General features: G+C 67.3%; 44 protein-coding genes and 3 pseudogenes (1 of these 47 running past the window's edge). 33 read left to right on the top strand and 14 right to left on the bottom strand.

The window, feature by feature from the left end:
- The 10 genes from KHZ24_05015 to KHZ24_04970 all read left to right on the top strand — a co-directional run.
- A protein-coding gene (locus tag KHZ24_05015; GenBank protein ID MBS5450556.1) for a DnaJ domain-containing protein crosses the window boundary here: on the top strand, nucleotides 1-522 show its 3' portion. 432 nt of this gene lie to the left of the window's left edge; the window shows 522 of its 954 coding nt (coding positions 433-954); the start codon falls outside the window, past its left edge; the stop codon is at nucleotides 520-522.
- Nucleotides 523-525: 3 nt separating this feature from the next.
- Nucleotides 526-984: a helix-turn-helix transcriptional regulator gene (locus tag KHZ24_05010; GenBank protein MBS5450555.1), complete on the top strand. Its 459-nt coding sequence runs from the start codon at nucleotides 526-528 to the stop codon at nucleotides 982-984.
- Complete coding sequence (clpB, locus tag KHZ24_05005; protein MBS5450554.1) at nucleotides 981-3653, top strand: ATP-dependent chaperone ClpB; 2673 nt, start codon at nucleotides 981-983, stop codon at nucleotides 3651-3653. The genes KHZ24_05010 and clpB overlap by 4 nt, the downstream gene beginning before the upstream one ends.
- 180 nt (nucleotides 3654-3833) lie before the next feature.
- Nucleotides 3834-4877 (top strand): HEAT repeat domain-containing protein, encoded by a 1044-nt coding sequence (locus KHZ24_05000; GenBank protein MBS5450553.1) that lies wholly within the window; start codon nucleotides 3834-3836, stop codon nucleotides 4875-4877.
- Between the two features lie 500 nt (nucleotides 4878-5377).
- Entirely contained in the window at nucleotides 5378-7696 is a 2319-nt protein-coding gene (locus tag KHZ24_04995) for a hypothetical protein (GenBank protein MBS5450552.1), read from the top strand.
- Nucleotides 7697-7843: 147 nt separating this feature from the next.
- Nucleotides 7844-8251, top strand: coding sequence for a 50S ribosomal protein L31 (rpmE, locus tag KHZ24_04990; protein MBS5450551.1), 408 nt, complete (start codon nucleotides 7844-7846; stop codon nucleotides 8249-8251).
- A gap of 119 nt (nucleotides 8252-8370) precedes the next feature.
- Nucleotides 8371-8700, top strand: a complete 330-nt coding sequence (locus KHZ24_04985; protein ID MBS5450550.1) for a hypothetical protein — start codon at nucleotides 8371-8373, stop codon at nucleotides 8698-8700.
- Between the two features lie 105 nt (nucleotides 8701-8805).
- Nucleotides 8806-10113, top strand: a complete 1308-nt coding sequence (locus tag KHZ24_04980) for a DUF1385 domain-containing protein (GenBank protein MBS5450549.1) — start codon at nucleotides 8806-8808, stop codon at nucleotides 10111-10113.
- Nucleotides 10114-10300: 187 nt separating this feature from the next.
- A complete protein-coding gene (gene crcB, locus KHZ24_04975; GenBank protein ID MBS5450548.1) occupies nucleotides 10301-10702 on the top strand; it encodes a fluoride efflux transporter CrcB in 402 nt (133 codons plus the stop codon).
- Between the two features lie 433 nt (nucleotides 10703-11135).
- Entirely contained in the window at nucleotides 11136-13190 is a 2055-nt protein-coding gene (locus KHZ24_04970; GenBank protein ID MBS5450547.1) for a fructose-bisphosphatase class III, read from the top strand.
- Between the two features lie 45 nt (nucleotides 13191-13235).
- On the opposite strand, the gene KHZ24_04965 is transcribed toward KHZ24_04970, so the two are convergent.
- The 6 genes from KHZ24_04965 to KHZ24_04940 all read right to left on the bottom strand — a co-directional run bounded on the left by KHZ24_04965 (nucleotide 13236) and on the right by KHZ24_04940 (nucleotide 18661).
- Nucleotides 13236-13760, bottom strand: a complete 525-nt coding sequence (locus KHZ24_04965; protein MBS5450546.1) for a nitrous oxide-stimulated promoter family protein — start codon at nucleotides 13758-13760, stop codon at nucleotides 13236-13238.
- 78 nt (nucleotides 13761-13838) lie between these two features.
- Nucleotides 13839-14390, bottom strand: a complete 552-nt coding sequence (locus KHZ24_04960) for a GNAT family N-acetyltransferase (protein MBS5450545.1) — start codon at nucleotides 14388-14390, stop codon at nucleotides 13839-13841.
- A 52-nt stretch (nucleotides 14391-14442) separates the two neighbouring features.
- Complete coding sequence (locus KHZ24_04955; GenBank protein MBS5450544.1) at nucleotides 14443-15774, bottom strand: serine dehydratase subunit alpha family protein; 1332 nt, start codon at nucleotides 15772-15774, stop codon at nucleotides 14443-14445.
- A gap of 205 nt (nucleotides 15775-15979) precedes the next feature.
- Complete coding sequence (gene xth, locus KHZ24_04950; GenBank protein MBS5450543.1) at nucleotides 15980-16876, bottom strand: exodeoxyribonuclease III; 897 nt, start codon at nucleotides 16874-16876, stop codon at nucleotides 15980-15982.
- A 44-nt stretch (nucleotides 16877-16920) separates the two neighbouring features.
- The gene (locus KHZ24_04945; GenBank protein ID MBS5450542.1) at nucleotides 16921-17610 is read right to left on the bottom strand and encodes an LrgB family protein; all 690 of its coding nucleotides are present in this window, start codon (nucleotides 17608-17610) and stop codon (nucleotides 16921-16923) included.
- A 1-nt stretch (nucleotide 17611) separates the two neighbouring features.
- The gene (locus KHZ24_04940) at nucleotides 17612-18661 is read right to left on the bottom strand and encodes a CidA/LrgA family protein (GenBank protein ID MBS5450541.1); all 1050 of its coding nucleotides are present in this window, start codon (nucleotides 18659-18661) and stop codon (nucleotides 17612-17614) included.
- A gap of 413 nt (nucleotides 18662-19074) precedes the next feature.
- Between KHZ24_04940 and folE the strand changes: the two genes are divergently transcribed.
- From folE to KHZ24_04920, 4 genes are all read left to right on the top strand, one after another.
- Nucleotides 19075-19644 carry a GTP cyclohydrolase I FolE gene (folE, locus tag KHZ24_04935; protein MBS5450540.1) on the top strand — a complete coding sequence of 190 codons (570 nt, stop codon included), beginning with the start codon at nucleotides 19075-19077 and terminating at the stop codon, nucleotides 19642-19644.
- On the top strand, nucleotides 19641-21086 hold the full coding sequence (gene folP, locus KHZ24_04930) for a dihydropteroate synthase (protein ID MBS5450539.1): 1446 nt from the start codon (nucleotides 19641-19643) through the stop codon (nucleotides 21084-21086). The genes folE and folP overlap by 4 nt, the downstream gene beginning before the upstream one ends.
- 23 nt (nucleotides 21087-21109) lie before the next feature.
- On the top strand, nucleotides 21110-21913 hold the full coding sequence (locus tag KHZ24_04925) for a biotin--[acetyl-CoA-carboxylase] ligase (GenBank protein ID MBS5450538.1): 804 nt from the start codon (nucleotides 21110-21112) through the stop codon (nucleotides 21911-21913).
- 178 nt (nucleotides 21914-22091) lie between these two features.
- A complete protein-coding gene (locus KHZ24_04920) occupies nucleotides 22092-22688 on the top strand; it encodes a biotin transporter BioY (protein ID MBS5450537.1) in 597 nt (198 codons plus the stop codon).
- A gap of 962 nt (nucleotides 22689-23650) precedes the next feature.
- On the opposite strand, the gene KHZ24_04915 is transcribed toward KHZ24_04920, so the two are convergent.
- The 5 genes from KHZ24_04915 to KHZ24_04895 form a co-directional block, all read right to left on the bottom strand.
- The gene (locus KHZ24_04915) at nucleotides 23651-24196 is read right to left on the bottom strand and encodes a 2-oxoacid:acceptor oxidoreductase family protein (protein MBS5450536.1); all 546 of its coding nucleotides are present in this window, start codon (nucleotides 24194-24196) and stop codon (nucleotides 23651-23653) included.
- Between the two features lies 1 nt (nucleotide 24197).
- On the bottom strand, nucleotides 24198-25178 hold the full coding sequence (locus KHZ24_04910; protein ID MBS5450535.1) for a 2-oxoglutarate oxidoreductase: 981 nt from the start codon (nucleotides 25176-25178) through the stop codon (nucleotides 24198-24200).
- A 50-nt stretch (nucleotides 25179-25228) separates the two neighbouring features.
- Nucleotides 25229-26332: a 3-methyl-2-oxobutanoate dehydrogenase subunit VorB gene (gene vorB, locus KHZ24_04905; protein MBS5450534.1), complete on the bottom strand. Its 1104-nt coding sequence runs from the start codon at nucleotides 26330-26332 to the stop codon at nucleotides 25229-25231.
- A gap of 105 nt (nucleotides 26333-26437) precedes the next feature.
- Nucleotides 26438-26644 carry a 4Fe-4S binding protein gene (locus KHZ24_04900; GenBank protein MBS5450533.1) on the bottom strand — a complete coding sequence of 69 codons (207 nt, stop codon included), beginning with the start codon at nucleotides 26642-26644 and terminating at the stop codon, nucleotides 26438-26440.
- An 81-nt stretch (nucleotides 26645-26725) separates the two neighbouring features.
- Entirely contained in the window at nucleotides 26726-27475 is a 750-nt protein-coding gene (locus KHZ24_04895; GenBank protein MBS5450532.1) for a ParA family protein, read from the bottom strand.
- 520 nt (nucleotides 27476-27995) lie between these two features.
- Between KHZ24_04895 and KHZ24_04890 the strand changes: the two genes are divergently transcribed.
- The 5 genes from KHZ24_04890 (at nucleotide 27996) to KHZ24_04870 (ending at nucleotide 35412) form a co-directional block, all read left to right on the top strand.
- Entirely contained in the window at nucleotides 27996-28580 is a 585-nt protein-coding gene (locus KHZ24_04890; GenBank protein ID MBS5450531.1) for a cupin domain-containing protein, read from the top strand.
- A gap of 92 nt (nucleotides 28581-28672) precedes the next feature.
- Nucleotides 28673-30490 carry an AMP-binding protein gene (locus KHZ24_04885; protein MBS5450530.1) on the top strand — a complete coding sequence of 606 codons (1818 nt, stop codon included), beginning with the start codon at nucleotides 28673-28675 and terminating at the stop codon, nucleotides 30488-30490.
- An 834-nt stretch (nucleotides 30491-31324) separates the two neighbouring features.
- On the top strand, nucleotides 31325-32083 hold the full coding sequence (locus KHZ24_04880; GenBank protein MBS5450529.1) for an AMP-binding protein: 759 nt from the start codon (nucleotides 31325-31327) through the stop codon (nucleotides 32081-32083).
- A gap of 392 nt (nucleotides 32084-32475) precedes the next feature.
- Nucleotides 32476-34329 (top strand): AMP-binding protein, encoded by a 1854-nt coding sequence (locus tag KHZ24_04875; GenBank protein MBS5450528.1) that lies wholly within the window; start codon nucleotides 32476-32478, stop codon nucleotides 34327-34329.
- Between the two features lie 189 nt (nucleotides 34330-34518).
- Nucleotides 34519-35412: a hypothetical protein gene (locus KHZ24_04870; GenBank protein ID MBS5450527.1), complete on the top strand. Its 894-nt coding sequence runs from the start codon at nucleotides 34519-34521 to the stop codon at nucleotides 35410-35412.
- 710 nt (nucleotides 35413-36122) lie between these two features.
- On the opposite strand, the gene KHZ24_04865 is transcribed toward KHZ24_04870, so the two are convergent.
- Nucleotides 36123-38396 carry a DUF3800 domain-containing protein gene (locus tag KHZ24_04865; GenBank protein MBS5450526.1) on the bottom strand — a complete coding sequence of 758 codons (2274 nt, stop codon included), beginning with the start codon at nucleotides 38394-38396 and terminating at the stop codon, nucleotides 36123-36125.
- A gap of 387 nt (nucleotides 38397-38783) precedes the next feature.
- Between KHZ24_04865 and KHZ24_04860 the strand changes: the two are divergent.
- Nucleotides 38784-39400 (top strand): annotated as a pseudogene (locus tag KHZ24_04860) (GNAT family N-acetyltransferase).
- Here the strand turns inward: KHZ24_04860 and KHZ24_04855 are convergent.
- A complete protein-coding gene (locus KHZ24_04855) occupies nucleotides 39397-40287 on the bottom strand; it encodes a gamma-glutamyl-gamma-aminobutyrate hydrolase family protein (GenBank protein MBS5450525.1) in 891 nt (296 codons plus the stop codon). The pseudogene KHZ24_04860 and the gene KHZ24_04855 sit on opposite strands and share 4 nt — an antisense overlap.
- 418 nt (nucleotides 40288-40705) lie before the next feature.
- Between KHZ24_04855 and KHZ24_04850 the strand changes: the two are divergent.
- The 9 genes and pseudogenes from KHZ24_04850 to hisE all read left to right on the top strand — a co-directional run bounded on the left by KHZ24_04850 (nucleotide 40706) and on the right by hisE (nucleotide 49390).
- Nucleotides 40706-42428, top strand: a pseudogene (locus tag KHZ24_04850) (ATP phosphoribosyltransferase).
- Nucleotides 42429-42434: 6 nt separating this feature from the next.
- Nucleotides 42435-43781: a histidinol dehydrogenase gene (hisD, locus tag KHZ24_04845; GenBank protein ID MBS5450524.1), complete on the top strand. Its 1347-nt coding sequence runs from the start codon at nucleotides 42435-42437 to the stop codon at nucleotides 43779-43781.
- A pseudogene (gene hisC, locus KHZ24_04840) lies at nucleotides 43781-44955 on the top strand (histidinol-phosphate transaminase). The gene hisD and the pseudogene hisC overlap by 1 nt, the downstream one beginning before the upstream one ends.
- Nucleotides 44956-44959: 4 nt before the next feature.
- Nucleotides 44960-45598, top strand: a complete 639-nt coding sequence (hisB, locus tag KHZ24_04835; GenBank protein ID MBS5450523.1) for an imidazoleglycerol-phosphate dehydratase HisB — start codon at nucleotides 44960-44962, stop codon at nucleotides 45596-45598.
- A gap of 116 nt (nucleotides 45599-45714) precedes the next feature.
- Nucleotides 45715-46476 (top strand): imidazole glycerol phosphate synthase subunit HisH, encoded by a 762-nt coding sequence (gene hisH / locus KHZ24_04830; protein MBS5450522.1) that lies wholly within the window; start codon nucleotides 45715-45717, stop codon nucleotides 46474-46476.
- A gap of 37 nt (nucleotides 46477-46513) precedes the next feature.
- Complete coding sequence (locus KHZ24_04825; GenBank protein MBS5450521.1) at nucleotides 46514-47257, top strand: 1-(5-phosphoribosyl)-5-((5-phosphoribosylamino)methylideneamino)imidazole-4-carboxamide isomerase; 744 nt, start codon at nucleotides 46514-46516, stop codon at nucleotides 47255-47257.
- 138 nt (nucleotides 47258-47395) lie between these two features.
- On the top strand, nucleotides 47396-48169 hold the full coding sequence (gene hisF / locus KHZ24_04820; GenBank protein ID MBS5450520.1) for an imidazole glycerol phosphate synthase subunit HisF: 774 nt from the start codon (nucleotides 47396-47398) through the stop codon (nucleotides 48167-48169).
- A 231-nt stretch (nucleotides 48170-48400) separates the two neighbouring features.
- Complete coding sequence (gene hisI / locus KHZ24_04815; GenBank protein ID MBS5450519.1) at nucleotides 48401-48808, top strand: phosphoribosyl-AMP cyclohydrolase; 408 nt, start codon at nucleotides 48401-48403, stop codon at nucleotides 48806-48808.
- Between the two features lie 261 nt (nucleotides 48809-49069).
- Nucleotides 49070-49390 (top strand): phosphoribosyl-ATP diphosphatase, encoded by a 321-nt coding sequence (gene hisE, locus KHZ24_04810; GenBank protein MBS5450518.1) that lies wholly within the window; start codon nucleotides 49070-49072, stop codon nucleotides 49388-49390.
- A gap of 439 nt (nucleotides 49391-49829) precedes the next feature.
- Here the strand turns inward: hisE and KHZ24_04805 are convergent, their stop codons facing one another.
- A complete protein-coding gene (locus KHZ24_04805) occupies nucleotides 49830-51050 on the bottom strand; it encodes a hypothetical protein (protein MBS5450517.1) in 1221 nt (406 codons plus the stop codon).
- A 542-nt stretch (nucleotides 51051-51592) separates the two neighbouring features.
- On the opposite strand from KHZ24_04805, the gene KHZ24_04800 reads away from it, so the two are divergent.
- The 4 genes from KHZ24_04800 to KHZ24_04785 all read left to right on the top strand — a co-directional run bounded on the left by KHZ24_04800 (nucleotide 51593) and on the right by KHZ24_04785 (nucleotide 57552).
- Entirely contained in the window at nucleotides 51593-53257 is a 1665-nt protein-coding gene (locus KHZ24_04800; protein MBS5450516.1) for an FAD-dependent oxidoreductase, read from the top strand.
- Nucleotides 53258-53568: 311 nt separating this feature from the next.
- Nucleotides 53569-56028, top strand: a complete 2460-nt coding sequence (locus tag KHZ24_04795; GenBank protein MBS5450515.1) for a 5'-nucleotidase C-terminal domain-containing protein — start codon at nucleotides 53569-53571, stop codon at nucleotides 56026-56028.
- 429 nt (nucleotides 56029-56457) lie between these two features.
- Complete coding sequence (locus tag KHZ24_04790; GenBank protein ID MBS5450514.1) at nucleotides 56458-56742, top strand: hypothetical protein; 285 nt, start codon at nucleotides 56458-56460, stop codon at nucleotides 56740-56742.
- A gap of 165 nt (nucleotides 56743-56907) precedes the next feature.
- Nucleotides 56908-57552 carry a MarR family transcriptional regulator gene (locus tag KHZ24_04785; GenBank protein ID MBS5450513.1) on the top strand — a complete coding sequence of 215 codons (645 nt, stop codon included), beginning with the start codon at nucleotides 56908-56910 and terminating at the stop codon, nucleotides 57550-57552.
- The last annotated feature ends 119 nt before the right edge of the window (nucleotides 57553-57671 follow it).

Here is a 57671-nt window from a genome sequence, read left to right as displayed (position 1 = left end):
GACGCCCTGACGGGCACCGTGCGCAAGGTCACGTATCGCGTGCCGTCGACGGGCCAGACGGAGAGCCTGTCCGTCAAGATCCCGGCTGGCGCCGTCGACGGCGGGCGTCTGCGCTACAAGGGTCGCGGCGAGTTTGGCGCCAACGGCGGCATGCGCGGCGACCTCGTCGTCACAACGCACGTTGGCTCGCACCCGTTCTACACGCGCGACGGCGCTGACGTGCGCATGACGCTGCCCGTGAGCATCTACGAGGCCGCGCTGGGCGCTGAGGTGAACGTGCCGGCACCCAACGGCGAGACGTTGCGCGTCAAGATTCCGGCCGGCACGCAGTCGGGCAAGATATTCCGCTTCAAGGGCCTGGGCGCCCCCGATGTGAAGCGTGCCGGCTCGACGGGCGCGTTCTACGTGAGTGTGCAGGTACAGGTTCCGACCGACCTGACGCCGGAAGAGCGCGACGCCCTGACGCGCCTGCGCGATCGTGACACGCGCGATCTGCGCGCAGCCATCAGAGAGGGGCGATAGGCCATGGGCGAGGAAGACGCGCGCAACCGACCGCTGTACATGATCTCCGTTGCGGCAGAGCTTACGGGTATGCACCCGCAGACGCTGCGCATCTACGAGAGCAAGGGCCTTGTGAGTCCGCAGCGCTCGTCGGGCAACACGCGCCTGTACTCGCAGGCCGACATCGAGCGGCTCGATCTCATCGGGCGGCTCACAGACGAGGGCATCAACCTGGCGGGCGTCGTGCGCATCCTGGACATGCGCACACAGATGGACGAGCGCGACGCCGAGATAGAGAAGCTCCGGGCCGAGATCAAGAGCCTGAAGGAGCAAGTGCACGAGTACCGGATGCGCGAGACCATCACGGCGCTCATGCCCTACGAGGGGTCCGATCCCAAGGCCAACCTACGGCGCCTTCTGGGAGAGCGCTCCGGCGTGCTCGCCGATGATGCCCCTCAGCACGAAGAGGAGGTTGAAGCATGAGGCTTGATAAGTTTGCTATGACATCGCAGGAGGCCTTGCAGGGGGCCATCGGCATCGCGAGCGACGCCAGCGCGTCGCAGGTCGCGCCGGTGCACCTGCTCAAGGCCCTGCTTGACTCGGGCGAGCGCAACCTGTCCGCCATCATCGAACGCGTCGGGGCCGACCCCGCGCAGCTCAAGGCACAGGCCGACGCCCTCATCAATACGCTGCCACGCGTCGACGGCGACGTGCAGGTCGGCATGTCCAACGAGCTCGTGAAGGTGCTCAACGCTGCCGAGAAGGTCGCCACGAAGATGGGCGACCAGTTCGTGACGACGGAGCACCTGCTCATCGCCCTGTCCGACGACAAGGGTTCGTGCGGCCAGATCCTGGCCAACGCCGGCATCACGCGCAAGCGCGTCGAGGAGGCCTACGATCAGCTGCGTGGCGACAGCCGGGTGACGTCGGCCGACGCCAAGCCGCAGTTCGAGGCGCTCAAGTCCTACGGGCGCAACGTGACGGATATGGCGCGCCAGGGCAAGCTCGACCCGGTCATCGGCCGCGTCGAGGAGATCCGCCGCACCGTGCAGGTGCTGAGCCGCCGCACGAAGAACAACCCCGTGCTCATCGGCGAGCCCGGCGTCGGCAAGACAGCCATCGTCGAGGGGCTGGCGCAGCGCATCGTCGCCGGCGACGTCCCCTCGACGCTCAAGGACCACGAGCTCGTCGAGCTCGACATGAGCGCGCTTGTGGCCGGTGCCAAGTACCGCGGCGAGTTCGAGGACCGTCTCAAGAGCGTACTCAAGGAGGTGCAGCAGGCTAACGGCCAGGTCATCCTGTTCATCGACGAGCTGCACACCATCGTGGGCGCCGGTGCCACCGAGGGCTCCATGGACGCGAGCAACATCCTGAAGCCGGCGTTGGCCCGCGGTGAGCTGCACGCCATCGGCGCGACGACGCTCGACGAGTACCGCAAGTACATCGAGAAGGACCAGGCACTCGCCCGCCGCTTCCAGCCCGTCATGGTCGACCAGCCTAACGTCGAGGACACGATCTCCATCCTGCGTGGCATCAAGGAGAAGTACGAGATCCACCACGGCGTACGAATCACCGACTCCGCCCTCGTGGCAGCGGCGCAGCTCTCCGACCGCTACATCACGGATCGCTTCCTGCCCGACAAGGCCATCGACCTCGTGGACGAGGCGGCGAGCCGCCTGCGCATGGAGCTCGATAGCATGCCGAGCGACATCGACGCTGTCGACCGCCAGCTCACGCAGATGCAGATCGAGGAGCAGGCGCTCATGAAGGAGGACGACGATGCCTCCAAGGAGCGTCTGGCCACGCTGCGGCAGGAGATCGCTCAGACGCAGGAGAAGCTCGACGGCATGAAGGCCGCCTGGCAGAACGAGAAGAACGTCATCGACCAGGTGCAGCAGCTCAAGAGCCAGATCGACGACGCTAAGACCGAGGAGGAGCGCGCGACGCGCGAGGGCGACCTGCGCCGCGCCTCTGAGCTGCGCTACGCGACGATCCCGGCTCTCGAGAAGCAGTACCACGACGCTGAGGAGCGTCTGCGCGCCAAGCAGGAAAGCGGTGGCATCCTGAAGGAGGAGGTCACGCCCGACGAGATTGCCGAGGTCGTGAGCCACTGGACGGGCGTGCCTGTGTCCAAGATGATGCAGGGTGACATGGACAAGCTACGCCACCTCGAGGACAACCTGCACGAGCGCGTCATTGGGCAGAACGAGGCCGTGCACGCCGTGGCCGCTGCCGTGCGTCGCAGCCGCGCGGGCCTGTCCGACCCGAACCGCCCGCTGGGCAGCTTCCTGTTCCTCGGCCCGACGGGTGTCGGCAAGACGGAGCTGGCCAAGGCTCTGGCAGAGTGCCTGTTCGACGACGAGAAGGCCATGGTCCGCATCGACATGTCCGAGTACATGGAGAAGTTCTCCGTGCAGCGGCTCATCGGTGCGCCTCCGGGATACGTGGGCTACGACGAGGGCGGTCAGCTCACCGAGGCCGTACGCCGGCACCCGTACTCCGTCATCCTGCTCGACGAGCTGGAGAAGGCGCACCCCGACGTGTTCAACGTGCTGCTCCAAGTGCTCGATGACGGACGGCTTACCGACGGCCAGGGCCGCGTCGTGAGCTTCAAGAACGCCATCGTCATCATGACGAGCAACGCGGGGTCGCAGTTCATCCTCGAAGGGGCGAAGGGCGGCGACAGGGATCAGGTGCGCGAGAACGTCGACAAGGTGTTGCACGCGACGTTCAAGCCCGAGTTCCTCAACCGTATCGACGACATCGTGATGTTCAACTCGCTGGGACTCGACGACATCGAGAAGATCGTGGACATCCAGCTTGAAGACGTTCGCGACCGCCTCGAGCGCGACCGCATCACGATGAAGGTGACGCCCGGCGCCATGGGGTCGCTGGCCCTGGGCGGCCTCGACCCGGTGTTCGGCGCTCGCCCGCTGCGTCGCCTCATCCAGGCCAAGGTTGTCGATGGGATCGCGAACCTCATCATCGACGGCGTGGTCGGCGAGGGCGACGTCGTGCTCGTGGACGCCGACGAGAACGGCGAGATCGTCGTGACGCGAGACGACGCGGCCTCCGAGGCCGCTAAGGCCGCGCGCGGCGGGGAGGGTCGCGATCGGGGAGAGATTCCCGTCGAGCCCGACTCCGTGGAGTAACCACGTCCGGCACGATGCGATCGTGCGTATGATTTGGGCCCGCACGCTTGGGTGCAAGCGTGCGGGCCCTTTTTCGTGCTTGCCTGCGGACATGTCGTCAAGCTGTCCTGTGCTAGCGGGATGGGCGGGTATCGGGTAGGATGCGGAGCCGTTGAGCGCATGGATGGGGGAGGAGCGCATATGGATCGGGACCAGGTGGCGGGCGCAGGTAGTGAAAGCGCGGCTCAGATGACGCCGGCGCAGCGGGTGGAGGCCCTGGCTGCCTTGGCGCACGAGGGCGATCCTCGCGTGCGCAAGAGCGTCGCCATCGCGCTGGGAAGCCTCGGTGTGCCGGAGGCGACGGCCGTCCTGTGCGAACTGCTCGAGGACGCCGTCGAGGGCGTGCGCGTGCTTGCCTGCCAGGCTCTGGGCCGCGTCGCCGATCCCGCGGCCGTGCCGTCGCTGCTGGGGCGCGTTCACGACGAGTCGGCCGAGGTGCGCGCTGGCGTGCTCTTTGCGCTGGCGAGCATCGCGGCACATGGCGGCATCTCTGACGAGGCCCGCGCGGCTCTGTTCACGCCGATGGTCGTCATGGCGTTCGATCCCGACGACGGCGTGCGCGCCGACGCGGCCGCTACGCTGGGGACATTGCATGACGAGCGCGCCGTTGAGCCCCTCGTTTTGCTCTCCGAGGACGCCTGCGCCCAGGTGCGCGCCAACGCCTGCGCCTCGCTCGGCCTCTCCGACGCGCCCGACGCGCTGGCCGTGCTCCTGTCGCGCGCCGAGGACGGGGCGGAGTCCCCGCTCGTGCGCGTCGCGGCGCTTGACGGGTTGGCGCGCCATGCCGAGCGCGGGGCGCTGATAGCTGACGCCCCCGAAGCGGCACGCGCCGTCGAGCTCGCGTGCGCGCTCGCGGAGGACGTCGAGGTGGCGCGGCCTGCGGCGAGCGATGACACATCGGGGCAAGACCCGACTGCGGCGGACGTGCGGGCTACGGCCGTGTGGGCGCTCGGGATGCTGCCCCTCGGGGCCCTGCGCGAGCGCACCCAGCTCGCACTGGAGGGTGCCCTCGCTGGGGGCGACTGCTGGACACAACGCTACGCCATCGAGGCGCTGGCCCGCATCGGTGACGATGCGGCGCGCGCGAGCCTGCGCGACCTTGACGGGCGCAGACAGGAGGGTACGGTCTCCTTGCCGGCTGAGGTCGCGACGACACTCGATCAGGCGCTGACGCTGCTCGGGTAGAGCATGCCGTGCGGAGACCGCCGCCCTGCCGCGGCGCTGCTCGCGCCGGTGCGAGGGGTAAGAGACTCCCGGAGTGGCAAGAATCCCCTCTAGTGTGGTGAAATAAGAACGGCCGTGACAAGAATGGCCGCGAGTGCGGTGCTCGTGGGCGGATTCCGCAGCGGGTCGTACCTCTAGGGAGCCTGCGTTCCGGAGAAAGCCCAGCTCGCTCGCATCGATGCCCCGCACGCGTCTGCCCTCAGACCTGATAGACACCGCACTAGCGCCGATTCTTGCCACGGCCGCTGCGTTTCTGCCGCACTGGCATCGATTCTTGCCAAAATGCCTCTCATTACGCTGCACTCGACTCCGTTTTTGTTGACGCGCGCCTCCTCAATGCGCCTTGGGCACACTGGAGCCGCCCCGGTCCCCGGCAGTCCCTAGACGCATTTCTCGGGCGCTTTTATGCTTTGGAGCGACAGGGCTTTCAACACGACGCGACGGGGCGGAGGGCGAGCATCGTGGGCTACGAGGCGGAATGGAAGCGGGAGATGTTCGAGTCGGGGGATCGCGTGCAGAGCGACGGGCGGAACGGCTTCTCTCGCGTGTTCCTTGCGGGCTTGGGCCTCTACCTGGCGAGCGGCTTGCTGGGAAGCCCAGCGTGGGCGGACGAGGTGTCGGCGGACCCCGCGCTGGGCACCACGACGACGGCTCCCGTTGCCGCAGCCGGCGCCCCCTCCGCCGCGCCTTCGCCCGGCCCTTTGGATGCCTCGCAGACGTCGGGCACGCCTGCCGCAGGCACGCCGGCGGCTTGCCCGTGCGGCACGGCCTGTCCTGACGCGGCTTGCGTTCAGGCGCGGGCAGCATTCGATACTGGCTACTACCCCTGGATGGCCCGGTCCCTCATGCTGGGCATCGGCGAAGCGGGCGACGGCTCGAGCTCGCCGTACCAGCTGTTCCTCGGTCTTACCCAGCCGCAGTACGAGCAGGTTGCCGAACAGATTCTCGCCAATGGCACGCTTGCGTTCTCGTCGACGTTTCTCAATAGCGTGTACAACGGTCCGTCCAATCTCACGATGCAGCATCTCTATGAGGCTGCCATCCTGGGCTGGCTCGCCTATGACGCGGGGACTGTCGATGACGCCCCCAAGGTTCCCGATGCGCTGATGGACGCCGTGGGGACTTACTGGGGCTTCACGGCTGATCTCTTTGAGGGAGATCTGGCCGAGAACGGCCCGGTGATGCAGGCCTGGGCGAAGATGACGGGCGAGCCTTCCGGCACATCGCTCGGCAAGACGGTGGGCGCCCTCAAGGGACTCAGCCAGGTATACAGCGCGGCGACCTCCTCGTACAAGCTGGCCTCGAGCGCACTCAGGACGTGGGCGAACATCAACGCGGCGTACGGCGCCGACTGGAATCGCATCGAGCTGCTCATGGCCGCGCGCGATGCCGCTTCGGACGACCCGGAGTTCGTGGCGGCGGCGACGCGCGTCATCGATGCCTACGAGGGCGCGATGCTCAATATGCCGCTCGACGCCTCGAACGGCCAGCTGGTCCTGAGCCAGGTCTCAGATACCGGGGCAAACGTGATCATGGGCTTCCTGTGGGCCGATTTGGGCGCGGATAACCCGCTGCTCGCTATCGGCATGGACACGCTGAACCTCGTGTTCTCGTCCGGAGACGTCGCCGACGCCAACATGGGGCTGGTCGGCACCTATCTGGTGGGACAGTATCTGCGCCAGGGGCTGAGCTCATCGTTTGACGCGGCCATCACTGCTGTGACTGGCGGAGATGCAAGCGGCCTGTCACAGGCTGACTCCGCTCGTTTCGTGCGTGGCTTCCAAGCCTATCTCGGCTACCAGATGTATGCGCTCGGCGAGGCGCGCACGTGGGCGCAGGACGTCTCCGCGCACTGGTGGGCAAACCAGGAAGGCGCCCAGGCCATCCTCGAGTCGTGCGACAACCAAATCGCGTCGCGCTCGTCGCTGCTGTCTATCGTGAGCACGTACAGCGACATGTTCTGGGGTCTTGAGATGCAGGCGCTGGACAGCGTGTGCGCTTGTGGGGGAGAGGCGTGCCAGATGGCGCCCGTTGGGCCCGGAGATGCCCCGACGGACGCCGCGCAGGCGGCATCGCTCTACCTGTCGAAGATCAACGAGTACGGCAACCTCTATGGGCGCGAGCTTCTGAGCTCGGAGGAGTTTGGCAATCGGTACTACGTCGGCCTGTGCGCCGCCCAGCTCGTGGACTTCGACGCAGACGGGGACAACGAGCTGCTCGTCGTCTATCGCGATCGCAACGCGCCGGTGCCCGACTGGGCCGTGGGCAACGAGATATACGGCAGCTACATCACGGAGATCTGGAGTGCCGACGGAGGCGCGCTGACGTGCCTGCTGCACACGGAGGACATCAACGGCAGCGATGGCGGCACGCAACGTCTGGGCCTGTGCCTGTTCCAGGGCAAGACGTACCTGATGACCGGGGGCGCGGACGGCTTTGAGTACCGCACGTTCTACGGGTACGGGGCCGACGGGCAGTTCGGGCCGCTGACCAGCTTCGAACTCGATGACTTTGCTGACCCAAACACTGTGACGGTCGACGGCGTGCCGATGGCGCGCGACGCGGTTGAGAACCCGCTTGTGGCGGCCTATCTCTCGCGTCCGACTCCTGACATCCAGGTGGTGTGGACGCCGCTCAACAGGGCGTTTTCCGAGAGTGACGCCTTCGTGCCCGAGGACGAGCTGAGTATCGAGGAGGTTCAGGCGCAGCTCGACGCAACGACGGCGGCGTTGACCGAGGCATCCGGTGCGCAGTGGGGCCCGGAGGGGGCCGCCCAGTAGAGCGATGCGCTCGTGGACACCTCGTGGGGCTGGGCGACAAGGCGATGCGGACAGGCGAGCGAGACTTCTCATCGTGCTATCATTCGCCTGTTTGTCCGGTCTTGGTCGGAACCAAGACAATGCCACCTCTCAGAAGGAGCATCATCCATGAAGAAGGGTATCCACCCGGAGTACGTCGAGTGCACCGTGCGCTGCACGTGCGGCAACACGTTCAAGACGCACTCCACCAAGCCTGAGATCACCGTCGAACTCTGCAACGAGTGCCACCCGTTCTACACGGGCCAGCAGAAGTTCGTTGATACGGGCGGACGTGTCCAGCGCTTCGCCGACAAGTTCGGCAGCGCTGCCCAGGCCGCTCTCAAGAAGGCCGAGGAGCAGAAGGCTGCCAAGGCCGCTGCGAAGGCCGAGGCCGAGGCTGCCGCCAAGGCCGAGCGCGAGCGCAAGGCTGCCGAGAAGGCCAAGCGTGCTGCCGAGTACGCCGCCAAGGCCGCCGCTGCCCCCGCTGAGGCTCCCGCCGAGGAGGCTCCCGCGGCTGAGGAGCAGGCTGCCGAGTAAGGCCCTGCTCGAGGCGCGACGCCTGCGTTGAGCTTGTAAGAGAGCGGCTCTCTGGGGATAATCCCGGGGAGCCGCTTTTTTGATGCCGCGGCCGAGGCAAGACGAGGAGGATGGGCGCCATGGGCGTGATGGGCAAGCTGGGCCGCATAGCGGGACACGCCGCGATGTCAGCTGCGCCGCAGATCGGGCGGAAGGTTGCCCAGGTGGCTCGGCAGGTGGGCCCAACGCCTCAGGAACTCGTCGCCGCAGGGGAGAAGGCCGTCGAGAACCTGCGAGAGCGCAATCCCGAGCTCATGGAGAAGGTCTCGTCGGCTGCGGTCAAGGTCGTGGGGAAGGCTAATGAGTATCTGCCGGGCGTCGTAGAGCGCGCGACGCGCATGGTGGACGGCGCCCACGGGACGGGCTCTGCTCCCGATGCGGGGCGGGATCGGCCGGGCAGTTCCAACTAGGCGACATGGGGCTTGCGGGTTTGTGCGGGAGCTTCGACGTGTGCCGGACGACCCCTTGGGGTACGATATCCGTCTGACACATCGAGATGAAAGGCACGTCCGTTTATGAAGACAACCACCGACCGCGAGGCCCGTGCGGCATGCGGCGCCAAGAAAATGAACCACGACCACGCTGACGAGCTGTTTCAGAGCCACATCGGCGGCGCCGCTATGCTCGAGGGCGTCATGATGCGTGGTCGTTACAGCTGGGCCGTCGCCGTGCGCGAGCCTGAGGGAGGCATTTACCTCGAGGAGCACGACGTGCCGGGCTATGGCAAGAAGCAGTCGTGGCGCCGCTGGCCGCTCGTGCGCGGATGCGTGAGCCTCGTCGAGTCGCTCGTGCTGCAGTTCAAGGCCATGGCCATCGTGGCGGATCACGCATACGACTTCTCGGAGGACGAGGACACGGATGCGTCTCAGGGCGCGCAGAAAAATCCGCAGTGCTCAAACCTCCTCTCTGACAAGGGCAACGATCCCACTGGGGGAGAGCAGCGCGGGGATGTTCCTCGGGCGCAGTTCCGCAGTGCGCAGCCGCAGGGTGCGCGGGACGAGGACTGTCTGAGCACCGAGGAACATCCCCACGATGCGACCGAGCCGGAAGAAGGCGGGATCGCGGGGTGGATGGGCGTCTCCATGCTGATCGGCGTTGTGCTGGGCGTGGCGCTATTCATCTTCGTGCCGGCGTTCGTGACGAACCTCATCGTGGGCGACTACAGCAGCCAGAACATGGTTGCCTGGAACATCGTCGACGGCATCCTACGCGCTGGCATTTTCGTGCTGTACATGTGGCTCATCAGTCTTATGCCCGATATCAAGCGCATGTTTGGCTATCACGGCGCCGAGCACAAGACGATTCACTGCCTCGAGCACGGCCTGCCGCTGACGCCGGAGAACGCGCGCCGCTTCTCGCGTCAGCACGTGCGCTGCGGCACGGCGTTCATCATCATGACGCTCATCGTGTCCATCATCGTGTTCACGGTGTTTCCGACCGACCTCATCGCCAGCGCCATGGGCTTGGGCGAGGGCATCGGGCGCTTCCTTGTTGTGCTGCTGTCGCGCATCGTGCTGATCCCGGTCGTTGCGGGGCTGTCCTATGAGATCACGGTGCGCTGGGCGGGATCGCATCCCGAGAACCCGCTGGTCAAGGTCGTGTTGGCACCGGGTATGGCTATGCAGCTCATCACGACGAACGAGCCGGACGACAGCATGCTCGAGTGCGCCATCGCCTCGATGAAGGCCGTCATCGCCCGCGAGGCTGCCGAGGAGGGTCGCGAGCTCGACGCTGACGGGCTACCGGTCGACCGTGCCGCGCTCGAGGGCTGCCCGCTCGATCCGGCTGCGGGCCACGGACGCCGTGCGGCGGCTGCGGAGTAGCGGGGAAACATACGGCGCGACAGTTCTGTGAACCGGCACGTGGTTGGCATGGGCTGGCGTGGCGGCTTTGCGGGAGCGGGCGCGTGGCCACGAAGCCCCGGATGGGTGGGTTATTCTTTGCGATTGCGCGCGGGCTGCCCAGTGCGGTGGCCCGCGCTTTTTCGTGCGAGAGGGGAGTCGATACGCGATGCTGGGCAACATCCTCGCCGTAGCCGGCGGTGGTGCGTTGGGCGCCACTCTGCGCTACCTGGGTTCGATGGGCGTCACGAATCTGTTGGGTGGCATCGCCTGGGCGGCTGCCATGCCGCTGGGCACGCTCGCCGTTAACGCGCTGGGCTGCTTCGTCATTGGCGTCCTGAGTCCGATACTCGGCGCGCTGGTGCCGACACGGCCGCAGCTCACGCTGTTCTTGGTGACGGGCATGCTCGGCGGCTTTACGACGATGAGCACGTTCAGTAACGAGACGTACACGCTGTGGCAGGGTGGGCAGCACTTGCTTGCTGCGGGCTATGCCGCGGGCACGCTGCTGGTATGCCTGGCGGCGGTGGCACTGGGCCATGCCGTGGCACAGGCGGTCCTTGCGCGGTAGCGCCGGCAAGCTAAGAAATGCCGGTTTGGCGACCTCCCCGGCCATCGCCTGATAAAAAAAGACGTTCTGGGGAGGTGCTTTCATGCAGGAGATCAGTCGAACCTGCGGAAACGCTGCCATTCCGCTGGCGGGGTGCCATCTCGGATCGGTCGACCTGGTGTTTTGCTCGCATCTCGGGATGCACCGCCTCACCTAAGCGTCGTTTTTTAGCAGGACCGTTCGTCCCTCGTCGCCAGAGCGCTCTTTTTTAGCGGGACGCCCCGAAAGAGCCCCGCCCTTCCACCTATGTTGCCTGGCATGCCCTTTCCGTGTCGCACGCGGCGCGAATTGTTACGCCCTGCGGGGCGTTTGCGCGTATGGCGCATTTTTGGCGGTGCGAAGCGCTAAGCTGATAAATACTTGGGATTTCTCCTGACGAGAAGGGACGCATGCCATGGCTTTCTATTCAAGCGAGTCTGTCGGCCAAGGCGAGCTTGCTTTGCCGAAGCCTCCCATGCACTTTGTGAGTGATATCCATGGCGAGGCGGAGGCTTTCCGCCATCTGTTGCGTTCGTGTTCCGGGGAGCTGCGCCGCGCCATCGCGCGGGCTCTTGATGAGGCGCTCGATAGCCCCGAAGTCAACCGGTTGTATACGCTGCTGTGTTACCCGCGTGGTGTCGTGGCTCGCGAACGCGAGGCAGGGCAGGTTGACCGCCGTTGGTGGCGGCACCGCGTGCGAGAGGCGTGCCGACTGATCGACGCGTTTTGCCGTGTGAACCCGGCGAGCAACTTGGTCTGTATCGAGATGAACGGGGACCTGTGGGATGATCGCGAACTGTGCTCCTGCGGCTCGGCTAAAGAGCGCTCCGAGGCCATGACCTCGGCAGAGTCACGAGGTATGCAGGTGGACGAGCTGGGTGCGCGGGCCCATCTCCACATTCTCGGCCCCTATGGTGGCTGGCGTGCCAAGAGCGAGCTCATCCTGCCGCTTGAGGACATGAGGGCGCTCGTCTTCTGGGCGACGACGCCTGCAGCTCAGCATGCGTATGGCGCGACTGTCGACGGCCTTGTGGAGCAGGGGTACGCGGAGGCGGTCCTTGCCCAGCTTGCCGCCTATGCGCGCCAGCTCGTGAGCGGGAGGCTGCACATGGTGGGCGACATCTGGGACCGCGGGGCGCGCGGCGATATTGTGCTCGATGAGCTCATGACCCAGCCCGAGGTGGACGTCCAGTGGGGCAACCACGACGTCTGCTGGATGGGCGCGGCGGCCGGCGACCCGGCGTGCATCGCGACGGTGCTGCGCAACAACCTCAAGTACGGCAACGTTGCCAAGTTTGAGGAGGGCTACGGGATCAGTCTCGACTCGCTGCGGGAGTTTGCGTCGGCAACGTATGCCGACGAGGGGCCCGATGCCAAGCTCTCCCCGGTCATGAAGGCGATCTCGGTGCTGCTGTTCAAGGCCGAGGGGCAAGCGATTCGTCGGCATCCCGAGTGGCACATGGAGGGGCGCCTCCTGCTCGACAAGATCGACCTGGCGACGGGCACGGTGCGCGTGGGCGAGGCGGAGTACCCGCTCATCACGTGCGATTTCCCGACGTTGACGGGCGTGCTGGGTGCTCCCGACGGCGATCCCTATGCGTTTACACAGGCAGAACAGACTCTGATGGACGAGCTCGTTGCATCGTTCACGGGCAGCGGGCACCTGCAGAAGCAGGTCATGTGGCTCTATCTCGAGGGCGAGGTGTACCGCGTCGCCGATCGCTACCTGCTCATCCATGGATGCGTGCCGCTGAACGGGGACGGGACGTTTGCCGAGGTTGCCTGCGATGACGGGGAGACACGCTCGGGCAAGGATCTGCTTGACTGGACAGACATGCTGTGTCGCCGCGCATGGAAGGATCGCGAGCAGCGCGATCTCGACTGGATGGGCTTCTTCTGGACGGGCTGGCAGTCAACGTTCATGGGGCGCGTCGTGAAGACGTTCGAGCGCACCTATATCGCCGACGAGTCGACGTGGAAGGAGCCGCAGGATCCCTACTACACGCTGACGAACGACGACCCCGAGCTGTGTGGGCGCATCCTGGCGGAGTTCGGGGTTGATCCGCAGGCAGGTGTCATCGTGAACGGGCACACGCCGGTCAAGCTGCCGAAGGGCCAGCTGCCGGTGCGCAGTGAGGGGCGCCGCCTCGTCATCGACGGCGGCTTCTGCAAGGCGTATCGCAAGAGCACGGGTATCGCGGGCTACACGCTCATCGACGATGCGAACGGCGCGCGCCTTGTGGCGCATGGGGACTTCCCGGGGCTCGACGCCGTGCTGAACGAGGGTGCCGACACGACGCACGAGGAGCAAGTGCTGGTCGAGCACGGGCGTCCCCAGCAGATCGGAGAGACGCCAGGAACGAAGCGACGCCTGAGTGCCTATCCGGGGTCTCGGGAAGATAACGACTGGGAGGCAAAGGGGAGAGCCCAGATTGATGCGTGGGCGCAGGACTGGGCACGGAGCCTATAAGAAGGTGCCGCCGGGTCGCAGGGAAGCGGCTCGGCGGCACTCTAGCTATTGCGAGTTCCGGCTTTCGTGCGATGTCGCCTTGCGTGCCCTGAGGGCTTTGCTGCCGCGGGCCTCCTGGCGCAGGTGGTGCAGGGCGTCGAAGAACATGCCGCGGAACATGGCGCGAGGACCGGCGTAGGCCATGACCTGGCGCTGCCAGGCCCGCTCGTCAGGCTTATAGCAGTGGATCTCGCAGAGGTGGCAGCTCGGCTTTGGATCGTTGGGACACAGCGCGCGCCGCATCTCGCCGTACTCAAGGTGGGCCGCGCAGTCCGGGCAGAGACGCGGCGGCTTATGCCCCTCGTAGATGCCCTCCTGGGTGCCGAGTCGCGAGTACGGTACGCGCAGGGCGTCGTCGTGGTGGTCGGCGCACCAGATCTGCACCATGCCGCCGAGCGTGCGGCAGTCGCGCGCGATCTCGGGGTCCTGCAGGCGCTCGCTCACCTTTGCACGGCGCTTCTCCTGCGGGGTAGGCGCGCTGGCCTGCTGCGCCTCGAACGCGGACACCGCGGCGTCTGTGGTCTCGGACATCGCATACGCTCCTATGAGTATCGGTTAGCAAACACTCATTATTGTACCAAATGGCGCAGCATGGCTCGCTTCCGGGGCTCACCGGTCCGCCGCTCGCACGCGTTGCGCGAACGCCTCGTAGGGCTGGGCGTATATCTGCGAGCCGTGGTCGGAGGCGCAGACGTGCGCGAACCCCCAGCGTCGCGAAAATCGCTCTCCCTCTGGTGTGACGTTGTCGGTCACGATGCCGTCGACGAGGCACTCGACCTCGGCATAGCGCTCCACAGCCTCGCTCAACAGCCGATGCGAGACGGTGCCGCCCCGATGGGCTCTGTCCACGACGATGCAGCTGAGGAACATGTGGAGCGGGCTATCCTGTCCCGGTTGCAAGAGGGACAGCGCCACCACATCGGCAGTCGTGAGCTCGGCGTCGTTGAACGTTCCAGCAAGCAGGCCCTCGTACACGCGGCTCGACACGGGAAACATGTTGATGAACCCCGCGATGTGCCCCACGGCATCCGCAAGGGCGATCGTCGTGTCAGGCGCGTGCAGGTACCAGGCGTAGGCCTCGGCAGCCGGCGCGATGAACTCGTCGGCATAACACGCACGCTCGAGCTGCTCCATCTCCTCGAAGTGACGCGGTGTCAGCACGTCGAGGAGATGGAGCTTGCTGTCTAGGCCCTGGGGCTGCACGCCGTCCGCCTTAGCAGCGCATCTCGTCGGGGCAGGTCTTGCCGATCATGATGTTGAGGATCTCGACGTCGGTCGAGTGCATGCCGACGCGGCCGACATAGCCCATCGACATGATCGTCGTCTCCACGTCGTCGGCAACGAGGCCGTCGCCTGCGCAGAAGTTCTCGTCGAGCATGGCCATGCGATGGCCCAGCATGGCCGCGTCCACGGAGCTTGCAATCTTGGCCGCGCAGCTTCCCTTGGCGCCGTCGCACATGATGCCGCCGACGTTGGCCAGCGTGTTCACCACGGTCGCGCCGATCTGCTCGACCGAGCCGCCCGCCAGGTACGTCACGGCGGCGCCCGAGCCTGCGGCCGCGCACACGACGCCGCAGAACGCCGAGAGGCTGCCGATGTAGTGCTTGAGGTGCATCGCCATGAGGTTGGAGATGCACAGCGCCCTCAGCAGCTGCTCGTGGGTAGCGTGAATCGTCTGAGCGTACTCGATGACCGGCAGCGACACCGTCATGCCTTGGTTGCCCGACCCCGAGTTGATGACGACGGGCAGCGAGCAGCCGCCCATGCGCGCGTCGGAGCCGGCGGCAGCGCGCGCCCGCATGCGCGTCACGACGTCGACCGGGCTCGTTGCCAGGATCGTGCGCCCGATCTCGCTGCCCCAGTGGCCGCGCAGGCCTTCGTCCGAGATCGCCGTGTTGCACTCGATCTGCCGGTTGAGAATCGCCTGCACGTCGTCGAGGTCGACCGTGCGGGCGAACTCGACGATGGAGGCGACGGACAGGCACGATGTGTCGGGTGCCTCGCAGTCTGCGGGGCCGAGGTCGGCGGGAGCGCTTGGGAACAGGGAGCGCAGCTCCTGTGAGCAGATCTCCTTGCCGTCGCGCTCGACACACGTCACGTTCGTGTGGCGGTCGACGATCGTGACGGCGGCGCTGTGGGTGGCGCCGTGCGCCGTCGTGATGATGTAGAGGTTCGGCACGTCGGCGAGCAGTTCGACGGAGCAGTAGCCCGCGGCGATGAGCTCGCGGGCACGCTCGACGTCCTCGTGCTGCACACTTTCGAGCACCTCGAGACAGGCGTCGGGGTCGCCGCCGATCAGGCCGAGTACCGAGGCGGCCTCGACGCCCTTGAGCCCCTCGGCGTTGGGCACGGCCACGCTCTTGACGTTCTTGATGATGTTGCCGCTGCACTGCACGCTGAGACGCTCGCACGGCTCGCCCAGCACGCGACCTGCCATGGCAGCGGCGTACGCCAAGGCGATGGGCTCGGTGCAGCCCAGCGCGCAGACGAGCTCCTTCTCGAGCAGGCCGACGTACGTCTGGTAGGTGGAGGCGTCGATGGACATGGCGGTGTGACTCCCTTGGTGGCGGCGGGCGGGTTGGTGGTTACGGCGTGCCTGGCGAGGTTGCTTACCAAGCACGCCGCTGCAAACCTAACCATTGTGCCACGGTGGACGTCTCGATGCGAGGGCGAGTGGCCGGTTGTCATGCGAGCGGCGTATCTAGGGCGTAGGAGGGCGATGGGCGCTTCCCGGACGCGAGACGCGCAGCCTACAGTGCAAGCTCGAGCTGCACAGGGCAATGGTCGCTGCCGTAGACGTTGCTCAGGATGGACGCATCGCGCACGCGGGGCGCCAGCGCGTCGCTCACGAGGAAGTAGTCGATGCGCCACCCCGTGTTGTTCTTGCGGGCGTTGAAGCGGTAGCTCCACCAGCTATAGGCGCCCGTGGCGTCGGGGTGCAGGTGGCGGAACGTGTCGGTGAAGCCGGCGCCGAGCAGCTCCGTGAACGTGCCGCGCTCCTCGTCGGAGAAGCCGGCGTTGCCACGGTTGGGCCCCGGGTTCTTTAGGTCGATCTCGTTGTGGGCCACGTTGTAGTCGCCGCAGGTAACGACCGGCTTGCTGGCAGCGAGCTCACGCAGGAACTCGCGGTAGGCGTGGTCCCAGGCGACGCGCGTCTCTATGCGGGCGAGACCGTCCTGGGCGTTGGGTGTGTACACGTCGACGAACCAGTAGCCGGGAAACTCGAGCGCGCAGACGCGCCCCTCGTTGGCGGCGACGGCGACGAGGTCGGCCTCCGCTGCGCTGAGTTGGTCGCGGGCGATGGGCAGCAGCGTGTCGGCGTGCAGCGTGCTCAGCGGCTCCTCGCGCGAGAACACGGCCGTCCCGGAGTAGCCCTTCTTCTCGGCGTAGCCCCACACCTGGTGGTAGCCGGCTGGCTCGAGGCCGAGCTTGGCGCGGTCGGCGTCCTGCAGCTTCGTCTCCTGCAGCGCGAACACGTCGGCGTCCAGCGCGTCAAACACCTGCGCGAACCCCTTCTTGAGCAGCGCGCGCAGCCCGTTGACGTTCCACGACACCATGCGCAGCGTGCCCGGCGTGCGCGGGGCGACGCCGCCGATGATGAGGTCGCAGGCGCCGGGGGTCTCTGTCGTCAGGGGAGCGTCAGCCATGGGAAGGCCCTTCTCGTTGGGGGAGCGGAGCTGTGTGGATCAGTCTACCCGACGATCATGTGGTACACGAGCGCGATGATCATCGTCACGAGGCCGGCAACGCCGATCGCTATGCCGCTCATGGCACCCTCGAGCTCGTCGATCTCGAGGGCCTTGACCGTGCCGACCGCGTGGCTGCACGTGCCGATGGCCACGCCGGCCGCGATGGGGCTCTTCACGTGGAAGACCTTCGTGAGCGTCGGGGCGAGGATGGACCCCATGATGCCGCTGGCGATGACGGCGGCCACGGTGATGGACGCGATGCCGCCGAGCTCGGTGCTGATGCTCATGGCGATGGGCGTCGTCACGGACTTGGCGATCGTGGACATGGCCATCGTCTCGCCCATGCCGAACAGCATGCACAGGCCGTACGACGAGAGCATCGACGTGATGGAGCCGGCAAGGCAGCCGAGCAGGATGGGTACGAAGTGACGCTTGAGCACGGTGATCTGCCGGTAGATCGAGTAGGCGAGCACGGCGGTGGCGGGCCCGAGGAAGTACGAGATGACGGAGGCGCCCTGCTGGTAGTCCTCGAGCGGGATGTGGAAGACCTGCAGCACGGCGATGATGAACGCCACGGAGACGAGCAGCGGGTTCAGCAGCGGCGAGTGCACCTTCTTGTTGAGCCACACCGCACCACTGAACGCGGCGAGCGACAGAACGATGCCGAATGCGACGTGCGCGATGTTTTCCATGTTAGGCGGTCCCTTCGGGGTGGCTGGGGTCTGTGGGCGGGTGCCTGTGCGCCGAGCTTGCCGCCCGGGCTGCGCTTGCGAGCTTCTCGATGGTTGCGTGCTCAGCCTCGCGCTCTTCGGCCTCTCGGGTGGCATCGGTGCTGGGCGGGGATGCGTGTCGGGCTGTCTTGTTGGTCCGGTGACGCCACCTCAAGTTGTGGGAGGCCTCCGCCTCGGCTGCGAGCCGCGCGGTGAGCGCGTCGATCTCGGGCACGGGGACCGGCGCACCGGCCTCTGTCCGGACGTCCGCCATCGTCTTTGCGGTGTCGGACGTCGCCTCCGCCTCTGCCTCGTAAAGGGCGGCCTCGGAGCTTTCTCCTTCGCTGCGGCGGCGGGCGTATGCCTGGATGGCGGTGGCCATCTCGACGACGTTTGCCATGGCCACGGCGCTGCCGTCCAGGCCGACCTCCTCGGCGACCTTTGCGTCATGGCGCATCATCAGGTTCATGACGGTCGACACGGTGAACGACGTCACAAAGAACACGAGCACGGTCGTGATGAGGCAGATGACGAACAGCTTGAGGATGTTGCCGGCCAGCAGGTCGAAGCTGCCCATGATTGCCACCGCAGCCGGGATGAAGAATATGGACATGTGGTCGAGCAGGAAGTCGGCGCCGTCCGAGATGTTGTCCATGCGCAACACGCCGCTGATGAGGAAGACGAGCAGCAGGATCATGGAGCAGATGTTGCTGGGCATGTCGAAGGGGAGCAGCTCGGAGACCTGCTCGCCGGCGAGGCAGATTGCCAGGATGAGGCCCAGCTCCAGCACGATGCGCACGGCCTTGTTGACCTTGCGTTTTGCCGTGCGGCGTGCGAGGTGGGCGACGACTTCGACATCGTGGGCGCTCTGGGGGACGGGGATGCCGAACAGCTCGTGGTGAGGGACCGGGTGGGCGTCTGGCGCGGGCTCCTCAGAGGGGCGCGTGGCGTCTGTGGGGGAGGCGATGGCGGCCGCGTCGGAGGGTAGCGCTTGCTGGCCTGTCTGATCGTGCCGGATGTTGGGTGCGCTCACGGGCTGGTACGCCTTCCTTTCCGGGCGCGTGGCTGGCGTCGGGCCGTTTTTGCCTGACGCCGGATGTTTGACGGTGCCGCGGCCTGCTGCTGGAGGGCGGCGCCACGGATCCGAGCGGCCCACAGGATAGGGCCCGAGGGGACGGCCTTCCGGTGCCACGCCGGCGTATTCACAGCCTTTTTGCGCGCCAGCCACAGGGCGTCCACGTTTGCGGAAGGTGGCCTTACAGCGGCGTCCCGTCCGCGTTTGGTGTGGATGGGCGCGGGGTGCCAGGGCGCTGGTGAGCTGCTGGTACAATGATGCGCCTGATTGTTGTGGCATCCGATGGCGTGGACGCGCCGCCCGGCCTTTCTGCGAGGGCGCCCTGCGACACCCGACCAGGCGGGGCGTCTGCCCCAAGAAGGAGCGACTAGGTGGATCGAGAGAAGATCGAGGCCGGTGTTCGTCTCATGCTCGAAGGCATCGGCGAGGACCCGGCGCGCGAGGGGCTGCTCGACACGCCCGCGCGCGTGGCTCGCGCCTATGGTGAGCTGTGTGCCGGCATGGATCGGGATCCGGCGCCGCTGTTCGAGGTGTCGTTCGAGGCCGAGTGCCATGACGTCGTGCTCGTGCGCGACATCCCGTTCTACTCACTGTGCGAGCACCACCTCCTGCCGTTTTTCGGCGTGGCACACGTGGCGTACCTGCCCGGCGAGTCGGGCCGCGTCTGCGGCATCTCGAAGCTCGCGCGCGCTGTCGAGCTCTACGCGCGCCGCTTGCAGCTGCAGGAGCGCCTGACGTCGCAGGTTGCCGATGCCATCGAGAAGCACCTGGCCCCGCGCGGCGTGCTCGTGTGCGTCGAGGCCGAGCACCTGTGCATGACGATGCGCGGTGTGGCCAAGCCCGGGTCGCGTACGGTGACGCTGGCGGCGCGCGGCCTGTACGAGCAGGACGCCGCAGCTCGTGCCGAGGTGCTGGCGCTCATGAGTGGAGGCGCTCGATGACGAACGGGGATTTCGGCTGTGCCCTGAACGCTGGCGGACGTTGCAAGGCCGGTTCGCCTGCGGCCGCGTGGCGGTGCGGCTCGCGTTGCATCGACCTGAGGCGCACGCGCGTCATGGGCGTCGTCAACGTGACGCCCGACTCGTTTTCCGACGGGGGCCTGCACGCCACGGCCGAGGCGGCCATCGCGTGGGGCCTGTGGCTGCTCGACGACGGTGCCGACATCCTTGACGTGGGCGGCGAGTCCACGCGGCCCGGGTTCACGCCGGTGAGCCCGGAGGAGGAGTGCCGCCGCGTGCTGCCTGTCATCGAGGCTCTTGCGGGGCGCGGGGCCGTCGTGTCCGTTGACACGCGTCATGCCGAGGTCGCTCGCGCGGCGCTGGAGGCGGGGGCGTGCATCGTCAACGACGTGTCGGGCTTTCGCGACCCCGCCATGGTGGACGTCGTTGCGGGGAGCGACTGCGGCTGCATCTGCATGCACGCCGGTGGCGAGCATCTGAGCTGGGGTGCGTCCGAGGGCGCCTCTGCAGGCGTCGACCCCTTGGGCGCGTATGTCGACGGCGTCGTGTCATACCTGCTTGACCAGGCTGCGATGCTCGAGCGGGCCGGCGTGGCGCGCGAGCGCATCTGCATCGATCCCGGCCCCGGCTTCGGCAAGACGGCTGAGCAGGACGTCGCCATTCAGCGCGCGACGGGGCGCTTCGTCGCCCTGGGCTATCCCTACCTGTGCGCTCCGTCACGCAAGCGCTTCATCGGGGCCACGAGCGGCGTCTCTGTGGCGGCCGAGCGTGACGCCGCGACGACGGGGGCCTGCCTTGCTGCCGTCTCGATGGGGGCGCGCATGCTGCGCGTTCACGATGTTGCTGACGTGAGCGAGGCGCTGCGCTGTGCCGAGGCCCTGTGGGGTGCTCCCCGGCGGACGGCCCTCGTGGCCCTGGGCGCCAACCTGGGGGATCGCCTGGATACGCTGCGCGCGGCGCTGACCGACGTCGACGCCCTGCCGCTGACGCGCGTCGAGGCCGTGAGCCACGCGTACGAGAGCGTGCCTGCCTACGTGGACGACCAGCCGGTGTTTGCGAACGCCGTCGCTCGCGTGAGCACGGAGCTGCACCCGATGGCGTTGCTCGCGGGCCTGCTGGGTATCGAGAACGCCCACGGGCGTGTGCGCGCGCTCGCAAACGGGCCGCGCAGCCTCGATCTCGACCTGCTGTGGATGGAAGGCGAGGCCCACGTGGGCGAGCGCCTGACGCTGCCGCATCCCCTTATAGGCGAGCGGGACTTCGTGCTGCGTCCACTCGATGACGTCGCGGGCTGCTGGGGCGGCGCCGAGGAGTTCTGCGCGCAGCAGGGAATCGCCTGCCTGCCGCGCGGGGAGCGCGTGGGGCTCGTGACGGACGACCTGGGGCCGTTGTGGGGGCCCGCCGAGGACGGAGGCTCTCGATGAGTTGCGGAGAAGCTCTGCCTGCCGTGAGCGTCGTCTCTTTGACGGGCTCGACGAACGATGACGTGCGCGAGCTTGCCCGGCTGGGCGCCCCCCAGGGAACGGCCGTGGCGGCGCACGCCCAGAGTGTCGGACGTGGGCGGCGCGGCCATGCGTGGGCGTCGCCGGAGGGCGGCCTGTACCTGTCGATCGTGCTGCGCCCTGGCGTGGGCCCGCAGAACTTCGTGGGACTGCCAGCCGTGTGTGCCCTCGGTGCGCTGCGCGCCGTGCGCGAGGCTACGGGCCTGGCAACGCGCGTCGGCATCAAGTGGCCCAACGACCTTGTCATCGACAACCGTAAGCTCGCTGGCCTGCTCGTCGAGGCGGGTGCGGGCGAGGGCGGGCCGTTTGCCGTACTTGGCATCGGCATCAACCTGGCGAGGCCGCGCGCGACGGGCGAGGAGGTTGTTCCCGCGCCTGCGGGGGCCGCGTCGCCGAGCCCTCTCGAGCCGGTCTACCTTGCCGACGAGCTGCCCGCTGGGGCGCTGCCGGACTTCGAGGTGCTGGCGACGCTCGTGCGCGACCGCGTCGTCGAGGCGTGCGATGCCTGGGCGTCCGAGGTGCGCGGCGGCCGCGCGAAGGCCGGCCCCCTCGCGCCCATCCTGTCGGAGTATTTCGACTGCGTGCCGATGCTGGGGCACCCAGTCGTGGCGCTTGGGCCTGAGGGCGTGGAGATCTGCCGGGGCATGTTCGTCGCCGTTGACGTCTGGGGCCGCGTGACGGTGCGGACGTCTGCCGGCCAGGAGGTCATGCTCGCCGCCGAGCAGGCGTCGCTGCGCTCGCTCGAGTAGGGCGCGCCGGGGCCTGTGCCGCGAGGCCGGGCTGTCGCCGTGGGAAAATGATGGATAGCCGGGCCTGGTTCGCGGGCCGGCATCTCAGACCGTACGCTTGCGCGGTGGGAAACCAGACTATGCAGATGGGTTTGTGCGATGGCTGCCAGCTGTTGCGCGGACGAGGGGAGCGCAGGACATGGGCGACGGGCGAGAGGTGCGGGCGACAGGTTCGGCTGCGGGTTCGGGCGTCTCGCCAGTTGCCATGGCGCAGGTGGGCGTCGTCATCGCACTTCTCGCCGTATCTGCCCAGGTGAGCGTCGCCATTGGCCCGGTTCCGTTCACGCTGCAGACGCTCGTCGTTGCCCTGGCTGCCATGGTGCTGACGCCCGGCCAGGCGGCTGCGGCGCTTGCGGGCTATGTGCTGCTCGGCGCGCTTGGCTTGCCGATTTTCTCGCTCATGCGCGGTGGCATCGCGATGATCGCCGGTCCCACGGGCGGCTTTCTGTACGGCTTCATCCTCTCGGCGTTTCTCGGCTCGCTTGCACGGCGTCTTGTGAGCGGACCCACGCGAGTGCGTGCCATCGCCGGTGACGTGGCGTGCGCCGCTGTCGTGCTCGTGGTGTGCTACGTCGTCGGCACGGTGCATCTCATGCTCGTGGGCAACATGGGCGTTGCGGCTGCGCTTGGCGTCGCGGTTGTCCCCTTCATTCTGCCTGACATTTTCAAGTGCGCCGCCGCCGGTCTTGTGGCTGCCGCGCTGCGCAAGGCCATCCCCAGCATCGCCGCGCGGTAAGGAGCTCGCGGGCTTGCGCTTCGGGCTCTGTCGCCAACTTTCTGCCGTTGCCAGCGCTGCCGGGACGTTTCCCTGCTCGCGCCCCGAGTGCCACTGCTGGCCTGCCGCCTCTGCCAGTGCCGCCGAAGCATTTTCTGGCTCGCGTTCCGGGCACTATTGCTAGGCTACCGCCTCAGCTATTGCCGCCAGTGCCGCTGGGACGTTTCCGGCTTGCGTCCCGGGTGTCATCGAGGGACTGCCGTCACAGCCATTTCTTTCGCTGTCTGCGGATCCCCACCCTGGGCGCTATTTTCGGTTGTGCGAGCTTTTGCGCGTGGGGCTTCCGAAAATGGGCACGATTTACGGCTGTGCGACATTTGCGCCGTGTTTTGGGGCTGCGTGCGAGTGGCCCATCGCAGGTGCGCGGCTCTGACCTGCGGTTTTCTCAGGAGCGTCTTTCTCGCACGGTTTGCGAGTGCGGCACAAACCTTGCAGAGCCGCAAATCGCGCCCTTTTTGAGACGCGCCTGGAACAAGACCTCGCACAACCGCAAATCGCGCCCACGGAGGGCGGGCCTGGGGAGGCCTCGCGGTGCTCCGTACGTCCGCGGGTACCTCAGCGTCTTCTCGGAGCAGAGCCTCGCACAACCGCAAATCGCGCCACGGAGGGCGGCTCCGGGAAAGCCCCGCGGTACCCCGCGCATCCTGCGGATATCCCAGCGTTGCAGGCACCCCGCGCTGCTGGCGGTCCGGGTATCCCGTCGCTCGACCTCGCGTCCTATGCACGCTGCCCCTGCAGGTACCCCCAGTGTTTACTTGCGCCCCGCGCGTCCTCCCACGGATGCCAGGCGCCTGGGTCTTCGCGCCTCTCATAACAAAAACCGCGGGCCCGCCTTCCTTCAGGGAAAGCGGGCCCGCGGGCTCGTGCGTATGTCTACCTGCGTGGTTGCTCCTGCACGTGGCGCCCCTCGTGCGCAGCGTCTCCTACGCGTCGATGCCGAGCTGCAGCGCGCGCTTGTTGGGCTCGAGCAGGTGTGCCTTACGGGGCGGGACGCACCCGGCAAGCGCCGCGTCGAGCGCCTCTCGGCTGCAGAACTTCGTCTGCTCCCACAGCTTGCCGACGAGGATGATGTTCGCGAGGCCCTTGAGCCCGCCTTCCTCGGCCATCGTCGACGCGGGGATGCCGATGACGCGCACGCCCTCGGCAAGCTCGGAGGTCTCAGGCAGCGTCGCCACGAGCGTCGTGTCGGCGAGGATGAGGCCGCCGGGCTCCACGGCGTGCATGAACTTCTCGAGCGACGGCTGGTTCATCGCGACGAGCGCGTCAGGCGCCGTCACGAGCGGCGACCCAATAGGCTCGTCGGCGATCGTGACGGAGCAGTTTGCTGTGCCGCCGCGCATCTCGGGGCCGTAGCTCGGCAGCCACGAGACCTCGCGATCCTCGATGAGCGCCGTGTTAGCGATGAGCTTGCCGGCGAAGAGCACGCCCTGCCCGCCGAAGCCGGCGAGCACGATCTTGATGGAGGCCATGCTAGTTGCTCCTCTCGGCAGGCGCCGCGTTTCCGGTCGCGGGCGCGATCTGGCGCGGCGCGCCCTCGGGCGTCATGACGACGGCCCCGGTTCCAGAAGCGCCTGCGGGGATCTCGGGCTGCGCGGCGATCGTCGCCCCGCTCGCGGCGTCGTAGGCCAGGCCTTCGGGATTGGCGATGGGACAGGCCTGAGCCCGAGCGAGCGCAGCGTCGACGATGGAGCGGAAGCCGGCGGCCTGCACGTCCTTGTACACGCCGAGCGGGTAGTAGGGCAGCATGTTCTCGCGCATCCACGCAAAGGCGTCCTGCGGCGTCATGCCCCAGTTCGTCGGGCACGTCGACACGACCTCGATGATGGAGTAGCCCACGCCGTCGATCTGGTACTGGAACGCTTTCTTGATGGCGCGCTTGGCCGCCAGGATGTTGCGCGGCGAGTCCACGGTGACGCGCTGCGCCAGCGCCACGCCGTCGAGCGTCGAGAGCAGCTCGCAGACGCGGATGGGATAGCCGGCGGTCGAGGTGTCGCGGCCGTACGGCGACGTCTGCGTCACCTGGTGCGGCAGGCTCGTCGGGGCCATCTGACCGCCGGTCATACCGTAGATGGCGTTGTTGATGAAGATGACGGTAATCTTCTCGCCGCGCGTCGCCGCGTGCACGGTCTCGGCCATGCCGATGGAGGCCAGGTCGCCGTCACCTTGGTAGGCAAAGACGACGTTTTCGGGATGGACGCGCTTGACGGCGGTCGCCACCGCAGGCGCACGACCGTGAGCGGCCTCGATCATGTCGCACGAGAAGAAGTCGTAGCTTGTGACGGCGCAGCCGACGGGGGCAACGCCGACGGTCGTTCCCGTGACGCCGAGCTCGTCGAGCACCTCGGCGACGAGACGGTTCACGATGCCGTGCGGGCAACCCGGGCAGTAGCTGTTCTGCACGGGGAGCAGCCCCTGCGGGCGGCACTGCAGCACGCGCTCGCCGTCCTGCAGGTTCACAAGGGCGGCCTGCTCGGGGGAGAGCGTCTTCTCAGCCTTCGCCATTAGCGGTCGCCTCCCTTCTCGCACGAGGCATCCGAGGCGGTCCCACAGGGTGCCCCGACTTCACGAGCGGCCTGCTCGATGTGGGCGAGCACTTCGGCCGGCGTCGGAATGATGCCACCCGTGCGCCCGAAGAAGCTCACCGGTGCCCGGCCGCTCACGGCGAGGCGCACGTCGTCGACCATCTGCCCCATGTTCATCTCGACGGACAGGAACGCCTTGGCGCCGCAGCCCAGCGCGTTCTCGATGGCGTCTACCGGGAACGGCCACAGCGTGATGGGCCGCACGAGACCGGCGCGGATGCCCTTGGCGCGGGCGCTCACGACGGCGCTGCGGGCGATGCGGGCGCTGGCGCCGAACGCCACGACGACGACGTCGGCGTCCTCGACGAGGTACGACTCGGAGCGGCGCTCGGCAGCCTTGATCTTCTCGTAGCGGGCGAAGCGTTCAACGTTTGTGCGCTCGAGCTCGTCGGGCGTGAGGTAGAGCGAGTTCACGACGTTGTGGGCGCGCTCGCCGTGCGTGCCGGTCGTGGCCCACGGCTTGGCGGGCAGCTCGTCAAGCGAGCGCTGCGGCGGCAGCACGACGGGCTCCATCATCTGGCCGAGCATGCCATCGGCCAGGATCATGACGGGCGTGCGGTACTCGTCGGCCACGTCGAACGCGTGGTAGACGAGGTCGGCCATCTCCTGCACCGTGCTCGGCGCGAAAACGGGCATGAAGAAGTCGCCGTGGCCCATGGCGCGCGTGGCCTGCCAGTAGTCGGACTGCGACGGCTGGATGCCGCCGAGGCCGGGGCCGCCGCGCTGCACGTTGATGATGACGCCCGGCAGGTTGGCTCCGGCCATGTAGCTGACGCCCTCGCCCTTGAGCGAGACGCCCGGGCTCGAGCTCGACGTCATGGCGCGCGCGCCGGCGGACGCGGCGCCGTACACCATGTTGATGGCCGAGATCTCGCTCTCAGCCTGCAGGTACGTGCCGCCGATCTTGGGCATGCGCTTACTCATGTAGGCGGCAAGCTCGGTCTGCGGCGTGATGGGGTAGCCGAAGAAGAAGCGGCAGCCGGCGCGGATGGCGCTCTCGGCGAGGACCTCGTTGCCCTTCATGAGGACTTTCTTCGGGGTCTGCTCGGGCACAGGCGAGACGCCGGTGCCAGCGGAGCACGTGTTGATCATGGGCGCGGCGCTCTGGGCGTTTGCGGAATCGGCCATCTACCTCACCACCGTAATGGCAACGTCGGGGCACACCAGGAAGCACGACGAGCAGCCCGTGCAGCGTGCGGGGTCGGTCAGCGTGGCGGGATGGTAGCCCTTGGCGGTCAAGCGGTCGGGGTCGAGCGCGACGATGTGCTGGGGACATGCGTTAACGCACAGGCCACAGCCCTTGCAGTAGTGGTCGTCTACGACGATGCGTGGCATGGAACCTCCCTCTCTCCAAAAAGGTTCGCTTTAGTCTAGTGGCGCAGGGGCGCCCTGCGTGGCGCGGGACGGAGAATCGCCCTATTCCCACGGCGGTCGGACGAATCTCTCCACAAAGATGAGCGGCTCGTGAAGAGGCTCGACGTCGGTGGCGCCGGCCGCGTAGGTGTCTGCGAGGCCGGTGGGAACGACGGTTGCGACGAGCGGCAGGCCGGCGAGGGCCGCGACGTCGCGGGCGAAGGAGCGGCCCCGCTCGACGTCAGCGACGCTCGTCTGGTCGGCGAGGTTCGAGCAGTTCACGACGCCGCAGGCTTGCAGGCGGGCGTTGCCCTCGATGGCGCGCAGCACCTCGACGGCCTCCTGCGGCGTGGCAGTGAGCGCGCGGAAGGCGTTGACGACGTAGAGGAGCCGCGCGCCGGCGGCATCGAGCGCACGGGCGTAGCGGCCCAGCGCCGTCGCGCCCAGATCGTCGCCGCCCACGTCGATGACGAGCCGCGAGGCCGCGCTGTCCCCGAGCTGCGCGCTTGCGATGGCGCCGTCAAGCTCGCCGCCCATGCTCGGCGTGTCAAGCGACGTCCGCGCGAACAGCGGCGCGACGAGCTTCACGCCCGCCGTCTCGAGAGCGTCGATGTAGTCGCTGCTGCGGAAGTACGGGTTCACGAGGTCGAGATCAGCCAGCGTGACCGGCATCCCTGCTCTGGCCTGCGCCAATGCCAGGTTGAGCGCCAGGTTTGTCTTTCCGACGCCGGCGTGACCCACGAGCACCGTGATCCCCGGGCTCGCCAACGGGCTGTCTACGAGGCTCGAGGCCGCGTCTCCGGGTTGCTCCATAGGGCCTCCTCTGCTGGTTGTTGGGCGTGCGTTTCGGACAAAGCTATCGTAACGGCTCTCCGCGCTAGGAAATTGCGGTTGGGAGACGTTTCGCGCCGACCCTTGCTAAAAAACGCCAGTTGGGTGATTGTCCTTGTTGGTGGATCCTCGCATAAGGGCGAAAAGTGACCACGTGGGGGTGCCGGACTACCCGTTTGGGCCCCTTCTTGGGCGCTCGGGGGCTGACAAGGGTCGCCAGACTGGCAATTTCTAGCAGCACCTGTCCCGAGGCGTCGCCCAACTGGCGATTCTTAGCACGCGGGGGCTCAACGCGACCTCCGCGATGGCGGCCGCCTGCAGGACGACGCCCGGCGATTCGTAGCACGCGGGGGCTCGACGCGGCCGCGGATGCACAGATTGCGCGGGGATGGTGCAGGCCCTACCGGGATGCAACGTTTGCGCTATGCTTTTCCGAATACGTCATAGGAGGGCTGCTCACGTTCGCCCGCCCCCACAGAGCCCGCAGAGAGGGAGGAACCCCATGAACCCTGACGTCAAGGAGGTCGCCGGGCGCATCCGCGCGCTGCGCGAGGATCTGGGCATCACGCAAGAGGAGATGGCTCAGGTAACCGAGCGCTCGCTTGCCGAGTACGTCGCGCAGGAGAGTGGCGAGCAGGATCCGTCGTTCTCGTTCCTCTCGAAGTGCGCCGAGCGCCTCGGCGTCGATATGGTTGAGTTGCTCACCGGCGAGAGCCCCCGTCTGGCCCGCTACGCCATCATGCGCGCAGGTGACGGCGTGACGATCCGCCGCCGCTCCACGCTCAACTACCTGCACCTCGCGCCCTACTTCAAGGATCGCCTGTGCGAGCCGCTGCTCGTGACGGCTCCCTACGACGAGGCAGCCCAGCGTCAGCCGATCCACCACTCGTTTCATGCGGGCCAGGAGCTCGACTTCATCATCAAGGGCTCGCTGCGCTTCGTCTACGAGGACCACGAGGAGGTCCTCAACGAGGGCGACTTCGTCATCCACGACTCGTCGCGCGGGCACGGCATGATCGCCACGGGCGGTCAGGACTGCACGTTCCTCGCCATCATCATCAAGGAGCCGGGCGACCAGCTTGCCTAGGCGTGGCCGGGCGCCTTCCCCAGGGCGTCCGACTGCGCCGGTAAACAACCTCCCCACGTCCCTCCCCATCGTATGAAGCGAGGCTACCTTCCATGCTGAACATCCACCAGCGATACTGCACCGAGACGTTTGACTACGAGGGCCGCGTGACGTCGTTTCGCGCCCATCGCCCCGACGACTTCAACTATGCCTACGACGTCATCGACGCCATCGGTGCCGGTGAGCCCGAGAAGCTTGCCCAGCAGTGGTGCAACCCCGAGGGCGAGGAGCACGCCATCCGCTTCTCGGAGCTGGCGAGCTGGTCGAATCGCATAGCGAACTACCTGCGCGAGCATGGCATCGGCCAGGGCGACAAGGTGCTCGTCATCCTGCGCCGCCACTACCAGTTCTGGATGAGCGCGCTGGCGCTCAACAAGCTCGGCGCCGTGCTCGTGCCCGCGACGTTCATGCTCAAGGAGCACGACGTCGAGTATCGCCTCGATGCCTGCGAGGCCAAGGCGATCATCACGACGACGGTCGGCGACATCGCCCAGATCATCGACAACGTCTTCGCTGCCGATGCCGCGCGCCCCGGCGAGCCGGGCACGCCCGAGGGCCCGCGCTTCCAGCACATCAAGCGCTTCCTCGTCAACGGCGCGCAGCCCGATCTCGACGGCGCTGGCGCGCAGGCGACGGAGCGCGACGCCGCCCAGTTCGGCCCGGCGCTCTCCGGCACGGCGGGCCTGTTCGCCGCGTGGTGCCGTCGCCCGGGCTGGCTCGACTTCAACTCCGGGGTGCGCGCGGCCTCTGCCGAGCTCGAACGCGTTGCCACGCATGCCGACGACCCGATGCTCATGTATTTCACGAGCGGCACGAGCGGCAACCCCAAGATGGCGCTGCACTCGTGCGACTACCCGCTCGGCCACATCACGACGGCCAAGTACTGGCACGGCGTCGAGGCGGATGGCGTGCACTTCACGATCGCCGACACCGGCTGGGCCAAGACGGCGTGGGGCAAGTTCTACGGCCAGTGGCTCATGGAGGGCTGCCAGCTCGTCTACGACTTCGACCGCTTCCACGCCAACGAGATCTTGTCGCTCGTGGCGCGCTACCACATCACGACGTTCTGCTGCCCGCCGACGATGTACCGCATGCTGTCGCTCGACCCCGACTTCGACTCGTACGACCTGTCGAGCGTCGACCGCTTTACGACGGCCGGCGAGGCGCTGAACCCCGACATGTTCCAGTTCTGGGTCGAGCACACCGGCAAGGCCATCTACGAGGGCTTCGGACAGACGGAGACGCCGGTCATCGTTGCGAACCTGCTGGGCTCGACGCCCAAGCCCGGCTCGATGGGCAAGCCGGTGCCGTTTGCGAACATCGAGATCCAGCGCCCGGACGGCAGCCGCTGCAACCCCGGCGAGCCCGGCGAGATCTGCATCGAGTGCAACCCGAGGCCCATGGGCATCGTGCGCGAGTACTACAAGGAACCGGCCAAGACGGAGAAGCTGTTCCGCGGCGGCTGGTTCCACACGGGCGACGTCGCCTGGGTCGACGAGGACGGCTTCTTCTTCTACGAGGGTCGCGACGACGACGTCATCAAGAGCTCGGGCTACCGCATCGGGCCGTTCGAGATCGAGAGCGTGCTGCTCGAGCACGAGGCCGTGCGCGAGTGCGCCGTTACCGGCGTGCCCGACCCGCTGCGCGGCAAGGCCGTCAAGGCGACGATCGTGCTCATGGACGGATTCGAGGGCACTGAAGAGCTGACGCGTGAGCTGCAGACGTGGGTGAAGCGCAAGACGGCGCCGTACAAGTACCCGCGCATCGTCGAGTACGTGAGCGAGCTGCCCAAGACGTTCTCGGGCAAGATCCGCCGCGTCGAGATCCGCTCGACCGATGCCGAGCGCGGCGTGGAGAACCGGGAGGCGTAAGGCCGCGCGGCGCAGTTTGGCGGCCGTGCCGTGCGGCCTGGAGCGTGCGGGCGGAAGCGCGCCGACGACTGCGTGGCTCGGGGCGTGCGGGCGAGAACTCGCAACACGGTGCAGCCCGCAGTGTGTCGGCAAGAATCGCGTTGAGTGCGGTAATTCTTGCGGTGCAGTGGCAAGAACGCGTCCTAGTGCGGCACGGCCGGCGCTGTCGTGGCAAGAACGCGCTCGAGTGTGGTGCCAATTGGGCGGGATGGGCGGGCTGTGGCAAAGGCTTCCTGGGCTTTTGCCGCAGCCCGCTTTTTGTAGCATCGCACTAGTGCGCATTCTTGCCACGACGTTCGCGCCCACGCCGCACCACGCGCGTTTTTTGCCAGATACTCGTGCGTTGCCGGTATGGCACTTGCACGGAGGGAAGCGTCGCGCTAGACTCCGCTTCAAATCGGTCGCGGCATCAGGCCGCAGGCCACGGAGCAACGAAAGGGAGGCAGCCATTATGCACGTCGACTTCTTTGGAGTGGCGAGCTGCATTAGCCTTCCGTCCGTGAACGCCTCCGACATTATCTCCAGCATCATCATTAGCTGCCCCGAGGCATAGGCACATAGGCTGCCGCCTCGGGGATATCGCGAGCCAGCGGGTTTCCCGCTGAGCGTTTCGCGCCTATAGGAAGGGTTCCGCTGGCTGCTCATATCGCAGCTACGGCGGGCCCTTCGCGCATTCCTGTCGGCCCCCATGCCCGGGTCGCGGATATGCGCATTTCCGACTACGGGCCCATGCGTGTCACAGACGCCCCATGGAGCTCGCTCGCGATTTCAAGCTGATGATGAGGAGCGTATCCCATGAATACCACTACGAACTCGAACGTCGCCGCCCAGACCGTCATGTCTCACGAGGGCGTGTGCGCTGTCGCGGCGGCGAGCAACCCGGATGAGCTGGCGCTGCTCGCACAGGCCGACCCCTCGTGCGTCGTGCTGCGCTGGCATGGTGGCCTGGGCGAGGAGCACGCCTTTGCCGCGGCCGAGCTCGAGCGCTGGTCGGACAAGGTGGTGCATCTGCTCGCTGCCCAGGGCGTTGGCACGGGCGACGCGGTCGTTCTGGCGCTTGGCAATGCCTACCAGCGCTGGTTCGCCGAGCTCGCTCTGGCAAAGCTCAGCGCGACGTCCGTGGAGCTGTCGGTCGACGTGGATGAGGCCCAGGCTGCCCGTGTGCTCGCAGCCTGTGGGGCGCGCGCCGTCGTGGCCACGAACCGCGGTACGGTGGCTGACGTGCTCGACCATGTCGTGTACCTGTGCCCGACTGTCGGGGCTCGCCTGATCGTCAACGCGGATGGGGCACCCTCCCTTTTCGCCGATCCCGCCGAGCAGGATGAGACTTGCGTTCCGCCTGCCTGGGATGCCGACGGCCTGCCCCACGGCGCCGCTCTCTCGGGTCCGTTTGGCGTGTGCGCCCTGGGCTGCGTGCGTCCCGGCTGGCTCGACTTCAACACGTACGCCCGCGTCGCTCCGGCGGCCCGCCCTGTCTCCTCGGCAGAAGCCGGCACTCCCGAGGCCGATGCCCGAACCGGCGCGACGCTTGAGGTCGCGGGCCATGCCGCGTAGCGCCGGATTGCAGCGGCGCCACTGCCGGAGTGCCCTCTCGTCCCGCGGAACCGCCGGCGGGCCTGCATCGGCAGATCGAACGGGCCCGGGCGTGCTCCCGCGTACGCAGCCGCCTGGTCCCCATGTGTCCCAGGGCGTGCGTCTGGCATCCTGGCGCGCGCCGCGGACCCTGGCGGAGATCGGCTCCTGCGCACCCCGGCGCGTGCGGCCGAGCCGCGGGCTGGTACTCGCCTGCGCCCTCGTCGCCAAATCTGCCGATGGAGTGCGCTTCGCCCGCCTGCCCCGCGTATCACCCACATGAGGCGTAGGCTGATCGAGAGACTGTTGACACGCACCGTCCTTTTGTCCGAGTCGTTTCCGCGGCGCGTCCCTACGGAGAGGATTTTCTGCCCATGCGCAACATCAACGAGCGCTTCTGCACGGAGCGCTACGACGAGAACGGTCTGCTCACCGACTTCAAGGTGAACTGCCCCGACGACTTCAACTTCGCCTACGACGTCGTCGACGACATTGCCGTCAACGACCCCGATCGCCTCGCCATGCTTTGGTGCAATCCCGAGGGCGAGGAGCACGCGTTCACGTTTGCCGACATGAAGCACTGGTCGGACAAGACGGCGAACTTCCTGCGCGCCCAGGGCATCGGCAAGGGCGACATGGTCCTCGTCATCCTGCGCCGCAACTACCAGTTCTGGTTCACGGCGCTGGCGCTGCAGAAGCTCGGCGCCGTTCTCGTGCCCGCGACGTTCATGCTGCGCGAGCAGGATCTGGCCTACCGTCTCAACGGTGCAAGCATCAAGGCCGTCATCTGCACGAACGTCGGCGACATCGCCGAGATCGTCGACCACGTCGTCTACATGTGCCCCTCGGTGCACACGCGCATCCTCGTGAACGCGGCCGGCGGCGGCACGACGCCCCGCCGCCCCGACGGCTCGTTCGAGTTCCCCGCCACGGGCCAGCCCTACGGTGCGGCGCTCTCGGGCCCCGACGGCGTGTGCGCCCTGGGCTGCGTGCGCAAAGGCTGGGTCGACTTCAACACGAACGTACGCGTGAGCTCCGCCGCATTCGAGCGCGTTCCCGGCAAGGTTACGGACCCCATGCTCATGTACTTCTCGTCGGGCACGTCGGGCGAGCCCAAGATGGTGCTGCACAACGGCTACTACGCGGCGGCTCACATCGTCACGGCGAAGCACTGGCACAACACGGTGGCCGATGGCGGCCTGCACTTCACGATCTCGGACACGGGCTGGGGCAAGGCGGTCTGGGGCAAGTTTTATGGCCAGTGGTTCATGGAGTCGGCCGTGCTCACGTACGACTTCGACCGCTTCAACGCCAAGGAGATCCTGTCGCTCATCGGGCGCTACCACGTCACGACGTTCTGCTGCCCGCCCACGATGTACCGCATCATCATGACGACGGCCAACGTCGACGAGTACGACCTGTCGAGCTTGGTGTACTGCACGACGGCCGGCGAGCCGCTCAACCCTGACCTGTTCACGTTCTGGCGTGAGCACACGGGCCTCACGATATTCGAGGGCTTCGGCCAGACGGAGACGCCGCTGACCGTAGGCAACCTGACGGGCTCGACGCCGCGCATCGGCTCGATGGGCAAGCCCGTGCCACAGTTCGACACCCACATCCTGCGCGAGGACGGCACGGAGTGCGAGCCGGGCGAGACGGGCGAGATCTGCATCAACATCGAGCACGGGGCGCCGGGCATCATGATGGAGTACTACTGCAACCCCGAGAAGACGGCCGCAGCCATGCACGACGGCTGGTACCACACCGGTGATACGGCCTGGGCCGACAAGGAAGGCTACTTCTGGTACGAGGGCCGCAACGACGACCTCATCAAGAGCTCGGGCTACCGCATCAGCCCGTTCGAGATCGAGAGTGTGCTGCTCGAGCACGGCGCCGTGAAGGAGTGCGCCGTCACGGGTGTGCCCGATCCGCTGCGCGGCCAGGCCGTCAAGGCGACCGTCGTGCTCATGGACGGCTTCGAGGGCTCCGACGAGCTCACGAAGGCGCTGCAGACGTGGGTGAAGCACAACACGGCGCCCTACAAGTTCCCGCGCATCATCGAGTACGTGAACGAGCTGCCGCGCACGATCAGTGGCAAGATCCGCCACGTCGAGATCCGCTCGACCGACGCGCAGAAGAAGGTCGAGAGCCACGAGGGGCTCGACGAGACCGACGCGCTCGTGCCCGACCACGAGGTGAACAAGCTCGAGGAGCGCGGCGAGCGGTAGGCGCGACCCGCTGGGCATGGGGTGCCTGCAAGAGATCGTGCGTCTTGGGAGGGCGTGCGGCCTCTTTGCGGGAAGGGCGTGCATGTGCCGGAGTCGTGGCGGCCCTTGTGACGTCCGGGCTGTTGCGCCGGGTCGCACGGCACGTCACAATGGCGATACTGACGGATCACGAGATTGGGGGATCTGCCGATGAGAAAGCTGTCTGCGGGACTTACGGCGCTCGCGCTGGCGGGCGCCTGTGTGATGCCGACGGGAATGGCGCTGGCGGACGAGGGCGGCAAGGGCGCATCCGATGGCCAGGGCCAGACGATCGGGCAGGCGCTTGACGAGGCGCTTGGCTCGCTTGGGGCGCTGTGGAACGACAGCGTCGAGGCGGGGCGCGATGCGGCCGAGGCTGCCCAATCCACGCTGGGGGACTACGTGAACATCGCCGTTGGCGGGCTCGCCGACGCGTGGGATGCCGTCGCTGCGAGCTGGCCCGAGGTGCGTGACGCCTTGTCCGAGGTTCCAGGCCAGGTGAGCGCTGCGTTCGAGAGCGCTATGGACGGTGTGCCCGAGCAGGTCGCCTCTTCGCTTGAGCAGGCCAAGGACGCGACGTCTGACTTCCTGAACCAGGTTGCCGTCGTGCGGGTGAGCGACCCGGCAGACGAGTCCTCGGTTGTCGAGATCTCCGACAAGAAGACCATCAGGACGACGTTCAACGGGCTCCAGTTCCTGCAGTGGCGTGCCACGTCCGATGTGCCGGAGGCGTCGGCGGCTCAGACGCGCGTGTCGTACATCCGCACGGACCCGTCGGTCGCATTCGACGTCGCTGCCCTGGATGCCGCCGTCGACGAGGTGCTTTCCGGGACGGAGGGAGGCGCCATGTCGAGTGTGCGTGACGGCACGGCGACGTCTGCCGGCGCGAAGAGCGCGGCGTCCGATTCCAAGGATGGCTCCTCGGTGCCGGACATCGAGCTGCTGGCGTTTACGACGTATCGCGACTCCGATGTCGTGACCGTCTCGTTCCTAGGGACGGAGCTCGCGGTCTCGTTCACGGTGCCTCAGGTCGACGTCGACCTGCTGAATGGGCTTGCCGGCTAACGTTGCTCGCATGTTGTGGGGCGGGGCGCTATCGCTGCGGATGCGGCGGTGGCGCCCCGCGCGTTTTTGGACGGTCCGGGGCTGCAGGACACATGCCGCGCATCGCATGCTACAAAACCGGTGTCGTGAAATCCCGTGCTACAAAATGGCGCGTTCTGCACGATACAAGCAAGACTGTGGGTTTAAGGCAGACTCATCTACCTGCGGTGATATTAGAAAAGTAATTCTTCATACTGGTGTTGACGGCCTGTTATCGTACATTTCGCAGGAAAACGTAGCAGCGAATTTCACGAGGCCGGTTTTTTGTAGCAGGCCAGGCACGTGATTCAGGATTGGCGTGCGATGTGCGCGTCGTTTTGCGGTCGCGCATTTGCGAGAGAGGGGATTGTGCGGGCGCCATGCTGCTTCGGCGCACGAACGTCGTGGAGTGCCTGCGCGCCGAAGCGCCTCTTGCACGGGGGGGCGCCGCCGCGCTCGTGCCCGCTCGGCGGCGCCCCCGTGTGGCGCGGCCATTCCGCCGACGCGATCTCGGCGGGGCCGGTGGCTGCCGCCTTTGGGGCGCCGGCCTGTTCTGCCGTGCGACGCTGGCGGCTTCTCGACGGCCCTGCTGGCCGGGGCGCCGAACCCCCGACATCGGTGACGGCGCTGTCGCCGGAGGCCTTGGGGTGCCGCGAGCCCGTGCTGGTTCGCGGCACCCTCAAGCGGGATGGCTACTCTGCCGATGCGGGCTCGGTGCCTGCCGCTTCCGACGCGTCAACTTTCTTTGCCGTGCGCCGAGAGCGCGTGCGGCGCTTCGGCTTCTCGGCGGCGTCACCGGCCGGGATGCTAGGCTCCTCGGCGCTGTCGTCGGCTTCGGGGGCGGAGGCGGCGCTCTTCGTGCTTGCGCTGCGCTTGCGGGAACGTGTGCGCGAGCGAGCCGGCTTCTTCTGCTCGGCATCTGCCGCCTCTGTAGTGGGGGCGTCCGCCGACTCTGCAGCAGGGGCCATGGCGTCTGTAATTGCGGCGGCCGTGCTGGTCTCTGCGACGCCAGACGATGCGCTTGCGCCGGGCGTCTCGCTTGTGGTGGGGGAGGCCGATGCTTGGATGCTTTCCGATGATGGGGTGCCCGCCGGGCTGCGGTGTTCCTCTGAGGCCGGATCGCCCTCGGGCTTGGGAGCGCTCATTGCCGCGGGCTCGGAGCCAGCGCCGGCCTGCTCTTGGGCCGTCTGGGTCTTTGCCGAGCGACGCGTGCGAGTCGTGCGCGTCCGGCGACGCGGTGTCGAGGCGGGAGCCGAGGCGTCGACTGCGTGGACATCGGCCTGCGTCTCGCCGGCTGTGGGCTGTGCGTCTCCCTGTGTTCCCGCAGGTGAGTCGGCGGGGACGCCTCCCGACTGTTTGCTCGCGATATCGGCTATCTGGGTGTTAGCGACCTCCGAAGAGGCGGCGTCGGGAGTGGCTGCATTCTCATGCGCATCGGAGCTGGCATCCGCCGCGGCAAGGTCGACGGCCGCAGGCTGCTCGGCAGCGGTTTTGTGAATACGTTCGACGCGACGGGTACGACCGACCGCCTGGCGCAGGCGCGTGGCGCGACCGGGGCGGACATCGCGCACTGGAGCCTCGCTGGACTCGCGTGCGGCGCCATCGACAAGCTCGTCTGCTTCGCGCGCGGGCTCTGCCGCATGCCGGGATGCTCGGCCGGGTCTGGTATCCGGCTGCGTTTCGCGTGCGGATTCCGCCGCTTCGGGGGCCTCGCTGGTCTGGTCTGCGGGATGCGTCGGAGTATCGAAGACGCCCGATGGCTCGGCCCCTGCGGCCTCGGCACCTTCGCCGCCCGGAGCGCTGACGAGTCCCGTATCGGCCACGTCGCCCTCGCCAAACTCCGGCGCCTCGCCGAGCGTCTTGTGCGTGATGCGTGCCGAGCGGGCGCGCCGGCGACGGGCCGAGCGGGACGTGCCGCGCCCTGCTGTCGGGGCTTCCTGCTCGGGGGCACCGGCATCGGGGCCTTCTGCGGGAACGGGGGCGTCCGCCACCGGGCGCGCGATTTCCTCGGCCCCCTCCATGCCGCTCACCTGGGTCGCAATTACCGACGCATCCACATCGTCCGTCGATGCCTCGACGTCAGCTGCGACGCGCCCGCCGCGCGAGCCACCACGACCGCGCCCCCCGCGTCGGCTATGCCCACCTCGCCCGGAGGTTTCTGCGCTGGTGTCTGCACTCTCGGAATTTCCCAAGGCCGGAGCCTCCGCCTCGTTGAAGAACGTAACGTGCGGGGTGCCCGCCTCGAGCTCCACGAGGGCGCGCAGGTCGCTGGCGATCTGTGTCATCTGGTCAGCGAGCTGCGGCAGGCCGAACGTGAAGCCGGCGTGCACGATGCCTGCGTCGACGTACTTGCGCAGGAAGCCCTGGCACGGCGAGTCCTTCACGGACAGGGCGGTGCGGTAGACATTGGAGAACAGGTCAGCAGCCTGGACGCCGGCCGAGAACTTCGAGTCGAGGAAGCGCACGTCGATGTCGGTGACGAGCGGCTCGTCGCGGTGCATCAGGACGTTGCCGATGCTGCCGCGCACGAGGTCCTCGTAGCTCTCGCGCAGGCTGCCGCGAATGTCCATGGAGAGGCGATAGGCCAGGCCGCGCTGCAGGTCGCCGCGCTGGAGGTAATAGGCGAGCGCCTGGCCGGCCATCGAGTCGTAGAGCATGTCCTTGTCGAGCTTGCGCTCGCTGGCCATCGCGGCGCGCGGGTCGAGGTCGGCAAGGAATATCTCCAAGCCGTTTTCCTCGATGAGCGTGCGGGCCAACGCAAGCTTCTGAGCGGTCTTCATCTGGGAGGCCTTGGACTCCGTTTGCGTCACGCGGTGCTTGGCGACGCTCGTCTCGAGGCCGGGCAGGTCGCGCACGAGCACGATGGCCATCGTGAAGACCTCGCCGCTGTAGCCGAGCGTGCCCGACTCGTCGAGATACAGCTTCTGCGGTCCGCCGTGGAGGCTGGGGAGGAAGCACAGGGGCATGGAAGCCCTCCTTATTGAGTTGTGCTCGCCTGGGGAGTGCGACGCCGCGCCCGGACCGCCATGGTGCCGGGGGCCCCGCGAGTTGGCTCGGGCGTCTGTCTGCCTGCGAGCCGGCCGAGGGCGAGCTGCTAACGCCACAAGTCTACTCGCGCGGGAGGCGTCGCGTGCGCGCAGCCCGGCGGGAGGCGTGCGATGCCCCGCAAACGCCTACAAACGCGGGGCCCCGCCTCGGGTCCCCAGGCCGCCGGGCCGGGCGGTGTCGCCCCGGAGTCGCCGGCCTTCGAGGGCACCCGCGCCAGCGGGCGTGTGCCTGACGGCGTTGCGGGGCGCGGGCTGTGGCGCTAGGCTGGCATGTGGAAGTGGGGTCGAGAGAGAGGCCGTCTTGCTATGAACACGCCGACGCTGGAGACGGAGCGCCTCGTTTTGCGGCGGTTTACCGAGGACGACCTCGGTGCCCTGTTCCGCATCTATGCCGACGAGCAGGCAAACACGTTTTTGCCGTGGTTTGCGGCGCGGACCCTCGATGATGCTCGCGACATCTTCGAGCGAAGCTATGCGTCTGTGTACGCGGCTCCGCAAGGCTACGCCTACGCCGTTTGCCTCAAGGGGGAGGCGGGCAAAGGGGCCGCTGGCGCTGGAGCAGGCGAGCCGATCGGATATATCAAGATCGACACGGATGGCAGCCACGACCTCGGGTACGGTCTGCGCACGGAGTTCTGGCATCGGGGCATCGCTTCGGAGGCGGGCCGGGCCCTCATTGAGCAGGCGCGCCGCGACGGCCTGCCCTATCTCACGGCGACGCACGACGTGAACAACCCCCGCAGCGGTACGTCATGCACCGGCTCGGCATGACGTACCGCTATTCCTACGAGGAGCTGTGGCAGCCGAAGAACATCCCCGTGACGTTTCGGATGTACCAGATCGACCTCGATGGCGAGGAGCGCCCCACCTACCGGAAGTACTGGGACGCCGCCACGGTGCGCTTTGTGGAGGACGGGCTCTAGGCGCCGGTCGCGCTGCAGGCTGCCACGAACGCCTCGAACAGGCGCATGGATGGCCCGTCGAATGGCCACAGCATCTCGGGGTGCCACTGGACGGCGAGCACGAAACGCTTACCGGGCAGCTCGACGCCCTCGATGACACCGTCGGGTGCCATGGCGTTGACGACGAGGTCGGGGCCCGCGTCACGTACGCTCTGGTGGTGAAGCGAGTTCACCATGACGTGCGCGAGATCGAGCGTGGGCTCGGGAGCCTGCGCAGCCAGGGGCGTTGCGACGGCCTGAGCGGGTGCGTCTTCCAGGATGTTTGCGAGCAGCGTGCCCGGCTGCACGGCAACGTCGTGGACGAGCGTGTCGAACGGGCGACCCTGGTCGTGGGAGATGCGGCCTGTCGCGCGGAACTGCTCGACAGCGCGGCCGGCGCTGAGGTCCTCGTCCTCGCCGTCGGGCGTGGGCAGCGTTCCGAGCTGCGAGGGGATGTCCTGCCACAGAGTGCCGCCCAATGCCACGTTGAGCAGCTGGTTGCCGCGGCAGATGCCGAACAGCGGCTTGTCGGCCTCTACGACAAGCGGGACGAGCGCCAGCTCGAAGTCGTCGCGCCCTTCCTCGGCAGGGCCGCATTCCGGAAGGCGCTCCGCCCCGTAGCACGCCGGCTCGATGTCGCCGCCGCCCGGCACGACAAAGCCGTCGAATGCGGCGACGTAGCGGGCGAGCTCGGCAGGGTCGGTGGTCTCGCTGAGCACGACGGGGACTCCGCCCGCCGCCTTGATGCCGTCTACGAGCAGCTTCTGCGCGAGGATTGCCTGCCCGTTGCGCTTCGAGCGCTCCTCGGTGCGCGGGCAGATGCCGATGAGTGGGGCGCGGGAGACATTGGAGCACGTGGGGTGGCTCATGGGCGATCCTTTCGCGAGAAAGTGGCGCGGCGAAGCCTCGGAGGGGTCGCGGAGGCGGGGCGCGTCGAGCAAGTTTCCCAGGTATAGCAGCCTCCGGTGTCCTCCGCGTGGGCGTGTGGCGCTTTTTCGCGGATGGAAACACGTCCCCGCCTAGGCAGCCCAGGCCGGCGTGGTGGGGGACTTGCGCAAGGGGCCCTGCGGCCTGCCATAGGTGGGCATCGCAGGGCCCCTCGCTCGCGTTCGGGTGTCCATGCTGGTTCGGCACCCGGTGCTAGAATCGCGGGTGAGGTGCCCTGAGGCTCATCGCTGTGGAAGGCTTGCGAAGAAGTCCGGCAAGGTGAATGCCGGTTACTTTATCACTCTACTGTGCTAAAGTAACCGGCATCGAAATGCACGGACCTTATGAGGGAGATCTGCTGTGACGCTAACGACACCGCGCGGCATGCGCGACGTTCTGCCTGAGGAGGCGCTGTGGCGCGAGCGTATCGTGTCCGCCGTCTCGGGCTGCTTCGCTGACGCGGGTTACCTGCCGGTCGAGACGCCAGTGCTCGAGGAACGTGACCTGCTCACGAACGCTGACGCCGCGCCCGAGACGACGTTTCGCCTGTTCGACGGTGATGGCCACCAGCTCATGCTGCGCCCTGACGTCACGCTGCCCATCGCACGGCTCGTCTCGTCGCGCCTGCGCGGCCAGGCTGGCCCGTTTCGCCTGCGCTATGCCGCGCCGGTCTTCTGTGAGCGCGACGCCCTGCGCGGCCAGGCCCGCCAGTTCACACAAGCTCGGCATCGAGCTTATCGGCCAGTCCGGTGCGCAGGCCGACGCCGAGGTGCTCTCTCTGGCCGCGGGTGCCCTGGACGCCGCGGGCCTGAGCGGGTACGTCATCGCGCTGGGGAGCGTGCGTCCGTTCGAGACGCTGCTGTCGGCCTGTGGGATGGACGCCGACTGGCGAGCCGGCGCCTGGGCGGCCTGTCGGGCCAACGACCTCGTGGGGCTCGACGCCCTCGTGGACGAGGCTGGCGACGCGCTGGCGCCTGAGCTGCGACGCGCCCTACGCGGCCTGCCGCGCGTCCACGGCGGTCGCGAGGCGATCGACGCCGCCCGCCAGCTGGTCGAGCCTTGCGCCCCGCTGTTGGCGAGCACTCCTGGCGACGCAGCGCCCGACCTCTTCGGCCTCGACGAGCTGGCCTCCCTGCTCGATGCGGCGCAGCCCTGCGCGACGGGCGGTACGCTGGCGGTTGACTTCTCGCTGACCGGCTCGTTCGGCTACTACACCGGCGTCGTGTTCGCAGCGTATCTGCCGGGCTTGGGCGCCTGCCTGGGCAGCGGCGGCCGTTATGACCGCGTGTTTGAGCGCTACGGCGCCGCTCGCCCCGCCGCCGGCTTTGCCCTGTCACTCGACGCCCTCCAGACGGCTCTCGACTGCGCGTCTCCGTCGCGGACCGCGGAGGAAGCCCCCACCTCCCGCGAAGCCCCCGCGGCCCTCCTCCGTCGCCCCCTGCGCGTCGCCGTCTCGAAGGGCTCGCTCTACGCCGGCGCCCTCGACCTGCTCTCCCGCGCGGGCCTGGATGTCAGGCGGCTTGAGGATCCCGGCCGCCAGCTCATCATCTCCGGCCCCGACGACGTCGAGTACATCATCGTGCGCCCGACCGACGCCCCGGCCTTCGTGGCGTTCGGTGGCGCGGACTGCGGCATCTGCGGCAAGGACTCGCTGTTCGAGGCCGATCTTGACGTGCTCGAGCTTGCCGACCTGCACTACGGGGACTGCCGTTTTGTCGTGGCCGAGCCCGCTGCCGCCAAGGGGCGTGCCGAGGAGAACTACCGCCGCCTCGGTGCTATCCGCGTCGCGACGAAGTACCCGCGCATCACGCGCGCCTACTACAGCCGCATCGGCGTGACGGCCGACATCCTCAAGTTTCACGGCAACATCGAGCTCGCGCCGCTCGTGGGCATGGCCGACCGCATCATCGATATCACGGCTACGGGCACGACGCTGCGCGAGAACAACCTCGTCATCGTCGACGAGGTCATGCGCTGCACGGCACGCTTCTTCGCAAACCCGGCCAGTGCCCGTACGAACCCGCGCGTCTATGAGATGGCCCACCGGCTCGAACTCGCCGCGGCCGAGAAGAAAGAGGGGTAACCCGAAATGAAGAACATCGTGCTACAGCCCGGCGAGCGCCTTACCGACGAGATGATCTCCCGCGCCGGCGCCCTGCCTGCCGAGGTCATGGCGTCGGCCGCCCAGATCGTCGACACGGTACGCGCCGGCGGCGACGAGGCCGTGCGCGATTACGAGAAGCGCTTCGACCGCGTTGACCTCGCCGACTTCCGCGTGCCGGCCGAGGTGCTCGACCGCGCATGCGATCCCGACCAGGTCGACCCGGAGTTCCTTGCCGCCTGCGAGAAGGCCGCACGCCAGATCCGTGACTTCCATGAGCGCGAGGTCCAGCAGAGCTGGTTCATGACGCGCCCCGACGGCACGATCCTCGGCCAGAAGGTCACGCCGCTCGAGAGCGTGGGCATCTACGTGCCCGGCGGCCGCGCGCAGTACCCCTCCACCGTGCTCATGAACGCCATCCCCGCGAAGGTCGCCGGCGTCGAGCGCATCGTCATGGTGACGCCGCCGCAGGCAGACGGCGGGGCGCTGTCTCCCTACACGCTGTGCGCCGCCAAGGTTGCCGGCGTGGACGAGATCTACACGGTCGGCGGCGCCCAGGCTATCGCGGCGCTGGCGTACGGCACGGCCTCCATCCCGCGCGTCAGCAAGATCACCGGCCCGGGCAACGCCTACGTGGCCGCGGCGAAGCGCCTCGTCTCGGGCGACGTGGGTATCGACATGGTGGCCGGCCCCTCCGAGGTCTGCGTGCTGGCCGACGAGACGGCCGAGCCGCGCCTCGTCGCCATCGACCTCATGGCGCAGGCCGAGCACGACCCGCTGGCGACGTGCTACCTCGTGACGACCGACCCCGACCTGCCGCAGGCCGTTCTCGCCAACATCGAGGAGTACCTCGCGCAGACCCCTCGTCGCGAGGTCACCGAGGCGTCGCTCACGAACAAGGGCGTCATCGTCGTGTGCGCCGACGTCCAGCAGGCGATCGACGCCGTGAACGCCATCGCCCCCGAGCACCTCGAGGTCCAGATGGCCGGTGGCATGGAGCTGCTCGGTCGCATCAAGAACGCCGGCGCCATCTTCGTGGGCACATGGAGCTCCGAGCCGCTGGGCGATTATGTGGCCGGCCCGAACCACACGCTGCCTACCGGCGGCACCGCGAAGTTCTCCAGTCCGCTGTCTGTCGAGCAGTTCGTCAAGAAGTCGTCGGTTATCTGCTACTCCTACGAGGGCCTCGAGGCCGACTGCGACGCCGTCGTGACGCTGGCGAGTGCCGAGGGCCTGTGGTCGCACGCTCGCTCGGCCGCTATGCGCCGCGAGGTACGCGCCGACCAGCTCGCCCAGACCGCAGCTCAGGAGTGCGGCTGCGAGGGCGGGCGCTGATGGACGGCACGCAGCTGCGCCCCGACCTCGTGGGCCTGGAGCCATACGACCCCGACATGCGCCCCGTGCGCATCATGCTCTCGGCCAACGAGAACAACTACGGCCTGCCCGCCCCCGTGCGCGACGAGCTGGCTCGCCGCCTGGAAACCGTGCCGACGAACCGCTATCCCGACGCGACGGCGCCGGGCGTGCGCCGGCTGCTCGCGCGGAAGTGGGGCGTCGGGGAGCGCAACGTCGTCGTGGGCAACGGCGGTGACGAGCTCATCTTCAACCTGCTGCTCGGCTTTGGCGGGCCGGGCCGGGCGCTCGTGAACTGCCCGCCGACGTTCTCCGCCTACGACATGTACGCCCGGCTCACGATGACGCCGGTCGTCGACGTGCCGCGCCGCCCCGACTTCTCCGTGGACGAGCAGGCCGTGCTGGCCGCTGCGCAGCAGAGCAACACCGCCGTTGTCGTGCTGACGTCGCCGAACAACCCCTCGGGCAACCTGGAGCGCGTCGGCTTCGTGCGGGCGCTCGCCGAGGCCACTGACGCGCTCATCGTCGTGGACGAGGCGTACGGAGAGTTCTGCGACCCGGCCGCAAGCTGCGTGCCGCTCGTCGCCGAGCTGCCCAACGTCTGCGTGCTGCGGACGCTGTCGAAGGCGTATGCGCTGGCCGGCGCCCGCGTGGGCTACGTCATCTGCGGCGACGCCGTGGCCGACGGGTTGCTCGCCGTGCGCAGCCCTATTCGGTCAACCGGTTCTCGCAGGCGGCGGCCGAGGTCGTGCTCGAGCATGCCGACGAACTGCGGCCGATCGTCAACGCCATCGTGGCGGAGCGCGCCCGCATGACGGCCCTGCTGCGGGGACTTGCTGACGAGCTGGCCGCTGCCGGACGCGGGCACGTCGACGTGTACGACTCTGAGGCGAACTTCGTGCTCGTGCGCCTGCCCGCTGACGGGAGCCTTCCGAGTGCCGACGAGGCGCATGACCGTCTGGCCGACGCGTCCGTGCTCGTGCGTAACTTCTCGCATGCGGCGGGGCTGGCCGGTTGTCTGCGTATCAGCGTGGGCATGCCTGCCGAAACGGACGAGCTTCTCACGCGCCTGCGTGAGATACTGGGGCTGTCAGCTGCCGAGGCTTCCGGCGTTCCCGCGGTCGCCTCGCAGGCGCCGATGACGGCAAAGGAGTAGGCCGATGACCACAGAAGACAAAGAGGCGCTCGGGGCGTGCGCCGTCCCGGAGCAGGTCCATCGCATCGCCGAGGTGCATCGCGTCACGAAGGAGACGGACGTCCTCGTGCACCTCGACCTCGACGGCGACGGGGCGGCCGACGTCGACACGTGTGTGCCCTTCCTCGACCACATGCTCGACGCGCTGGGTCGTCACGGGCTGTTCGGGCTGACGGTACAGGCCACGGGCGACGTTCAGGTCGACGACCATCACACGGTCGAAGACGTTGGCATCGTGCTCGGCACGGCCGTCCGCCAGGCGCTCGGCGACGCAAAGGGTATCGCACGCTACGGCCAGGCCGTCGTTCCGATGGACGAGGCGCTCGTGCTGTGCGCCATCGACATCTCGGGGCGCGGGGCCGCTCACGTCGACCTGCCCATCCCCACGCAGTGCGTCGGAACGTTCGACACGCAGCTCGTCAAGGAATTTCTCATCGCCTTCGCTGCTAACGCGGGCATCACGCTACACGTGCGCCTGCTGGCCGGCGAGAACTCGCATCACATCATCGAGGGAGCGTTCAAGGCCCTTGCCCGCGCGCTCATGATGGCCACGCGGCTCGATCCGCGCGTCACGGGCGTACCCTCCACGAAGGGGAGCCTCTAATGGCGCCGGTGGGGGGCGTTCCGGGCATCGTCATCGCCGGGGCGGACGAGATCGCGGCGTACGGCGTGGGCGAGGCGCCGACGCTTGCCCGAGCTGTCGAGGCGGAGCGTCCCTGGATGCCTGCCGACGCGTACGTGGCCGTCGTCGACTACCACAAGGGCAACCTGCTGTCTGTCGAGCGAGGTCTGGCCGCGGCGGGCGTCCGGGTGCGCGTGAGCGACGACCCGGCTGTCATTGCAGGTGCTGCGGGTGCCGTCGTGCCGGGTGTGGGCGCGTTCGACGACGCCATGGCGTTCATGCGGGCGTCTGGTCAGGCGGACGTCCTGTGGGATCTCTCTCGCGCGGGTACGCCCATCCTGGGCATCTGCCTGGGCATGCAGCTGCTGTTCGATCGCGGTAACGAGCACGCCCAGCCGCCAGCACCCGGCGAGGACGTCCCGTGGACGCCCGGCCTTGCGCTCATGCAGGGCGACGTCGAGCGCCTGCGCGGTATGAACGGCGTGAAGGTGCCGCACGTGGGATGGAACTCCGTCGAGCTCACGGGCGTCGCTCGCAGCTGCCCGTTGTTTGAGGGCGTCGAGGACGGCACGTTCTTCTACTTCACGCACTCCTACGTGTGCGTCCCGCGCGATGCTGATCGTGTCGTGGGCACGACGGAGCACGGCCAGCGCTTCGCGAGCGCCGTATGGAACGGCGGCAACACGTTCGGCGTGCAGTTCCATCCCGAGAAGTCCTCGGGGGCCGGTGCGCTCGTGCTGGCGAACTTTGCGGGCGTCGTCGCGCGCGAGCTGGGTATCGACCCGGCTGAGCTGGCGGCAGCGCAGGCGATGATGAGCGCTGCGGCTGCCGCGGGCGTTGACCTGGGCGGCACGCTGTGACGACGCTTTCCTGCTCCGACGTGAAGGGAGGGGTGCGATGATCCTGTTTCCCGCCATAGATCTTGTGGCCGGCCAGGTCGTGCGTCTGCGTCGCGGCGAGCGCTCGCAGATGGACGTGTACGCAAGCGATCCCGTGGCTGTGGCGCGCGACTTCGCGGCGCGTGGGGCGACGTGGGTGCACGTCGTCGACCTCTCCGCAGCGTTCGAGGAGGACGACGCGGCCCGCGCTGCCAACGACGCGGCCATCCGGGGCATCTGCGAGGTCGATGGGCTGTCGGTCGATGTCGGCGGAGGCGTGCGCTCGCTCGGGCGCATCGAGCAGCTGGCGAGCTACGGAGCCCGACGCATCGCGCTCGGGACGATCCTCGTGCGCGACCGGGCGTTTGCGCGCCAGGCGGCCGAGCGCTTTGGCGAGCTGCTCGTGGCTGACGTCGCCGCCCGCGACGGCGAGGTGGCCGTCAACGGCTGGCGCGAAGATGCCCGCGTGCGAGCCGACGACCTCGTGGGCGAGCTGGCGGGTATGGGATTCACACACCTCGTATTTACGGACATCGCGCGCGACGGTATGCAGACGGGCGTCAACACGGCGGTGTACGAGCATATCGCGCAGGTGGCGGGCTTCCCCGTTGTCGCGAGCGGTGGCATCGCGAGCCTCGCTGACATCGAAGCGCTTGCCGCGCTGGATCCCTCCGTCGTGGAGGGCGCCATCACGGGCCGCGCTCTGTATGAAGGGGCGTTTACGCTCGAAGAGGCGCTCGCGTCCGCACGCGCGCCGGTGTAGCACGGCATTTGCTGCGTTCTCGAGGGGCTCGCGTATTTCCATACGCGTCGCCTCTCGACGCCCTGTGCCTGCTGCGCTGCGTCGGCGCGTGGCGGAACGGATGTCTCGGCTCGGTTCGCTATCTCGTGAGGAGGGGCTTTGCTCACCAAACGTGTCATTCCCTGCATGGACGTCAAGGACGGTCGCGTCGTCAAGGGTGTCAACTTCGTGAACCTGCGCGACGCCGGCGACCCGGTCGAGCTTGCGAGCTACTACGACCGAGAGGGCGCTGACGAGGTCATCTTTCTCGACATCACGGCGACGAGCGACAACCGCTCCACGACGATCGACATGGCGTCGCGTGCGGCTCGTCAGGTGCGCATCCCCTACGCGGTGGGGGGCGGTTTCCGCGACGTTGCTGGCATGCGCGCCATGGTGGCCGCCGGCGCCGACAAGTGCTCGCTTAACTCGGCGGCCGTCAAGGACCCCTCGCTCATCACCCGATGCGCGGCGGCATTCGGCAGCCAGGCCGTCATCTGCGCCATCGACGCGCGCCACGTGGGGCCGGGCGACAAGTGGGAGGTCTACGTCGCAGGAGGGCGCACGGCCACGGGCTACGACGCTGTGAGCTGGGCCGAGGAGGCGGCACGTCGCGGTGCGGGCGAGATCCTGCTCACAAGCATGGACCGCGACGGCACGCAGGACGGCTTCGACCTGGCGCTGACCCGGGCGGTGGCGCGCGCCGTGCCCATCCCCGTCATCGCGTCGGGCGGCGTGGGATCGCTCGAGCACTTCGCCGAGGGTATCGTCGAGGGCGAGGCCGACGCCGTGCTCGCGGCGAGCGTGTTCCACTTCGGAACGTACACGATTCGCCAGGTCAAGGAGTACCTCGCTGCGCAAGGCATCCCCGTGCGCCCCGTCTTCGAGGGGTAACGAACTCTTTGCCCTCCTTCCCGGGGCGACAGCGCAGCGCCTCGCCCTGAGACGCCACGACGGGGGTTCCGCCCTCTATGCGCGAGGCCGACGGTGGCTCTGTGGTCCGCCGCGAGTTCCGCAGTGTCCGGCGCGTTCTTTGCCGGGCGGTACGAGGACTGTCTGAGCGCCGGATTACAGGGCGGCCGGCGACCGACCGAGCATGAGATGCGTTCGAGAGAGGGGACCGCCATGCCATCCTACGCAAGTGAGCCAACCGAGCTTGTTCATTTGAATGGCGCCGAAGCCGCGCTGGCCCTCGGCGTCCGCTTCGACGAGCGGGGACTCGTGCCGGCTATCGTGCAGCAAGAGGGTTCGGGCGAGGTCCTCATGATGGCGTGGATGAACGCCGAGTCGCTCGCGCTGACGCTGGAGACGCGCACGAGCTGGTTCTGGTCGCGCTCGCGCCGGGAGCTTTGGAACAAGGGGGCCACGAGTGGCAACGTGCAGCAGGTCCATCGCGTGCTGTACGACTGCGATGCCGACACGATCCTGCTCATTGTGGATTCGCCGGGCCCGGCCTGCCATACGGGTCATCGCAGCTGCTTCTATCGCGAAGTTGCCCTCGGGGATGCGGTCGGGCCGAGCCCGCAGGCGTAGTTTCGCGCTCGCGAAGGAGTAATCTGGCCAGGAAGTCGAGTCGTGTACTGCCTATCTTCCTCGCCGGAATTCATCTCTTCGCTGACCCGGTCTTTTCCCGGCGGAAGGACCGGGCGCGCGGAGATCGAGCCGGCGCGCCCATACACGAGCCCGTTTCCTGTCCCCGAAACGTACGATTCCCAACAGGACGCGCCTCGCTCTGCTGCAGGATCGTATTTCCTGCAGAACGCGTGGCGCCATGTCGTAGAAAGGAAGCCTCTCATGGGAGAGCGCACCGCAAACGTTAAGCCTGGCGACCTGGGGCAGACCATCGACAAGCTCGCGGGCATCATCGCCGGGCGTCGCAGCTCGACGCCCGAGGCCAGCTACACGAAGCGCCTGCTCGACGGGCCCGAGGACAAGCCGCTCAAGAAGCTCGTCGAGGAGTCGTGCGAGGTTGTCATGGCCTGCAAGGACGCCGACCACGACCACATCCGCTACGAGTGCGCCGATGTGGTCTACCACCTGCTCGTCGTCTGCGAGCGCTGGGGCATCACGCCGCAGGAGCTCGCCGGCGAGCTCAACGCCCGCATGACGGAGTAAGGCCGGGCAGGCTAGCTACGTTGCGCATTGGCGGGTTGCCCGTGCTTGCAGGGGTGCCAAGCGCGTTTAATGAAACGACCCCGCAGCCGCATCCGATCGGGCGCAAAATGCGGTTATGCCAGGTCTTGCAAAACGCCGCTCCCAAATTGGGCTCATATTTCGGTTATGCGAGGTTTGCGGCGGGTGCTGCGATTACGAAAGATTGTCGCTTCCCAGAAAACCGCAGGTAGGCGATTTGGGGGTTGCACATTACCCGCAGCACAGGCATTCAGATGGCCGCGCAAACCTCGCATAACCGTCAATCGCGCCAATTTCCAGCCTTCAGTTTTGCAAAACCCCGCACAACCGCAAGAAGCGCCCTACGAGTGGGGGCCTCACACTCTGCGGTAAAGTCTCGCACCCCGTGAGGGAGACTTCGCACCGCCGTATCCGCTTGCTCTTACAGCCCTACGAGCTTTTGCAGCTCGGTCTTGCTATGGACGCCGAGCTTGCGATAGAGGTTCTTGGCGTGGCCGCGCACGGTGTTCTCCGTGAGCGCCAGCGTCTCGGCGATGGCTGTTTTGCTGCGCCCCTTGCAGATGAGCTGCATGACCTCTATCTCGCGCGGCGTCAGGCCGCAGGCCGTGCCGAGCTCATGGCAGCGCGCGTCGATGCTCGGGTAGTCCGATGGTTCCGGAGCGGGGCCAACCACCTCGGAGAACAGCCGCTGGGTCTGAGCTTCCGGGCGAATCTCAAGTAGCAGCATCGCCGCGAGGGCGATGCCCGTTGCCACCACAAGCACCTGCTGCAGCGATACGCCTGACCCCAACAGTGCCTCGCCAAGGGGAACAACGGCCCATCCGACGAGGGCGTAGACGCTCCAGCCCAAGGCGAACGCCACATGGGGGTGCAGCCGGAGCCGCCGGCTTGCATCGGTGATGACCAGCCACGTGAACTGCACGATGAGGCTGTACGTCGTCACCATGATGGACTGGGCCACATCAGGTGCACCAAACATGCTTGATGCCAGCGCCAGTGCCAGCAGGGGGCATACGACTTTCCACAGCGTCCCGAGCGTGAACGACCCCTTGCGAAAGAAGGCGATGTAGAGCACCAGGAGAACGATACCGATGGAGAACAAGCTGGCAAGGGCTGACAGGATGCCGCCGCTCGGGACGCCCGTGAACCCCAGCGTGCACACGGCGTCGACGCTTCCGAGCAGGGCGAGGCAGACGACGATGCGCGCGGCATCCTGCGCCTCGCCCCGGGATGCGACGAGCTCCGAGACCGACGGTGTAACGTGGGGATGCGCGGCGGCGCCCGCAGCGGGAGCATCCCACTCTTTCCGGCCATTGCGCAACGTCGCCACGAGCACGACGAACAGTATGGCGGGAAAGGCCGCGCACGCCAGAAGCGATACTTCGGGCGGAAACAGCTCGAGTAGACGCTTGAGCGCAATGCCGCACGCCAGGCCCGTCAACAAGCTTCTCATTCCTTGTTCGAGGGGAACCTGCGCGCACAGAGCGCCCCATCGCAGGTACATCCAGCCGGCGCCAAGCCCCGTGAACGCCATTGCCATATACGCCATCGCGGGCCGGTCGAGCGGCCAGGGGAAGTTGGGCAGGGCGATGATGACGCTTCCGAGCGTTGCGACGAGCGTGGCAAAGGCTCCCACGGCCATACCCGCCCCACTTATGGGCCCGCGCGGCAAGGATAGGCGTGACGAGAACACCGCACCAAGCGCGAGGGTTGGGAGGAGAAAGAGGTAGACCTGTTGCCACGGGACACCCGGGGGCAGCTCCGTGTTTGCGAGATTGATGGTGTAGATCCACGTGAGCAGCAGCGCGCCTGCGCAGAAGAGCGCCCGGCCACACTGCGTGTTTAGCCCAACCCATGAGAGGGGCGCTCCCGATGCGGGCGCGTCCAATTCCGTCGTCTCCATGTGGGCTGATTATACGCTCCGTATCCCTCTTTCTTTCCACACGCACGTGGCTTGCCGATAGCCCATCTCGTGTGACGGCCCGTCACTGACCCAATTCGCATATGCAACCACCTGCGAAAACAATCGCCTCCCCCGGTTCGTGGCATGCCCCTGCCCCTCTTCGTGGCTCGCCAAAATCGCCTGATGCGGGCACCGTTGACATCGGCTACGCCAGATGGCGCCGCCGATATGTCAGACGAGCCGCGCCGCACGGGACACGGCTACACGACAGGGGGTATCTCATGAGTAGGATTGCCACACAGCGTCAAGATCCCACGCGCCGCACCTTCCTGGGGGCGGCTGGAGCAGTTGCGGCAGCCGGCGTTCTCGGCGCAGCACCTGCGGCATTCGCCGGCGAGGGGGCGACGTCCGCTTCGGCGTCCGCGGACGGTGCCTGGGACGGAGAGTACGACGTCATCGTCGTGGGTGCTGGTCTTGCGGGGCTTACGGCTGCCGCGACCGTCGCTGCCGAAGGCAATGGCGCGACCTGCCTGTTGCTCGAGAAGGGCGAAACGCCCATTGGAAACTCGAAGTTCGCGTTTGGCATGATCTCGGTCATCGGGGATCCCGACGACGCTATGGTCTACATGAATGCGCTGCAGGAGGGTACTGACAGCACGCCTGAGGATGTTCTTCGCGCCTTCTGCGACGAGTCGAGCAAGAACTATTCGTGGATGGTCGAAACGCTGGGCGCTCCTGAGGCCGACTTCATGACGGGTGGGCCTGAGCTCTGGCCGGAGGAGGCTCGCCAGGCAAACCCGGCCGTCGCTGCGATGAGTCCCGAGTACCCCGAGCTTGAGAACATCGGCGGGTGGGGCTTCATGGCATTCACGGGCGCGGGAGGGGTGTCCGGCTTCACGAACATCTGCGACTTCCTGATGAACTACGTCGAGACGCGCTCTGACGTCATCGACTATCAGCCCGCGACCCCGATGTCGGAGCTCGTCACGGACGGCGACGGCGCCGTTATCGGGCTCATCGTGGAGGACGGCAGGCGCTTCAAGGCGAACAAGGGCGTTGTCATGTGCTGTGGAGGCTTCGAGAGCGACCCGGGGATGCTGTTCGACAGCACCGGCGTTAAGGGTGCGTTCCCAGCCGCGGGGATGGGCAACACCGGTGATGGCCATCGTGCCTGCGCTAAGGTTGGCGCCGGCATGTGGCACATGCATTGCGTGTCCGGCTTCTGGGAGACGACGCGCAGCCTTGACAACACGCGCTTCCTGCAGTTCGGCCCCGGCGAGGGGTCGGGTCCGGGCAACTATACAAAGGATCGCGGCATAACGGTCGGCATGAACGGCCAGCGCTTCTACATGGATTGGGACGCCAACACCTCGGGTGGGCTCTACCCGATGGGCAGCGATCTCACGGTGAACATCGGGTATCGTCACGGATACACCCAGTGGGGCGGCCAGTGGGGTCCGATGCGCATGCCGGAGACCGCTTGGTTTGTGTTTGACGCGAATGCCCTGGCCAACGGTGCCGTGCCAACCGATCTGAGCGCCGATCCGGTGGCAGATGGCTTCGCATACGTTTCCGACACCATCGAGGGACTCGCCGAGCAGTGCGGCGTGCCTGCCGATGAGCTCGCGAACACGGTCGCGGTCTGGAACCAATTCTGCGCCGACGGGGAGGACCTGGCGTTCCACCGTCCTGCTAACACGCTGACCGAGGTAGTGACGCCCCCGTTCTATGCCGTGCGATGTGCCCCGCACTTCCTCAACACGAACGGCGGGCCGGCTCGTTCGGCGAAGGGCGAGGTGCTTGACGCTTTTGGCGCGCCTATCCCCGGCCTGTATTCCGCCGGCGAGTTTGGTTCCATCTGGGGCGCGCTTTACCAGGCGGCCGGCAACCTTGCTGAGTGCTGTGCGTTCGGGCGCATCTCAGCCCGAAGCGCTCTGGGCAGGTAGTAGGGGTCCCGCGACTCAATCGCCCGCTCACTGCAGCGAAAGGCCGCTTTGCCTTAGCGTGTGGAACCAAAGTGACGATCCGGGGGACGGCATGCGTTCAGCACGCGTGCCGCCCCCTTCTGTCGTTGGCGCTCGACCCGTGTATCGGGCGGGGTTATGGACGTTGCCGGCTGCGCTCGTTACGCGCAGGCTGGCGTTCGGCGGAGAGGAGCGGGTTTGCGATATGGGCGCATCGCGGGGCGTGTATGCTAGGAATATCGCCGCCTGCTCGCATCACGGTGGCGCCCCGCGAGAGGTATGGAGGCTTTCCCATGGAGCGCATCCCTGTTGCATCTGCCCCGGCCCGCTACGAGGCGGGCGTCACTCGCCTCACTCGTCGCGCGTTCGTGGGCGCCGCTGGTGCCGCAGCCGCGGGTTTCGCCTTGGGCTCCTCGGGCCCCGCTCGTGCTGCCGAGGCTTCCGCCGCCGACGAGATCGTTATCTTCCATACGAATGACACCCACGGCTACCTGCAGGGCGATGGCGAGTCCGTTGTCGGTATCGACCTAGTGGCCGGCTTGCGCGCCGCGACGCCCAACAGCCTGCTGCTCGATGCCGGCGACGCCACGCAGGGAGCCCCGCTTGCCTCGCTCACGAAGGGCGAGGCTCCCATCGATCTCATGAGCGCTGCCGGCTACGATGCGATGTGTCTGGGCAACCACGAGTTCGACTTTGGTCTCGACAATCTGCTCGCCAATGCCGAGGCGGCGACGTTCCCGCTTCTCGCCGCCAACGCTTTGCGAGATGGCGCGCCCCTGCTGGCCGGCGTAGCCGGCCCGGACGTCCCCGGGGCCCCTGGCCGCAACGCCGTCCTTACGTGCGGCGGCAGGCGCATCGGCGTGTTTGGCCTCACGACGCAGGCAACGGCCTGGTCGGTCAGCCCGTCTGCGCTCGGAGACGTCGTGTTTGCTGACGAGGTCACCACTGCCGAAGGGCAGATCGCCGAGCTTGCGATGCAGGGCGTCGACGCCATCGTCTGCCTCGCGCACCTGGGCAACGGCCCCGTCCCCTGTACGGGCCTCGGCCTCGCGCAGAGCCTCTCCCCGGATGCCGCCTTCCGGCTGACCGCCATTATCGACGGTCACAGCCACACGGTCGAAGACGTGCTCGTCAACGGTGTCCTCGTCGTTCAAACCGGCTGCAACCTCTCTGCGCTCGGCAAGCTTACGCTGACGTTTGCCTCGGATGGCACTGTTTCTGCTGCCGAGGAGCTGCTCGATCCGGCTGCCGTCGCGTCCCAGGCCGCTCCCGCCCCCGATGTCGCTGCCGATCTCGAGGCCATCGCCGCGACTCAGGACGAGATGCTCTCCGAGAAGCTCACTATCAACCCGACGACGCTGTGGGCAGGCTGGCTCGACGGCAACGACCTGGCGGCCCCCACGCGTATGGTCGAGACGAACTACGGCGATTTCGTCTGCGAGTGCTTCATCAACCGGGCCAGCGCGCTGCTCGCCCAGACGGGCCTCGACGATGGCACGCCGTTGCTCGCGGTCACGAACGGCGGCGGCATCCGGGCTGCGCTGCCCCGCGGCATCGTGACGGTGCGCGACCTCGTGACAGCGTTCCCGTTCTCGAACACCGTGCAGGTTAAGCGCATCACCCCCAAGATCCTACGGAGCCTGTTCGAGGCCTCGTTTTCTTCGATGGCCGGCCAGGATGGCCAGAGTGGCATGCTGTTGCAAGAGGAGATCTCCGGCAGCTTCTTGCAGCTCGCAGGTTTTGAGGTCACATGCGATCCCAACGCCCCCGTCGGCCAGCGCGTCAAGGACATCTACGTGTATGGCCTTGCCGGCTCAGTGGACCTCGATGACGACGAGACGCCGCTCTACCTGGCATCGAACAGCTATGTCATGGCAGGTGGCGATGCCTACGAGGCGCTGGCCGACGCCGAGATGGTGGCCGAAGTCGGTGGCGAGCTCGAGGCCATCCGCAGCTATTTGGACGAGCTCTCCGATGTGCTGGGCCGCGGCATCGGGTTGCGCTGCCTTCCGCTGCTTGCGGGCACGAAAGGCCGCCTCATCCTTGACGGCGGCCACGAGCCGGCGCCGTGGGTGGCGACGCTGCGTCTCGTCGACGCGGCGGGTGAGCCCCTGCCCGATACCGACGTCCTGCTCGACATCGACGCGAGTACCTGCGTGACGACGACCTCCGACGCCGACGGTTACGTTCAGGTTGAGCTTGAGGATGGGCCTCATGGCATCGCCGCGTGCGACCCGCGAGGCTTTGTCTCGTTTACGTACGAGGGCGTGGACGGCGACGGTGTTTTGGGCGTGTCGTACGTGCGGCAGACGGAGGCGAGCACTGACCTGGATGGCCTGTTTACCTCCGACAATGTGACGCTGCCCCAGGACGTCTCTGGCGCGCGGAGCTCCTCGATATTCGACGTCGCTTCCGCGTATCCCAATGGCGTCACAGATACGCTGACGGGCCAGGTATATGCAGCCGCGACAACGTCGAACGATCTGGGCATTGCGGCCATGCGCGCGCTGATGGAGCCGGCCACCGAGGCTTATGTCGACAACCGTATGGGCATCGGCCTTGTCGAGGACGATCTGCGCGCGTTCCCAACGGTGACGATGGCGCCCGCCCCGGAGGACGCGGAGGCTGTGTGGGCGCATATCGAGCAAATGCGCGCCACCCTGAGTTCGGAGCTTGATGCGAGGGGAGCGACCCTGGACGAGCCGCTGTCGTCCGCTGCGGCTGATGCTATCCGTGCTACTTATGGTGCGTAGGGCCGGAGCGGCGCCCACTTTCGCGTTGTTTTCCGCGTGTGGGGTGCTATTGGAGACGCCGCGCGTTATACTAAGGCCAACGGCAGTCCGCGGTGAGGGCGGACAGCGCCGTTATGCTGAGGGGTCGCTAGTTGCTGCTAACGACCCCGGCGTGGACGCCGTCCACGCGCTCGCGAGAAGTGCTGAGGGGGCCTGCTGAAAGGCCCCCTCGCCTCGCGTATCGCGTACGAACTTGAGTATCTCTCCCGCAAGCGTAACGAGCGCACTTGCAAAAACAACGAGCTGTACCCATATGTCCATAGGCATGACCTCCCTGATCTGGAAGGCGCTGCCCGCACGCGGATGCCATTGACCGATCCCAGCATACGTGGGACATCCAGAGTAAGCCTAGATTATTCTTCGGTTGTCCATTATATAGAGGAGATAACCATGCCTGACACCATGGCCGCCGGGACGACACCTCGCCTGACCAGCAGGGGCGCCGATGGCTCTTACGCGACGGTATCGGATGCCACATCTAGTGCCTTTCTGGACCGGCTCGGCCGCCACGAGGACGTCCTCGAAGCCTTGCGAGCTGAGTACGACGACGCGTTGGCCAAGATAGAGCGCTTGCGTGTCGAAGGCCGTGTCCACACGGCAACGTATCGCCAGCTCGTCGCGAATCGCATCACACTCAAGTCCGTGCTCGAACGATATGCGGATGCAGGGCTGTAGGGGAGCGCACTGGGCATACGCCGATATTGTGAAGGCACCTTCGTATCTTCGCGGAAGCAGGTCCACCGTCCTTAGCGTGCTATATTCAATTTGTAAGGTACCTTCATATATATGAGCCTCCCCTGAGCGCTGAGAGCCGGGGAGGTCAGGTTGAGAGGAGTTCCCATGTCCGATACCGAGAAGGCCTGCGCCTGTGGTTGTGGCCAGACCGTCAACGCTGCTGCGCCGGCCCCCTGCGCCGACGCCAACCACGTTCCCACCGACGACGAGCTGTTCGAGCTGTTCGCCGGCGTGCGTCGTTGCTCCATGCGCCACGGCGGCCGCGCATATCATCGCACTGACTACGAGGCGGCGACGGATCCGCGTAGTGGCCAGGGCCGCGTGCTGCTACTCCTGAAGTCCGTCGAGAAGATTAGCCAGAGCGAGCTGGCGCGCATCATCGGCATTCGCCCGCAGTCGCTGTCGGGCATGCTGTCCAAGCTGGAGGAGGGCGGCTACGTCACGCGTACGCCCAACCCCGATGACCATCGCGCCATGGACGTCGCCATCACCGACAAGGGCCGTGCCGCTCAGCAGCAGCCTCGCAACTCGCAGATGCTCGAGGTGCTCGACGACGCCGACCGCCGCGACCTGTATCGCGTGCTCACGAAGATCAACGGCTTTCTGAAGGAGCGCGTCGCCCAGGAGCGCGAGGCTGCCGGCGATGACGCCTGCTCTGATGAGCACCGTCCCGGTCGCGGCCCGCGCTGCCACGGCCGCCACCACGATCATCACGGGGACTATCAGCACTTCCACGGCTACCGCAGCTAGGAGGCGACCACAGCACGGCATCTGCGGCGTTGCCCGGCGGCTTACGTAGCGTCCAGTACGCTACGCCGCCGGGCGCCTTGCACCTGCCGCACTGTGGCGCCTCCCCCAGATTGTGCTAC

The sequence above is a fragment of the Coriobacteriia bacterium genome, from assembly GCA_018368455.1.
In the GTDB taxonomy this organism is placed as follows: Bacteria; Actinomycetota; Coriobacteriia; order Coriobacteriales; family UMGS124; genus JAGZEG01.
Note: the sequence above shows the minus strand (reverse complement) of the source record. Positions and strands in the feature narration are given on the sequence as shown.

Bases quoted from the DNA above. Each gene is read 5' to 3' on its own strand.
- KHZ24_04880 (MBS5450529.1), top strand. From the start codon at position 31,325: ATGAATACCACTACGAACTCGAACGTCGCCGCCCAGACCGTCATGTCT.
- KHZ24_04985 (MBS5450550.1), top strand. From the start codon at position 8,371: ATGGGCGTGATGGGCAAGCTGGGCCGCATAGCGGGACACGCCGCGATG.
- folP (MBS5450539.1), top strand. From the start codon at position 19,641: ATGACGAACGGGGATTTCGGCTGTGCCCTGAACGCTGGCGGACGTTGC.
- KHZ24_04900 (MBS5450533.1), bottom strand. From the start codon at position 26,644: ATGCCACGCATCGTCGTAGACGACCACTACTGCAAGGGCTGTGGCCTG.
- KHZ24_04865 (MBS5450526.1), bottom strand. From the start codon at position 38,396: ATGCCCCTGTGCTTCCTCCCCAGCCTCCACGGCGGACCGCAGAAGCTG.
- KHZ24_04915 (MBS5450536.1), bottom strand. From the start codon at position 24,196: ATGGCCTCCATCAAGATCGTGCTCGCCGGCTTCGGCGGGCAGGGCGTG.
- KHZ24_04965 (MBS5450546.1), bottom strand. From the start codon at position 13,760: ATGTCCGAGACCACAGACGCCGCGGTGTCCGCGTTCGAGGCGCAGCAG.
- KHZ24_04895 (MBS5450532.1), bottom strand. From the start codon at position 27,475: ATGGAGCAACCCGGAGACGCGGCCTCGAGCCTCGTAGACAGCCCGTTG.
- KHZ24_04805 (MBS5450517.1), bottom strand. From the start codon at position 51,050: ATGGCCGTGGGAGCCTTTGCCACGCTCGTCGCAACGCTCGGAAGCGTC.
- KHZ24_05010 (MBS5450555.1), top strand. From the start codon at position 526: ATGGGCGAGGAAGACGCGCGCAACCGACCGCTGTACATGATCTCCGTT.
- KHZ24_04785 (MBS5450513.1), top strand. From the start codon at position 56,908: ATGTCCGATACCGAGAAGGCCTGCGCCTGTGGTTGTGGCCAGACCGTC.
- KHZ24_04885 (MBS5450530.1), top strand. From the start codon at position 28,673: ATGCTGAACATCCACCAGCGATACTGCACCGAGACGTTTGACTACGAG.
- KHZ24_04870 (MBS5450527.1), top strand. From the start codon at position 34,519: ATGAGAAAGCTGTCTGCGGGACTTACGGCGCTCGCGCTGGCGGGCGCC.
- KHZ24_04825 (MBS5450521.1), top strand. From the start codon at position 46,514: ATGATCCTGTTTCCCGCCATAGATCTTGTGGCCGGCCAGGTCGTGCGT.
- hisB (MBS5450523.1), top strand. From the start codon at position 44,960: ATGACCACAGAAGACAAAGAGGCGCTCGGGGCGTGCGCCGTCCCGGAG.
- KHZ24_04980 (MBS5450549.1), top strand. From the start codon at position 8,806: ATGAAGACAACCACCGACCGCGAGGCCCGTGCGGCATGCGGCGCCAAG.
- clpB (MBS5450554.1), top strand. From the start codon at position 981: ATGAGGCTTGATAAGTTTGCTATGACATCGCAGGAGGCCTTGCAGGGG.
- vorB (MBS5450534.1), bottom strand. From the start codon at position 26,332: ATGAAGGGCAACGAGGTCCTCGCCGAGAGCGCCATCCGCGCCGGCTGC.
- KHZ24_05000 (MBS5450553.1), top strand. From the start codon at position 3,834: ATGGATCGGGACCAGGTGGCGGGCGCAGGTAGTGAAAGCGCGGCTCAG.
- KHZ24_04800 (MBS5450516.1), top strand. From the start codon at position 51,593: ATGAGTAGGATTGCCACACAGCGTCAAGATCCCACGCGCCGCACCTTC.
- KHZ24_04970 (MBS5450547.1), top strand. From the start codon at position 11,136: ATGGCTTTCTATTCAAGCGAGTCTGTCGGCCAAGGCGAGCTTGCTTTG.
- rpmE (MBS5450551.1), top strand. From the start codon at position 7,844: ATGAAGAAGGGTATCCACCCGGAGTACGTCGAGTGCACCGTGCGCTGC.
- KHZ24_04855 (MBS5450525.1), bottom strand. From the start codon at position 40,287: ATGAGCCACCCCACGTGCTCCAATGTCTCCCGCGCCCCACTCATCGGC.
- KHZ24_04890 (MBS5450531.1), top strand. From the start codon at position 27,996: ATGAACCCTGACGTCAAGGAGGTCGCCGGGCGCATCCGCGCGCTGCGC.
- xth (MBS5450543.1), bottom strand. From the start codon at position 16,876: ATGGCTGACGCTCCCCTGACGACAGAGACCCCCGGCGCCTGCGACCTC.
- KHZ24_04875 (MBS5450528.1), top strand. From the start codon at position 32,476: ATGCGCAACATCAACGAGCGCTTCTGCACGGAGCGCTACGACGAGAAC.
- KHZ24_04790 (MBS5450514.1), top strand. From the start codon at position 56,458: ATGCCTGACACCATGGCCGCCGGGACGACACCTCGCCTGACCAGCAGG.
- hisD (MBS5450524.1), top strand. From the start codon at position 42,435: ATGAAGAACATCGTGCTACAGCCCGGCGAGCGCCTTACCGACGAGATG.
- KHZ24_04795 (MBS5450515.1), top strand. From the start codon at position 53,569: ATGGAGCGCATCCCTGTTGCATCTGCCCCGGCCCGCTACGAGGCGGGC.
- hisI (MBS5450519.1), top strand. From the start codon at position 48,401: ATGCCATCCTACGCAAGTGAGCCAACCGAGCTTGTTCATTTGAATGGC.
- KHZ24_04955 (MBS5450544.1), bottom strand. From the start codon at position 15,774: ATGTCCATCGACGCCTCCACCTACCAGACGTACGTCGGCCTGCTCGAG.
- hisH (MBS5450522.1), top strand. From the start codon at position 45,715: ATGCCTGCCGACGCGTACGTGGCCGTCGTCGACTACCACAAGGGCAAC.
- crcB (MBS5450548.1), top strand. From the start codon at position 10,301: ATGCTGGGCAACATCCTCGCCGTAGCCGGCGGTGGTGCGTTGGGCGCC.
- KHZ24_04920 (MBS5450537.1), top strand. From the start codon at position 22,092: ATGGGCGACGGGCGAGAGGTGCGGGCGACAGGTTCGGCTGCGGGTTCG.
- KHZ24_04945 (MBS5450542.1), bottom strand. From the start codon at position 17,610: ATGGAAAACATCGCGCACGTCGCATTCGGCATCGTTCTGTCGCTCGCC.
- hisE (MBS5450518.1), top strand. From the start codon at position 49,070: ATGGGAGAGCGCACCGCAAACGTTAAGCCTGGCGACCTGGGGCAGACC.